Annotated in this window: 56 protein-coding genes and 3 tRNA genes (2 of these 59 running past the window's edge); 35 read left to right on the plus strand and 24 right to left on the minus strand. The window is 42.6% G+C overall.

Features of this window, described 5'->3' with window-relative positions:
• On the minus strand, positions 1-734 hold the 5' end (the start) of the coding sequence (locus B4Q04_RS11250; protein ID WP_088696881.1) for an aldehyde dehydrogenase family protein. It extends 787 nt beyond the left edge of the window; the window shows 734 of its 1521 coding nt (coding positions 1-734); it begins with the start codon at positions 732-734; the stop codon falls past the left edge of the window.
• Between the two features lie 222 nt (positions 735-956).
• Here B4Q04_RS11250 and B4Q04_RS11255 point away from each other — a divergent pair, with 222 nt between their 5' ends.
• Positions 957-1874, plus strand: a complete 918-nt coding sequence (locus tag B4Q04_RS11255) for an AraC family transcriptional regulator (protein WP_088696882.1) — start codon at positions 957-959, stop codon at positions 1872-1874.
• 14 nt (positions 1875-1888) lie between these two features.
• Here the strand turns inward: B4Q04_RS11255 and cysS are convergent, their stop codons facing one another.
• Together cysS and folE are read right to left on the minus strand one after the other, a co-directional pair.
• On the minus strand, positions 1889-3367 hold the full coding sequence (gene cysS, locus B4Q04_RS11260) for a cysteine--tRNA ligase (protein ID WP_088696883.1): 1479 nt from the start codon (positions 3365-3367) through the stop codon (positions 1889-1891).
• A 15-nt stretch (positions 3368-3382) separates the two neighbouring features.
• On the minus strand, positions 3383-4063 hold the full coding sequence (folE, locus tag B4Q04_RS11265) for a GTP cyclohydrolase I FolE (RefSeq protein ID WP_013994106.1): 681 nt from the start codon (positions 4061-4063) through the stop codon (positions 3383-3385).
• 200 nt (positions 4064-4263) lie between these two features.
• Here folE and B4Q04_RS11270 point away from each other — a divergent pair, with 200 nt between their 5' ends.
• Both B4Q04_RS11270 and B4Q04_RS11275 read left to right on the plus strand, forming a co-directional pair.
• Positions 4264-6066 (plus strand): T9SS type B sorting domain-containing protein, encoded by a 1803-nt coding sequence (locus B4Q04_RS11270; protein ID WP_088696884.1) that lies wholly within the window; start codon positions 4264-4266, stop codon positions 6064-6066.
• 120 nt (positions 6067-6186) lie between these two features.
• A complete protein-coding gene (locus tag B4Q04_RS11275) occupies positions 6187-7611 on the plus strand; it encodes a T9SS type B sorting domain-containing protein (protein WP_013994108.1) in 1425 nt (474 codons plus the stop codon).
• A gap of 47 nt (positions 7612-7658) precedes the next feature.
• On the opposite strand, the gene B4Q04_RS11280 is transcribed toward B4Q04_RS11275, so the two are convergent.
• Both B4Q04_RS11280 and B4Q04_RS22455 read right to left on the minus strand, forming a co-directional pair.
• A complete protein-coding gene (locus tag B4Q04_RS11280) occupies positions 7659-9176 on the minus strand; it encodes an OmpP1/FadL family transporter (RefSeq protein WP_088696885.1) in 1518 nt (505 codons plus the stop codon).
• A gap of 39 nt (positions 9177-9215) precedes the next feature.
• Complete coding sequence (locus tag B4Q04_RS22455) at positions 9216-10439, minus strand: hypothetical protein (protein WP_013994110.1); 1224 nt, start codon at positions 10437-10439, stop codon at positions 9216-9218.
• A 96-nt stretch (positions 10440-10535) separates the two neighbouring features.
• Between B4Q04_RS22455 and proS the strand changes: the two genes are divergently transcribed.
• From proS to rpsT, 4 genes are all read left to right on the plus strand, one after another.
• Positions 10536-12011: a proline--tRNA ligase gene (gene proS / locus B4Q04_RS11295; RefSeq protein ID WP_088696888.1), complete on the plus strand. Its 1476-nt coding sequence runs from the start codon at positions 10536-10538 to the stop codon at positions 12009-12011.
• 70 nt (positions 12012-12081) lie between these two features.
• A tRNA-Glu gene (locus B4Q04_RS11300) sits at positions 12082-12153 on the plus strand.
• 84 nt (positions 12154-12237) lie between these two features.
• Positions 12238-12309, plus strand: a tRNA-Glu gene (locus tag B4Q04_RS11305).
• 62 nt (positions 12310-12371) lie between these two features.
• Positions 12372-12623 carry a 30S ribosomal protein S20 gene (gene rpsT / locus B4Q04_RS11310; protein ID WP_013994112.1) on the plus strand — a complete coding sequence of 84 codons (252 nt, stop codon included), beginning with the start codon at positions 12372-12374 and terminating at the stop codon, positions 12621-12623.
• A gap of 797 nt (positions 12624-13420) precedes the next feature.
• Here the strand turns inward: rpsT and B4Q04_RS11320 are convergent.
• Both B4Q04_RS11320 and rho read right to left on the minus strand, forming a co-directional pair.
• On the minus strand, positions 13421-14182 hold the full coding sequence (locus B4Q04_RS11320) for a hypothetical protein (RefSeq protein ID WP_013994114.1): 762 nt from the start codon (positions 14180-14182) through the stop codon (positions 13421-13423).
• 269 nt (positions 14183-14451) lie between these two features.
• Positions 14452-16125, minus strand: coding sequence for a transcription termination factor Rho (gene rho, locus B4Q04_RS11325; RefSeq protein ID WP_088696890.1), 1674 nt, complete (start codon positions 16123-16125; stop codon positions 14452-14454).
• A 193-nt stretch (positions 16126-16318) separates the two neighbouring features.
• Here rho and B4Q04_RS11330 point away from each other — a divergent pair, with 193 nt between their 5' ends.
• The gene (locus B4Q04_RS11330; protein WP_088696891.1) at positions 16319-16729 is read left to right on the plus strand and encodes a DUF4293 domain-containing protein; all 411 of its coding nucleotides are present in this window, start codon (positions 16319-16321) and stop codon (positions 16727-16729) included.
• 59 nt (positions 16730-16788) lie between these two features.
• On the opposite strand, the gene B4Q04_RS11335 is transcribed toward B4Q04_RS11330, so the two are convergent.
• Positions 16789-17283 (minus strand): metallophosphoesterase family protein, encoded by a 495-nt coding sequence (locus B4Q04_RS11335; protein ID WP_088696892.1) that lies wholly within the window; start codon positions 17281-17283, stop codon positions 16789-16791.
• A gap of 114 nt (positions 17284-17397) precedes the next feature.
• Between B4Q04_RS11335 and truA the strand changes: the two genes are divergently transcribed.
• Both truA and B4Q04_RS11345 read left to right on the plus strand, forming a co-directional pair.
• Positions 17398-18150, plus strand: a complete 753-nt coding sequence (truA, locus tag B4Q04_RS11340; protein WP_088696893.1) for a tRNA pseudouridine(38-40) synthase TruA — start codon at positions 17398-17400, stop codon at positions 18148-18150.
• Complete coding sequence (locus B4Q04_RS11345) at positions 18143-19909, plus strand: ABC transporter ATP-binding protein (RefSeq protein WP_088696894.1); 1767 nt, start codon at positions 18143-18145, stop codon at positions 19907-19909. The genes truA and B4Q04_RS11345 overlap by 8 nt, the downstream gene beginning before the upstream one ends.
• Here the strand turns inward: B4Q04_RS11345 and cdaA are convergent, their stop codons facing one another.
• Positions 19910-20698: a diadenylate cyclase CdaA gene (gene cdaA / locus B4Q04_RS11350; protein WP_088696895.1), complete on the minus strand. Its 789-nt coding sequence runs from the start codon at positions 20696-20698 to the stop codon at positions 19910-19912.
• Positions 20699-20741: 43 nt separating this feature from the next.
• Positions 20742-21569 carry a dihydropteroate synthase gene (gene folP, locus B4Q04_RS11355; protein ID WP_088696896.1) on the minus strand — a complete coding sequence of 276 codons (828 nt, stop codon included), beginning with the start codon at positions 21567-21569 and terminating at the stop codon, positions 20742-20744.
• 106 nt (positions 21570-21675) lie between these two features.
• On the opposite strand from folP, the gene B4Q04_RS11360 reads away from it, so the two are divergent.
• From B4Q04_RS11360 to B4Q04_RS11380, 5 genes are all read left to right on the plus strand, one after another.
• Positions 21676-22224, plus strand: a complete 549-nt coding sequence (locus B4Q04_RS11360) for a DUF1599 domain-containing protein (RefSeq protein ID WP_088696897.1) — start codon at positions 21676-21678, stop codon at positions 22222-22224.
• Position 22225: 1 nt separating this feature from the next.
• Positions 22226-23323, plus strand: coding sequence for a BT_3928 family protein (locus B4Q04_RS11365; protein WP_013994123.1), 1098 nt, complete (start codon positions 22226-22228; stop codon positions 23321-23323).
• Between the two features lie 52 nt (positions 23324-23375).
• Positions 23376-24125 carry a triose-phosphate isomerase gene (gene tpiA / locus B4Q04_RS11370; RefSeq protein WP_013994124.1) on the plus strand — a complete coding sequence of 250 codons (750 nt, stop codon included), beginning with the start codon at positions 23376-23378 and terminating at the stop codon, positions 24123-24125.
• Between the two features lie 161 nt (positions 24126-24286).
• The gene (gene prmA, locus B4Q04_RS11375) at positions 24287-25123 is read left to right on the plus strand and encodes a 50S ribosomal protein L11 methyltransferase (RefSeq protein WP_088696898.1); all 837 of its coding nucleotides are present in this window, start codon (positions 24287-24289) and stop codon (positions 25121-25123) included.
• A 29-nt stretch (positions 25124-25152) separates the two neighbouring features.
• Positions 25153-25428 carry an ATP-dependent Clp protease adaptor ClpS gene (locus B4Q04_RS11380; protein WP_013994126.1) on the plus strand — a complete coding sequence of 92 codons (276 nt, stop codon included), beginning with the start codon at positions 25153-25155 and terminating at the stop codon, positions 25426-25428.
• A 20-nt stretch (positions 25429-25448) separates the two neighbouring features.
• On the opposite strand, the gene B4Q04_RS11385 is transcribed toward B4Q04_RS11380, so the two are convergent.
• From B4Q04_RS11385 to B4Q04_RS11395, 3 genes are all read right to left on the minus strand, one after another.
• Positions 25449-25862, minus strand: coding sequence for a DUF6691 family protein (locus tag B4Q04_RS11385; protein ID WP_088696899.1), 414 nt, complete (start codon positions 25860-25862; stop codon positions 25449-25451).
• Complete coding sequence (locus B4Q04_RS11390; RefSeq protein ID WP_088696900.1) at positions 25862-26422, minus strand: YeeE/YedE family protein; 561 nt, start codon at positions 26420-26422, stop codon at positions 25862-25864. Before B4Q04_RS11390 ends, B4Q04_RS11385 begins: the two co-directional genes overlap by 1 nt.
• A 169-nt stretch (positions 26423-26591) precedes the next feature.
• Positions 26592-26665: transfer RNA gene (locus B4Q04_RS11395), tRNA-Arg, on the minus strand.
• Between the two features lie 130 nt (positions 26666-26795).
• Between B4Q04_RS11395 and B4Q04_RS11400 the strand changes: the two genes are divergently transcribed.
• Both B4Q04_RS11400 and B4Q04_RS11410 read left to right on the plus strand, forming a co-directional pair.
• Positions 26796-27308 (plus strand): adenine phosphoribosyltransferase, encoded by a 513-nt coding sequence (locus B4Q04_RS11400; protein WP_088696901.1) that lies wholly within the window; start codon positions 26796-26798, stop codon positions 27306-27308.
• 704 nt (positions 27309-28012) lie between these two features.
• On the plus strand, positions 28013-28951 hold the full coding sequence (locus B4Q04_RS11410) for a calcium/sodium antiporter (RefSeq protein ID WP_013994132.1): 939 nt from the start codon (positions 28013-28015) through the stop codon (positions 28949-28951).
• Positions 28952-29278: 327 nt separating this feature from the next.
• On the opposite strand, the gene B4Q04_RS11415 is transcribed toward B4Q04_RS11410, so the two are convergent.
• Positions 29279-30295: a glutamine synthetase beta-grasp domain-containing protein gene (locus tag B4Q04_RS11415; protein ID WP_088696902.1), complete on the minus strand. Its 1017-nt coding sequence runs from the start codon at positions 30293-30295 to the stop codon at positions 29279-29281.
• 211 nt (positions 30296-30506) lie between these two features.
• Here B4Q04_RS11415 and B4Q04_RS11420 point away from each other — a divergent pair, with 211 nt between their 5' ends.
• The 8 genes from B4Q04_RS11420 (at position 30507) to pyrF (ending at position 38904) form a co-directional block, all read left to right on the plus strand.
• Complete coding sequence (locus tag B4Q04_RS11420; RefSeq protein ID WP_013994134.1) at positions 30507-32693, plus strand: glutamine synthetase III; 2187 nt, start codon at positions 30507-30509, stop codon at positions 32691-32693.
• Between the two features lie 119 nt (positions 32694-32812).
• Complete coding sequence (locus tag B4Q04_RS11425) at positions 32813-33661, plus strand: hypothetical protein (RefSeq protein WP_088696903.1); 849 nt, start codon at positions 32813-32815, stop codon at positions 33659-33661.
• 84 nt (positions 33662-33745) lie between these two features.
• The gene (locus B4Q04_RS11430; protein ID WP_088696904.1) at positions 33746-34927 is read left to right on the plus strand and encodes an AIR synthase related protein; all 1182 of its coding nucleotides are present in this window, start codon (positions 33746-33748) and stop codon (positions 34925-34927) included.
• A 50-nt stretch (positions 34928-34977) separates the two neighbouring features.
• Entirely contained in the window at positions 34978-35427 is a 450-nt protein-coding gene (locus tag B4Q04_RS11435; RefSeq protein ID WP_088696905.1) for a ubiquinol-cytochrome c reductase iron-sulfur subunit, read from the plus strand.
• A 28-nt stretch (positions 35428-35455) separates the two neighbouring features.
• On the plus strand, positions 35456-35887 hold the full coding sequence (locus B4Q04_RS11440) for a thioredoxin family protein (RefSeq protein ID WP_013994138.1): 432 nt from the start codon (positions 35456-35458) through the stop codon (positions 35885-35887).
• Complete coding sequence (locus tag B4Q04_RS11445; protein ID WP_013994139.1) at positions 35888-36877, plus strand: FAD:protein FMN transferase; 990 nt, start codon at positions 35888-35890, stop codon at positions 36875-36877.
• Between the two features lie 95 nt (positions 36878-36972).
• Positions 36973-38049, plus strand: coding sequence for a peptide chain release factor 1 (prfA, locus tag B4Q04_RS11450; protein WP_013994140.1), 1077 nt, complete (start codon positions 36973-36975; stop codon positions 38047-38049).
• 45 nt (positions 38050-38094) lie between these two features.
• Positions 38095-38904 (plus strand): orotidine-5'-phosphate decarboxylase, encoded by an 810-nt coding sequence (gene pyrF, locus B4Q04_RS11455; protein WP_013994141.1) that lies wholly within the window; start codon positions 38095-38097, stop codon positions 38902-38904.
• Positions 38905-38916: 12 nt separating this feature from the next.
• Here the strand turns inward: pyrF and B4Q04_RS11460 are convergent, their stop codons facing one another.
• A complete protein-coding gene (locus B4Q04_RS11460; protein WP_046287489.1) occupies positions 38917-39114 on the minus strand; it encodes a hypothetical protein in 198 nt (65 codons plus the stop codon).
• Between the two features lie 386 nt (positions 39115-39500).
• On the opposite strand from B4Q04_RS11460, the gene B4Q04_RS11465 reads away from it, so the two are divergent.
• On the plus strand, positions 39501-40292 hold the full coding sequence (locus B4Q04_RS11465; protein WP_088696906.1) for an alpha/beta fold hydrolase: 792 nt from the start codon (positions 39501-39503) through the stop codon (positions 40290-40292).
• Between the two features lie 261 nt (positions 40293-40553).
• Here the strand turns inward: B4Q04_RS11465 and B4Q04_RS11470 are convergent, their stop codons facing one another.
• The 3 genes from B4Q04_RS11470 to B4Q04_RS11480 all read right to left on the minus strand — a co-directional run bounded on the left by B4Q04_RS11470 (position 40554) and on the right by B4Q04_RS11480 (position 42698).
• A complete protein-coding gene (locus B4Q04_RS11470; protein ID WP_013994145.1) occupies positions 40554-41258 on the minus strand; it encodes a DUF4197 domain-containing protein in 705 nt (234 codons plus the stop codon).
• Between the two features lie 86 nt (positions 41259-41344).
• Positions 41345-42196 carry a formyltetrahydrofolate deformylase gene (gene purU, locus B4Q04_RS11475; protein WP_013994146.1) on the minus strand — a complete coding sequence of 284 codons (852 nt, stop codon included), beginning with the start codon at positions 42194-42196 and terminating at the stop codon, positions 41345-41347.
• Positions 42197-42284: 88 nt separating this feature from the next.
• The gene (locus B4Q04_RS11480) at positions 42285-42698 is read right to left on the minus strand and encodes a hypothetical protein (protein WP_013994147.1); all 414 of its coding nucleotides are present in this window, start codon (positions 42696-42698) and stop codon (positions 42285-42287) included.
• 126 nt (positions 42699-42824) lie between these two features.
• Here B4Q04_RS11480 and B4Q04_RS11485 point away from each other — a divergent pair, with 126 nt between their 5' ends.
• From B4Q04_RS11485 to B4Q04_RS11500, 4 genes are all read left to right on the plus strand, one after another.
• A complete protein-coding gene (locus tag B4Q04_RS11485) occupies positions 42825-43271 on the plus strand; it encodes an Lrp/AsnC family transcriptional regulator (RefSeq protein WP_013994148.1) in 447 nt (148 codons plus the stop codon).
• A gap of 106 nt (positions 43272-43377) precedes the next feature.
• Positions 43378-45447 carry a T9SS type B sorting domain-containing protein gene (locus B4Q04_RS11490; protein ID WP_088696907.1) on the plus strand — a complete coding sequence of 690 codons (2070 nt, stop codon included), beginning with the start codon at positions 43378-43380 and terminating at the stop codon, positions 45445-45447.
• 105 nt (positions 45448-45552) lie between these two features.
• Positions 45553-46377, plus strand: coding sequence for a mechanosensitive ion channel family protein (locus B4Q04_RS11495; protein WP_013994150.1), 825 nt, complete (start codon positions 45553-45555; stop codon positions 46375-46377).
• A 79-nt stretch (positions 46378-46456) separates the two neighbouring features.
• Positions 46457-47869, plus strand: a complete 1413-nt coding sequence (locus B4Q04_RS11500) for an alpha/beta hydrolase (RefSeq protein WP_088696908.1) — start codon at positions 46457-46459, stop codon at positions 47867-47869.
• Positions 47870-47874: 5 nt separating this feature from the next.
• Here the strand turns inward: B4Q04_RS11500 and B4Q04_RS11505 are convergent, their stop codons facing one another.
• A complete protein-coding gene (locus B4Q04_RS11505) occupies positions 47875-48612 on the minus strand; it encodes a DJ-1/PfpI family protein (protein WP_088696909.1) in 738 nt (245 codons plus the stop codon).
• A gap of 84 nt (positions 48613-48696) precedes the next feature.
• On the opposite strand from B4Q04_RS11505, the gene B4Q04_RS11510 reads away from it, so the two are divergent.
• A complete protein-coding gene (locus B4Q04_RS11510; protein ID WP_088696910.1) occupies positions 48697-49347 on the plus strand; it encodes a DUF1684 domain-containing protein in 651 nt (216 codons plus the stop codon).
• A gap of 77 nt (positions 49348-49424) precedes the next feature.
• Here the strand turns inward: B4Q04_RS11510 and B4Q04_RS11515 are convergent, their stop codons facing one another.
• The 4 genes from B4Q04_RS11515 to crcB form a co-directional block, all read right to left on the minus strand.
• Complete coding sequence (locus B4Q04_RS11515; RefSeq protein WP_088696911.1) at positions 49425-50492, minus strand: porin; 1068 nt, start codon at positions 50490-50492, stop codon at positions 49425-49427.
• Positions 50493-50606: 114 nt separating this feature from the next.
• The gene (locus tag B4Q04_RS11520) at positions 50607-51839 is read right to left on the minus strand and encodes an ammonium transporter (RefSeq protein ID WP_013994155.1); all 1233 of its coding nucleotides are present in this window, start codon (positions 51837-51839) and stop codon (positions 50607-50609) included.
• Between the two features lie 27 nt (positions 51840-51866).
• The gene (locus B4Q04_RS11525; RefSeq protein WP_013994156.1) at positions 51867-52205 is read right to left on the minus strand and encodes a P-II family nitrogen regulator; all 339 of its coding nucleotides are present in this window, start codon (positions 52203-52205) and stop codon (positions 51867-51869) included.
• A 292-nt stretch (positions 52206-52497) separates the two neighbouring features.
• Positions 52498-52869 (minus strand): fluoride efflux transporter CrcB, encoded by a 372-nt coding sequence (crcB, locus tag B4Q04_RS11530; protein ID WP_013994158.1) that lies wholly within the window; start codon positions 52867-52869, stop codon positions 52498-52500.
• 608 nt (positions 52870-53477) lie between these two features.
• Here crcB and B4Q04_RS11540 point away from each other — a divergent pair.
• Entirely contained in the window at positions 53478-53864 is a 387-nt protein-coding gene (locus B4Q04_RS11540) for a nucleoside triphosphate pyrophosphohydrolase family protein (protein ID WP_013994160.1), read from the plus strand.
• Between the two features lie 103 nt (positions 53865-53967).
• Here B4Q04_RS11540 and B4Q04_RS11545 read toward each other — a convergent pair whose 3' ends face one another.
• Positions 53968-55032, minus strand: a complete 1065-nt coding sequence (locus B4Q04_RS11545) for a branched-chain amino acid aminotransferase (RefSeq protein ID WP_088696912.1) — start codon at positions 55030-55032, stop codon at positions 53968-53970.
• A 105-nt stretch (positions 55033-55137) separates the two neighbouring features.
• Here B4Q04_RS11545 and B4Q04_RS11550 point away from each other — a divergent pair, with 105 nt between their 5' ends.
• From B4Q04_RS11550 to B4Q04_RS11560, 3 genes are all read left to right on the plus strand, one after another.
• Positions 55138-55632 (plus strand): DUF4920 domain-containing protein, encoded by a 495-nt coding sequence (locus tag B4Q04_RS11550; RefSeq protein ID WP_013994162.1) that lies wholly within the window; start codon positions 55138-55140, stop codon positions 55630-55632.
• Between the two features lies 1 nt (position 55633).
• Positions 55634-56293 (plus strand): tRNA (5-methylaminomethyl-2-thiouridine)(34)-methyltransferase MnmD, encoded by a 660-nt coding sequence (gene mnmD, locus B4Q04_RS11555; RefSeq protein WP_088696913.1) that lies wholly within the window; start codon positions 55634-55636, stop codon positions 56291-56293.
• Positions 56294-56420: 127 nt separating this feature from the next.
• Positions 56421-56718, plus strand: partial view of a TIGR01777 family oxidoreductase gene (locus B4Q04_RS11560; RefSeq protein ID WP_013994164.1) — the 5' portion only. The gene runs 668 nt beyond the window's last position; the window shows 298 of its 966 coding nt (coding positions 1-298); it begins with the start codon at positions 56421-56423; its stop codon lies off the right edge, out of view.

Here is a 56718-nt window from a genome sequence, read left to right on the forward strand (position 1 = left end):
GTAGTGGTCTCTCCGGTGAATGCAATTTTGCTTATTCTTGGGCTTGAGGCCAAGGGTTTCCCTGCTTCGGCCCCAAAACCGTTCACTACGTTCAATACACCCGCGGGAAGGATGCCGTCAATAAGTTCCATTAAGATCATGATTCCTGCAGGGGTCTGTTCCGCAGGTTTCAAAACAACACAGTTACCTGCCGCCAAGGCCGGGGCCAACTTCCAGGTAGCCATAAGTAGGGGGAAGTTCCATGGGATAATCTGTCCTACCACACCTAGGGGTTCCGTAACGTTCAGGGCTACGGTGTTCGAATCTAATTCGCTTACCGAACCTTCTTCGGCACGGATGACACCTGCAAAATAACGGAAGTGATCTATGGCCAAAGGAATATCGGCCGCAGTGGTTTCACGAATAGCTTTACCGTTGTCCCAGGTTTCCGCTCTTGCAAGGGCTTCAAGGTTGCGCTCCATGACGTCGGCAATCTTTAATAGCATATTACTTCTTGTAGTGGCCGAAGAAGTGTTCCATTCGGGGGCGGCTTTCCATGCGGCATCGATGGCCAATTCAATATCTTCCGAAGTAGAGCGTGCTACTTTGGTGTATACCTTGCCGTCAACAGGCGAAAGGTTGTCAAAATACTCGCCTTTTACTGGTGCTGTCCATTTTCCGCCAATATAATTTTCATATTGGTCTTTGAACTTTGGCTTTTGAAGAAGATTGTGTTCAACTGTTTGTGTGCTCATGGTTAAAGGAGTTAAGTTAATAAGTATATTCTTTATTATATACCTGTTTGTCAGATGTATATAAATAGTTTTCTAAATGTAGTGGAGTTGACGGCCAATTGTCTGACCAATTCTACCTTTGATGTGACGGATTCTATCATTCTTTGTTAAATTGGTATTTTGTAGCCTCTTATTTTGTATATTTCTTAGTGTTTAGTAAATAAATTTGATACTTGTTCTGTTATGTTGGGATTGTCGGATAAATTTCTTTCGAACCGAAAGCTGGAATCATTGGTCGAAAACCAAACCTCGTATACGCTCAATAATGCCGCCTTACATGTGTTTGAGACACATCGGCAGGCCGAAAGGGTGTTGTTGAAGTTTGACCAGCCGGTTTTGGCGAGTATGGTCGAAGGGAAAAAAATAATGCATCTAAGGGATTATGAATCTTTCGATTTTTTGCCGGGGGAATCTTTGGTGCTTCCTTCAAATGAGACCATGTGTATCGATTTTCCGGAAGCAATGCGTAAAAAACCTACCCGTTGCTTGGCCTTGGCCATTTCCGAAGATAAAATAAACAAGGTGTTGCAACTGATGAACGAGAGCATGCCAAAGCATGATCGAAGCGAATGGGGCCTGATGGATTACAATTTCCATTTTGTAAATGACATGGGTATTTTTCAGATTTTACAGCGGCTTTTGTTTTTGTTTACCGAAAATCACCCTTCCAAAGATTTTTTCGTTGACAATATGTTGCGTGAGCTGATCATACGCATATTACAGACCAATGAGCGTAAGATTTATTCAAATTCGACCTTGCAACTCAGTAGTAATAGTAGGTTGGCTACAGTCATACGTTATATAAGGGAGCATCTTCACGAGCCATTAAACGTAGAGGATTTAAGTAGTAAGGCCTGCTTGAGTCCCTCTCACTTCTATAGGGTATTCAAGATCGAACTGGGCATTTCGCCTATAGAGTTTATCAATAACGAAAGGATTAAACTGGCAGTAGGCCTTCTACAAGACAAAAAGCGAAGCATTAAAAACGTTTATTTGGAATGTGGTTTTGAAAGCCGCTCGTATTTTAACCGCGTATTCAAGGCGCGACAGCATCTTTCGCCTAGTGATTACCAGGCAAAAGCACAGAGCGAACCATTGTAGTGCCGTAAAAAAAATTAGAGGCTAAAAGTGGTACCTTCCTTACCGTCTTTTAGTTGGATGCCAAGTTCTGCCAATTGGTCACGGATTTTATCCGAGGTAGCAAAATCTTTATTTTCACGAGCTTCTTTTCGAAGTTCGATCAATAGTTCTACCACGCCGGAAAGCTTTCCGGCATCTTCGGTACTTCCTCCTTTTTGTTCCAATCCCAAGATATCGAAAACGAATGTGTTGAAGGTGTGGGCAAGGGTTTCCTTGTCGTTTGCCGTAATGCTTTCTTTTCCTTCCTTGATCAGGTTTACATGCTTGACCGCTTCAAAAAGGTTGGCGATAAGAATAGGTGTATTGAAATCGTCGTTCATGGCGTCGTAGCATTGCTGCTTCCACGCTTCTACGTCAAAATCACTACTTGATCCGGTTTCCAATCCTTCCATGGCGGAAAGGGTGTCCATTAGGCGGTTGAATCCTTTTTCCGATGCTAAAAGGGCATCGTTGCTCAAGTCTAATATGCTGGTGTAATGCGCCTGCATCATAAAAAAGCGAACTACGGAAGGAGAAAAGGCCTTGCTAAGAATGTTGTTCTCACCGGTAAATATTTCACCGGGCAAAATATTGTTCCCTGTTGATTTGGCCATTTTCTTGCCGTTCATGGTCAACATGTTGGCGTGCATCCAATATCGAACGGGCGAGTGGCCATAGCAGGCTTCCGCCTGTGCTATTTCACATTCGTGATGCGGAAATTTCAGGTCCATACCACCACCGTGAATATCAAAGGTCTCTCCTAAATACTTGGTGCTCATTGCCGTGCACTCGAGGTGCCAACCGGGGAAACCATCTCCCCATGGCGAAGGCCAGCGCATGATGTGCTGTGGCTCGGCCTTTTTCCAGAGTGCGAAGTCTTGTGGACTCTTTTTCTCATCTTGACCGGCCAATTCACGGGTATTGGCAATCATATCTTCCAATTTCCGGCCGCTTAATTTGCCGTAATCGTGGTTTTCGTTGAACTTATTCACATCAAAGTAGACCGAGCCGTTTACCTCATAGGCAAGTCCTTTTTCAAGAATCTCCTTAATGATCTCTATCTGTTCGATGATATGCCCGGTGGCCGTTGGCTCTATACTGGGCGGTAAAAAATTGAACTGTTCTAAAATATTGTGAAAATCTATGGTGTACCGTTGTACGACTTCCATAGGTTCCAACTGCTCTAACCTTGCTTTTTTTGCAATTTTATCTTCACCGTCTTCGGCATCGTCGACTAAGTGGCCGGCATCGGTTATATTACGTACATAGCGCACCTTGTACCCCAAATGTCTCAAGTACCTAAAGATCATATCGAACGACATAAAGGTACGGCAGTTGCCCAGGTGAACATTGCTGTAGACCGTTGGGCCGCAGACATACATGCCAATATGGCCTTCGTTCAAAGGTTTGAAAATTTCTTTTTTACCGGAAAGGGAATTGTAAATCTTTAACGTTTGTTGCTGGTACAATTGCATGTTAGGCTTGCGCTATTAAAAAGTGGTATCCAGGTTAAGGTAGTCTAAAAATTCGCGGCGTACGGCTTCGTTTTTGAATTTGCCGCCGTATTCAGCGGTTACCGTACTACTTTCGATATCGCGTATGCCACGGGAATTCACACAAAGGTGCTTGGCGTCGATTACACAGGCAACATCTTCGGTTCCCAAAACATTTTGTAGCTCCCTAACGACCTGTATGGTCAATCGTTCCTGAACTTGCGGTCTTTTGGCAAAATAATCGACAACGCGGTTCATTTTAGAGAGGCCTACTACCGTTCCGTTGGAGATGTATGCGATATGTGCACGGCCTACTATGGGCAAAAGGTGATGCTCGCATGTAGAGTAGAGCGTTATGTTTTTCTCTACCAACATTTCACCGTATTTATACTTGTTGCTAAAAGTTGATGATTTAGGCTTTCGGTCGGGGTGAAGTCCGCCAAAAATTTCCTTTACGAACATCTTGGCAACTCGGTTCGGGGTGCCTTTGAGGCTGTCGTCATCAAGGTCTAGGCCCAAAGTCAGCATTACTTCTCGTATGCTTCCTTGTATTCTTTTGATCTTCTCATCATCGCTCAACACGAACGCGTCTTCACGTAGAGGTGTATCTTCCGATGCGGAAACGTGGTCGTTTCCCATATCTTCAAATTGCTTTTCCAAAGTACTGTCAATTTTCATCTGCTTATATCTATTGGCATTTCTAATGCCCAATTCGTCTTAAAAAGTTTCGATACATTACACTTCGTGCTAAGTAAAACGAGGTGCAAAGATATACATAATATGGCACTTTACGTTCTATATGTCCTGATACACAACATAAATTGGTGTTAAGAAAATCAACAAGGTACTTTTATACTATTAAGGTATAACCTGTTGAAATGAGTCGTTTTATCATCGTGTGGTCTTTGTTGTTCTTTTTGGGTACGAGCGTCGTAAGGGCACAAGTTTCCCCAGATTGTGGCAATGCCGTTCCTATTTGTAGCAATACTCCCGTCAATGGGGGGACCACTGGATTCGGGATAGATGACTTTGATAGCGCGGCGACCAGTGGGTGCCTAGAGCAAACCTTGAGCGGGGCCATTGAATCGAATTCGGCCTGGTACCGATTTAGAACCGGGGCCTCCGGACAATTAGGGTTTGATATAGGGATCGATACACTTGAAGATTGGGATTTTGCCCTGTACAAATCCAATGACTGTAATAACTTAGGGGAGCCCATACGATGTAATTTTTTCGACAATCAAGATGAAAATCGATTTGTAGGGGTAGGGGAGGATCCTACCGGCGATACCGAAAACGTACAGTATGAAGATTGGCTAGAGGTTACCGCAGGGGAGGACTACTACCTTATGATCAACAATTTCAGTAACAATAATTCGGGTTTTTCAATTCAGTTTTCAGGGCACATATTCGTTACAAACCCTTATGACGCATTGGATTGTTCCATTATAAATAACCTTTTAGGGCCGCCACAATCGGTTTGTGAGGGTGATATCGTCGATTTAAACGCTACGACCTCAGGAGCGACTACCTATAATTGGTACGTAGATACGGGCAGCGGTTTTACCCAAATTGCAGGGGAGCACGATGCCGTGTACCGTGTTGATGCCTCGGCAACCTATAGGGTGGAGGTCGTACGTCCGAGTGAAACGATTATTAGTGAAGTTCAGGTGCATTTTTCCAAACGACCCGTTACCGGAGCGGTTTCCGATGATGCTTCTTGTTCGTCCCTATCCGTCTACGATTTGTCTCAAAAGGATGTGGAGGCCCTTGGAGGGCAGTCACCGGACGATTTTGTGGTGAGTTATCACGCTTCTTTCCCCGATGCGACGAACGGGGCAAATGCCTTGCCCAAACAATACGAGGTGCCAACGGGTTCCCAAACGATATATGTGCGACTCACATCTGTGGGGAATTCAAAGTGTTTTGATGTGACGGAGCAATTTGAACTGGTCAATTTACAGACCCCCGACATCGATTTTCCATCGGAAGTATTTTTGTGTCAGTCCAATACCGGGGTCGTTATCGGTCCGTCCTCGCCGAATGTCAATTATAGCTATTTCTGGAGTACGGGGGAGACTACACCGAATCTTACGGTTTCCGAAGCGGGCGAATATAAACTTACTGTCACCCATACGCAATCGGGCTTGAGTTGCAGTCGGGCCCAAAATGTAACGGTTTATATCTCACGGCCGCCACAAATTACCGGAATTGAAATCAACGATCTTCAAAATGATAATACGGTTACGGTCTTGGTCGATACATCGGACGATTATGAATATCGATTGGACGAAGGGGCGTATCAGACGGGCAACACTTTTTATCAAGTGAGCCCGGGCATGCATACGGTAAGTGTGAATGACCCCAAAGGATGTGGGGCCGTAAGTGAGCAAATTGTGGTTGTGGGCTTTCCTAAATTTTTTACCCCGAACGGAGACGGAGTCAACGACATCTGGGGTATTGTCGGGGTTGAAACATTGAATTCGCCATCAATCTCTATTTTTGACCGCATGGGCAAACTCTTGGCCCAGTTGGAACCGTCAAATCCTGAATGGGACGGTTATTGGCAAGGTAGGCCCTTGCCCGAATCCGATTATTGGTTTAAACTTACCTATGTTGATGCTAGGGGGCAGACAGTAACGGCCAAGTATATCAACAACCATTTTTCATTGAAACGCTAGCCATATTTTTTTTGGGGGGCAAGTGGCATTTTATCGATAAACTACCTGTTTTTTCTGTTTAAACATACTAAAATCAATGTTCCTGAGTTATCTAATTATATTGTTTTAGCCCCTTTACCTATGCGCTTTTTACTATCAGTACTCTGTGTTGCGTTCTTTTATGCCACAGAAATTCAAGCACAAAATTCAGCTGACTGCAGAACCGCTATTCCTGTATGTGCCGACGCCCCAATTATGGGGTATGCCGATGGCACCGGAGCTATAGATGATTTTGATCCGGAGGTCATTACCGAAACCGGATGTCTTGAAAAAGGAAGTATTAGCGAAGCCAATATCGAACATAATACCTCGTGGTTTGTCTTTAGGGCAGGTACCGATGGCCAAGTGGGTTTTGATATTGAGGCGCTGCCGGTCAATGGTTCGGGATCGCCTACGGCCGAATGGGATTTTGCCGTTTATGGGCCCGATGTCGATTGTGCCGATATTACTACCGGAGCGGTCGACCCTATTCGTTGTAATTACGAAGTGAACAATACCCGATTTACAGGATTGGGCGTCAACCCTGAAAACGGACAGCAAGGGGTGCCTTCTACCACCCAAAACCTGAATACCTACGATGAGTACTTAGATGTGAGGGCAGGTGAGATGTACTATATCTTGATCAATAATTTCAATACCAATTTTGATGGCGACCCAGAGCCTTTTATGCTCACCTTTACGGGGAGCTCGGTACAGGCCGATAAGGATACGGCTTTGGATTGTACCTTGCGTGATGAGTTTTTGGGCTTGGATATCATCGCTTGTGAAGGTGATCCGGATATTACCTTGAGTATGTTGAATTCCCCAGCAGGTCCCGACTTTACCAATGTAGCCTGGTCTGTTGACTATGATGACGATGGTACGGTAGACGCACCTTTGGGCTCGGGTCCGTCGGCGACCGAGATAAACGTGCCAAGTCCGAATTCAGGAAGGTACTTTGTCGATATTACAACCACTGCGGGAGGTCATATTTATGATGATATTCTGATTACTTTCTACGGAATACCCGTGCTTGATCGTGTTGAAACATTGAACTCGAACCTATCGTTAGATCCCGACATGAACAATATCGAGATTTTTGTTGATGGTGATGGTGATTATGAATATTCCATTAATGAGGGTGAATTTCAAGATGATCCGGTTTTTAACGATGTTCCGCCTGGAGTAAATACCGTGGTAATCAACGATAAGAACGGATGTGGTACTAGTGAACCTACCGAGTTTTTGGTGATAGGTTATCCCAAATTTTTTACTCCGAACAATGACGGGGCCAACGATACCTGGAATATTAAGGGAATAGAAGAGTTGGCTGATCCAATGGTGTTCATTTTTGATCGTTTTGGTAAGCTCTTGGCTCAGTTGGATACCAATTCGGAATGGGACGGGACACTGAACGGAAGACCTTTGCCATCGTCTACATATTGGTTCAGGCTCGAATATTCAGAATCGGAAAACGGTATGGAAGTAGCTAAATTGACCAAGTCTTATTTTGCCCTAAAACGATAAAAGTCCGACATAGGCCGGACTTTCAAATCGATACAGAAATACTTTCCTTAGAAATTCAGGGTGTAGCCCAAGGTAACGTTTGTATTTACGTTGTTTAACAATGCAGCAGTATTGATTCCGGTATCGAAAAAGTACTGCAATCTATCTTGTTCGGTTCGACTAATGGCCAAATCTAATCGGCTTCTTCTAAAGCTGTATCCTAGTCCTCCTGAGATTCCTGTAAGATCACCTATGATGTCACCACTTTCGTAAGGGCTTTGTTCATAGCGGTATCCGGCCCTAAGGCTTACGCGCTGAATTCGGTATTCGCCACCGACCCTAATGGTTGAAACGGCGCCTAAGGTTTCGGAAATATAAGTGTTCTCATTGGCGAAACCTGCGTCGCTGGTAGGTCTTAGTTGGGCATTCGACATATCTTGGTATCCATAATCAAAGCTTATAAGTCCGCTTTTACCAAATACGGCGGAAATACTTCCGGTAAGTTTTCCGGGGGTCTTGATCTGGTAATCGAATATATTGATGTAATTCAGGTTGAAAAATTGAAAACTGCTCTCCTTATTGGGGAAATTTGAATCTATTCCCTGAGAGAAATTGTCCGTCAGACGATACCAGGTAGGGGATTGATAGCTGGCTCCTACCCGTAGGAAATCGTTGACCTTGGCAATAGCTCCCAAACTTAGGGAAAAGCCGGAACCTTCGGTTACGAGTAGGTTGTCAAAATCGATGTACCTAGCTGTGCCACTTCCTCTTTCATTGAAAGTTTCGCTGTACCTGTTCAATCTTTCGTAACGGAGGGTGTGAAAATTCAATGAGGCTCCAAAGTAAAGGTTGTCGCCGTATTGCGTTGCTCCGTTTACGGTGAACTTGCTATTGTATCCTGTGATATCTTGACGGAAATCGTGGTTGACATCGTCATAATCGGCATTTGAAAAATAGCTGGTGTTGTCTTCGGTATCGGAAACCGGTTCGATAATACCTGCTTGAAAACCTAAAAATGCCTGTTGGCCTGCAAAGTTGAGTCCGTTCGTGGCGCCTATGGCTAAATAAGCGTCACCGAGGGTTTCGTTTGCTTTTAACTTTAGGGGGTCCAATTCAATGCCTTCGGCGAAATCTAGGAAGTAATTGTCAACACCTTGGTTGCTTCTTCCTTGGGTAACCGAACGGGAATCAAAATTTTGAACCAAGTCATAGTTAAGGGCCAAGGTCAGTTTTTTCCAAGGGCTGTCGGCATCCGTAGACTTAAATACAAAAGCCCCGCCGATTTGGTTGATGTCGAAATTATTGGAAGATGTTGAATTTAAGCTACCGTTGAGGTCAGAATCGATTTTATTGGAATAATTCGTTCCCGATACGGAGAATAGGCCATTGTTGAAGACGGCACTACCTGCGGGGTTGATGTTGAGGGCCGATAAATCGCCTCCCAGTGATCCGAAAGCGCCTCCCATGGCTTGAAATCGGGCCGAACCCTGAATGTTTTCGGAACTGTAACGTAAGACGTCGTCAATATTTTGGGCGCTTGCGACAACACATGCCAACAGCCCTATGAATGTTATGTATTTTCTCATTCCTAGCAAATTTAGAGTAAGTTTATTCTGATTTTGGACTTAGTTTCTACGACTTGAAGATGATCTAGAGCTTGATCCGGAAGAAGATCTTGTACTTCCTGAACTTCTCGAAGAGCTGCTAGAGCTTCTGTAGGTTCCGCTGCTCGAGCTGCTTCTACTTGAGCCTGACGACCTATATGTACTGGTTCTGGGCGTTGAGCTGCTTTTGTAGGTACTGCCACTGCTCGATCTTGTACCCGAACTCCTGCTGTAGGTAGAGGTACGGGGAGTGGTAGAGCTGCTACGTTTGTAAGTGCTGCTTCTAGATGAAGAATTGTACGTAGGGGTAGCCCTGGTGCTTCGGCTCGTTCTGTACGAACGGTTTTGGTCGACACCTACGCTTCTTCTTGAAGCTGCTGACGATCGGCTGCTGCTATAGCTTCTAGAAGTGCCTGTTGCCGAGCTTCGGCTTGTCCTGCTAGACGAACCATTGGCAGAGTATCTAGGTGTAGCCCTGCTGCTTCGGCTTGTCGCCGCGGTTCTTGTATATCTTGCACTGTTTCCTGAAATGGCATTGGTATTGCTGTAGTAACCTCTTCTGCCGCGGTTGTACGCGTAGTGTCGGTTTCTGTACGAATAATTGTTGTATCCACTATAGTATCCGTAAGGAGGACACCAAGTGCCATAGCCGCCCCATCGGTAACCGTAATAGCCGCCGTAGAATCCGCCATATCCATATCCGTAACCTCCGTAACCTCCCCATCCCCAAGGGCTGTATCGGTTTCTCCAAGGGTTGTAATAACCGCCATAACCATAGTAGCCGCCCCATCCGATCCATGGCGAAGCCCATCCGTATCCGGCGTAACCCCATCCACTGTCGTAAATGTTGATGTTTACACTGGTCGCATTGTCACCCCATCCTGCATAACCTGCATAATCATTGTCGTTTTTGTAATAATCGGTCAACTGGCCTTGTGAAATACTGTCTTGGGCCGATTCACTGGAATAAGAGTCGATGTCGGTGAAAATTTCACCTTCGAGCATTTGATCGAATTGGTCGGCCTGCTGTCCGAAATATTCGGAATACACATTGTCCTCATTCTGTTCTTCTTGCTGTTGTGGCCTAGATTGGCGCTCTACACTGACTTGGGTGTCACTGGAATAAATTCCGTCATTGTCATAGTACGAGGCCGATTGGTACGACCCGCAAGATGCTGCAACAATGCCGATTACGGTACAAAGTGCAATGTGATGGATTTTACTGCGGGATGGTAAATGTATCATGGGTGCAATTTTTTATTGTTGAACATAGTAAAAATAAGTAGTTTTACCCAATTATTTTGCTAACATAAGCACAAGTTTTGTGCCAAACTAAATATAATGGGTAAGAATTTGACAAAGCGCAGCGAGGATTATTCCAAATGGTATAACGAGCTCGTAGTGAAGGCCGACTTGGCCGAAAATTCAGGTGTTCGTGGTTGTATGGTAATCAAACCTTACGGTTTTGCCATTTGGGAGAAGATGCAGGCCGCTCTAGATAAGATGTTTAAGGAGACGGGGCATGAAAATGCTTATTTTCCGCTGTTCATACCCAAGTCGTACTTGAGTAAGGAAGCGAGCCACGTTGAAGGTTTTGCCAAAGAATGCGCCGTAGTGACCCACTACCGCTTGAAGAATGCCGAGGACGGTAGCGGTATTATAGTAGACCCCGATGCCAAATTGGAAGAGGAGCTTATTGTAAGGCCTACCTCTGAAACCATTATTTGGGATACGTATAGACGATGGATACAATCGTATCGAGACCTTCCCTTGTTGATCAACCAGTGGGCCAATGTGGTACGTTGGGAAATGCGTACGCGTTTGTTTCTTAGAACTGCCGAATTTTTATGGCAAGAAGGGCATACTGCGCACGCTACCGAGGCCGAAGCAATAGAGGAGGCCGAAAAAATGATGCGGGTCTATGCCGAATTTGCCGAAGAACATATGGCCATGCCGGTCATTCAAGGGGTGAAAACGGAAAGCGAGCGTTTTGCGGGAGCTATAGAGACCTACTGTATCGAGGCTTTGATGCAAGATGGAAAGGCATTGCAGGCCGGTACCTCTCACTTTTTAGGACAGAATTTTGCCAAAGCCTTCGATGTTAAGTTCGCTAATAAGGAAGGGAAGCAAGAACATGTTTGGGCTACGTCATGGGGAGTTTCTACCAGATTGGTAGGGGCCTTGATCATGAGCCATAGTGATGATAACGGTTTGGTCTTGCCTCCAAAATTGGCTCCTATACAAGTGGTTATCGTTCCTATTTACAAGGGAATGGAGCAATTGGACGCTATTTCTGAAAAGGTCGCTCCCTTGGTAAAAGAATTAAGGGTCAAAGGCATTTCGGTAAAATTCGATAATAGGGATACCCATAAGCCTGGCTTTAAATTCAATGAATATGAATTGAAAGGGGTTCCGGTTCGTTTGGCCATAGGGAAGCGTGATCTAGAGAACGGTACCTACGAGGTGGCCCGAAGGGATACGTTGACGAAAGAAATCGTTCCTATGGACGATGTTGTGGCTAAAATTGAATTTCTCTTAGAGGATATTCAAAAGAACATATATCAAAAAGCACATTCCTTTAGGGAGGATAATATTACCGAAGTCGATACCTACGAGGAGTTTAAGAAGGTCTTGGAGGAAAAAGGAGGATTCATTTCCGCGCATTGGGACGGAACCAACGAAACCGAGGAGAAAATAAAAGAAGAGACCAAGGCAACTATTAGATGTATCCCCTTAGGTACTGAAAACAAAGAGGGAAAGTGCATGGTGACGGGAAAATTATCGTCAAAAAGAGTACTTTTTGCTAAAGCATATTAAAAAAATTATGTTAGCTATTGCGTTAGTTAAAAATAATTGTATTTTTGCATCCGCAATTGCGTAAGGCAATGGCCCGTTCGTCTAGGGGTTAGGACGCCAGGTTTTCATCCTGGTAACAGGGGTTCGATTCCCCTACGGGCTACAAAATACAAATGAACGATAGATAAACCCCTAATAAGGGTTTGTAAAGTCTAAAGTTCAGGGTCGTATTTAGAGAGTATGTATTGGCCCGTTCGTCTAGGGGTTAGGACGCCAGGTTTTCATCCTGGTAACAGGGGTTCGATTCCCCTACGGGCTACAAAAGGTTCGATGAGGATTGGGGAAGAGGAATTTTAAAAAATTATAACAAGTTAGAAAAAGATGGCAAATCACAAGTCAGCATTAAAAAGAATCAGAAGAAACGAAGCAGTACGTCTTCGTAATCGCTATCAGCACAAAACTACACGTAACGCAATCAAAAAATTGCGTGGTGAAGAAAGTAAAAAGGAAGCTGAAGCTTTGTTGCCTAGCGTTGTTAGTATGATCGATAGATTGGCGAAACGCAATATCATTCATGATAACAAGGCGGCTAACTTAAAAAGTAAATTGGCCAAGCACGTAGCTGCTTTGTAAGATTTAAAACTTATTAAAAAAGCCCTGTCGTAAAACTTACGACAGGGTTTTTTTTGTTTCTATGTATCGCGCTTTGCCCTATTTGGGCATTCTCCGTTTCATTCTTAGAAAACCGATAACAAAGAATAGGTAGCTTATAATGATCAACGACCAATGGATCCTTCTGATAATTGGTGGGGTCGGTGTTTCATGAATTGTATGAATATACCTTATGACTTTGATAGGAAGGTAGCCAGCGTAAAAAATGAATAGCCCACTGCTTAACCAAAATAAAAGATTCTCTTTTGTTTTAAAAAGTAAATCGATGGTGAAAAACTTTTTTAAATACATTAAAGTACTGTAAACGAGTATAATTCCCCCGAAAACATAGGCGTATACTTGCGGCAATTTAATGAAGTTGTCGACGAATGCATTTATCAGGCAGACAACTAAAAAGAAAATACCTCCATAATATATATTCCTTTTGTGTTTGGGGTCATCAATATAGAACCTGAATACATAGTAGAAATATAGAAAAAACACCAACATGTAGGTGTTGTATATAAGCCATTTATAATTGCGATAGGTCTCGATTGAAATTAGACTGAACTCCTCCTGATAATTGTTTAAAAGATAACTTAGCAGTTCATTTAGAAAAGTGTAAATAAAAATAATAGGCAGATACGTAAGCTTTGATTCGTAATATTTAGGATACTTAAACAATGCCAAGCCTACAGTAGCCGCGTAAATGGGAATGAGCGAGTTCAGTAAAATAAAATCTATCAAAGGGCAGTTTTTTTAAAGAATACATCGAAATATTAGTACGAGTGGCCTTCGTTTTTTGTGGTGCTTCGCTCTGCATAGAAAGGTGCGCTTGAAGCGGTGAAAAAACCGGGTAAAAACGAAGCTTCGTTTTTTGTGTTAGGTGTTTGTTCTGTGCTTTTTCGCGGCCCTATAGGGTTGAATTCATTGTCTAAAAGCACTACTTCCCGTTTGCCATCGGTGCCGTCTACGGTAAAGAACATATGGTCGCCTCCATTTTTGTTGATGGTGGGAGACATCATGATCGTATTTTGCCTGGGGTGTACTACGGGTTTGCCATCATTGTATTTTTTTTCATCCGCGTAATTGGCAAAATAGAACCTTAGTGTGGTCAATTCTTCACCTGAGAGTTTGGCTTCGTTCTCGATGTAGGCCAAGTATGCTTTTAGGTCCTTGTAATCGTAAGATACGTAACGGGCCGCTTTGAACTTTCCGGGTTTGGAATCGTCGCTGCTGCTTTCCGTTGCGGCATTTTGTGCCTGTGCTTTCCCTTTGGAAGGCTTTTTGGGGTCTTTGTCTTTTTCTTCCATTGCCCATTCGTAGTTTTCTATGAGGCCTACGCGTCTGCTTTTGTAGTTTTCGTAGAGTTTGTGGGCTTTGGTGGGAAGTATGATTCCGTTGTTGTAATTGTCGTTTAAAACGGTCTCACAAGGGCAATCGGGGCAGGGTTGCGCTTTTTCGTCTAGCCGGCATCCCGTAAAAATCAAGAAAAGAAGGAATGTGGCGCAGGTAAGCGCGGCTTGTTTTGAATTTTTCATAATGTAAGTTTTTTAAGTTCTACTTTTTTACATAAAATTCGGGGGAAGAAAATTTTTGCGCTATAAAGATATCCGAAAAAACGGATAATTGGACCGTCCTTTATGGAAATCCGTAATCTTTGAACTGTTAATAGGTGGGAAAAGTAGTAATTTTTGCTTTTTTTTAGGGAAATGCAGGGGGGCGTAATCAAAAAAAATCCCGAATCCCAGATTGTAGACTGGAATTCGGGATGCTGTAAATTTGATATCTTACTTAAATCAATAAAAACTTATTGATTCATAGTCAGTAAAAACTCTTCGTTGTTTTTGGTCTGTTTGATGCGTTGCTCAATAAATTCCATGGCTTCAACAGGATTCATGTCCGCCAAGTATTTTCTTAGGATCCACATACGCTGAATAGTGCTTTCGTCCAATAACAGGTCGTCGCGTCTTGTACTTGAAGAGGTAAGGTCGATGGCAGGGAAAATCCTTCTGTTTGATATCTTACGATCCAATTGAAGTTCCATGTTACCTGTTCCTTTAAATTCTTCAAAAATCACCTCGTCCATTTTTGAACCGGTCTCCGTAAGGGCGGTCGCGATGATAGAGAGTGAGCCACCGTTTTCAATGTTTCGGGCAGCTCCAAAGAAGCGTTTAGGCTTGTGAAGGGCATTCGCGTCTACACCACCACTCAAAACTTTACCGGAAGCAGGTTGTACCGTATTGTAGGCCCTGGCCAAACGGGTAATGGAATCTAAAAGAATAACGACATCATGGCCGCATTCTACGAGACGCTTCGCTTTTTCCAGAACAATGTTCGCTACGCGTACATGTTCGGTAGCTTCTTTGTCAAAGGTGGAAGCAACGACTTCGCCACGTACGTTACGTTGCATGTCGGTTACCTCTTCGGGGCGTTCGTCTATCAATAAGATGATTTGGTATACCTCTGGGTGGTTGGCGGCAATTGCATTGGCAATCGCTTTCAATAGCATGGTCTTACCCGTTTTTGGTTGGGATACGATCATACCTCTTTGTCCCTTTCCGATAGGGGAGAACAAATCTATGATTCTGGTAGAGATATTACTTTGTCTGTCCGCCAAGTTGAATTTTTCCTGAGGGAAAAGTGGGGTCAAGTGCTCAAAAGAAACCCGGTCTCTCACCACTTGGGGGTCGATTCCGTTAATTTTGTTGACTTTGATCAAGGGGAAATATTTTTCACCTTCTTTAGGAGGTCTTACATTTCCTAAAACGGTATCCCCTGTTTTAAGTCCGAATAACCTGATCTGTGATTGCGATACATAGATATCATCGGGAGATGATAGGTAGTTGTAGTCTGAAGAGCGTAAAAACCCGTAACCGTCTTGCATGATATCTAGAACCCCTTCGCTTTCTATAATGCTGTCAAATTCAAATTCGGGTTCTTTGTACCTGTTTTTTAGATCCTTGTCAAAATTACTTTTGTCATAGGTCGTTTTTTGATGACGTTGGTTCTTGTTGCTATTGGGATTGTTGGAGTTACCGCTGGGGGTATTTTGATTCTTGTGCTGTGGGTTGCCCTTAGCTTCCCTTTTTGCAGGGCCGGAATTGGTCTTTACCGGTCTTGGGCGAGGTTTTTTGACTTCGGTAGGTGGTGCCGTTGACGCTGGTGCCGCTTCCGTAGCTTCCTGTTTTTCCGGTTTTTCCGAGGTTTCTGCCTTTTCCTTTTTATCGGGAGCGGAAGCTTTGGTTGTCGGTTTCTTGGTTTCGGTTGCCGTTCTTGGTTTACGTGCTCTAGGTTTGGGTTTTTCCTCTGTTTTTGGAGCAGTTACTTCTGCTACAACTTTAGGATTGGCTGCTTGTACATCTAAGATTTGATAAACAAGGTCCAGCTTTTTTAAGGTTTTGAACTTTGGCACGTTAAGGCCTTTGGCAATTTCCTGCAATTCAGGCAGTTTTTTTGCTTTTAAATCTGAAATTTCAAACATTAAGTAGGATATAAATTATACGTCTCTTGTATTGATAAGAAGTGAATTGTTATCTGAGTATTACGAGGGAAAGATTTCCCAATAGGTAAGTGTAATAACTAATAATCTCACAATATTACGAATTATTTTGCTTGTGACATCGATTTTTTTCAAAAAGACGTGTATTTTTGTAGAGTAAAATGGAGTTTAGGCAATGATTCAAAGAATACAAACAGTTTATTTGCTCATAGTTGTATTGGTGGCGGGAGTACTGCCGTTCTGGGTGAATCTCTGGTCTGATGAGGAAGGAAACGAGATTTTTGCGAGCAATGAAATCTTTATTTCGCTTACATTTTATATTTCGTCATTATTGGCGCTTATTGCCATAGTGATGTTCAAAAACAGGAAAAATCAATTTGTGATGAACAGATTGAACATGATATTGAATCTTTTTTTACTAGGATTTTTCGTTTACCGGTCGCTAAATTTATCCGGAGAGATCTCGGTCTCGGAGAAGGGTATTGGGATGCTGATTCCTATTATTTCTATCGTTTTTCTGGTCCTTGCCAATAGGGCTATCAAGAAGGATGAGGATCTTGTAAAATCTGTTGATCGTCTACGATAAACCTAACATCTTAGTAGTATTAGTGCGTAAAACCCGGAGTAGTTACCGGGTTTTTTTATTTATCGTTTTCCGAGTTCTACAACTTCTAGGTCCTTTATATCCGTTCCGTCGATAACAAACCGTAACATGGTACGCACCTGGTGAAAGCCGTGTTTGCCACAGGCCCCCGGGTTCATATGGAGTACGCCAAGCTTTTGGTCCATCATGACCTTAAGGATGTGCGAATGTCCACAAATGAACAGTTTGGGAGGGTTGGCCTTGATGATGTCACGGGTCCTGCCATTGTATTTTGGAGGGTAGCCGCCGATGTGGGTCATAAGTACTTCTACGCCTTCGCAGAAAAAACGGTCGTTCAGTGGAAATTCCTTTTGAATGATATGGTCGTCAATATTTCCGTAAACGGCTCTTAGGGGTTTAATACTTCGCAAGGTGTCGGTTACCTTTAAACTGCCAATATCGCCTGCGTGCCATATTTCATCCGCCTGACGGGCATATTTTAATATGGTGTCGTCTATATGTGAATGGGTGTCGGAAAGCAATAGAATTTTGGTCATATGGTCTTGTGAAAATTAGGGAAAATGGCTTCGGCCTTATCAATATTTTTAGGGGCATTGTTCTGTTTGGTCAAAGAGAAGTATCTTTGAGGCTCACAAAATTAAAGGTTTCGGTTGAGATATTTCGTTGAATTTTCATACTTGGGCAGGGACTATCACGGTTGGCAGAACCAGCCGAATGCCATAACGGTGCAAGAGGTTCTTGAAAAAGCATTTTCTACCCTGTTGCGAGAGCCTGTGGCCTTGGTCGGTGCCGGACGGACCGATGCAGGGGTGCACGCCAAGCAAATGTACGCCCATTTTGATGTTGAGGGGATTGAAGACCTGCAACGCCTGGTGTATCGGTTGAACGCTTTTCTTCCCGAAGAAATTGCCGTACACGATGTTTTTGAGGTGCCCGCCAATTCACACGCCCGTTTTGATGCCGAGGAACGAAGCTATGAGTATTGGGTGGTGCAGGAGAAGAACCCCTTTTATACCGACTTTGCACACTACGTAAAACATCGGTTGGATATAGATCGTATGAACCGAGCGGCCGAACTTCTCTTGCAGTTTGAAGATTTTGAATGCTTTTCAAAATCGAATACCGATGTAAAAACCTATTTGTGCGATGTTAAAAAAGCGGTCTGGGAAATGAAGGATGACCGGCTCGTCTTTACCATAACCGCCGACCGTTTTTTGAGAAATATGGTGCGCGCGGTCGTGGGGACGCTCCTGGAAGTAGGGATGGAGAAAATAGGCCCAAGCGATGTTAAATCAATCATAAATAGCAAGAACAGAAGTAATGCCGGCCCATCGGTACCGGCAAAAGGGCTATATTTGACCTCTGTTTTATACCCCAAAAAGATTACGAAAAAGCATGGATAAAAATTCGGGAAAAGCATTTGATATTCGATTGTTCAGACGCTTATTGGCGCATACCCGACCTTATCGGTTGACCTTTTACGGGGTGGCCCTTGCGGCTATTTTGCTTTCTGCATTTGCGGTAATGACACCGATCATCGTGCAAAAGATTGTCGATGATGCCATTAAGGTGGGCGATCAAGAAAAATTACTGTGGCTGACCATCGCTATGGGCGTTGTCTTGCTCGGCCAGGTAAGCTGCCAACTTGCCTTTAACTATTATGCCAACTGGCTGGGCGAATCGGTCATCAAAGATATTCGGATCAACCTTTTCAAACATATGTTGGGGTTTCGGATGAAGTATTTCGATAGCTCTTCCCTAGGGGTCTTGGTTACCCGTGCCGTTGCCGATATGCAGCGGATCGGGGAGATTTTTAGCCAAGGATTTTTTGTGATCGTTGCCGATTTGTTGAAAATGTTGGTGGCCGCGGTGGTAATGCTGATAATGAACTGGAGGCTGGCCCTCATAGTTTTTGCCATCTTGCCCTTGATCCTTTATGCGACACGTCTGTTTCAGAAGGCCATGAAGGTGGCTTTCGCCGAAGTAAGATTACAGGTTTCCAACCTCAATTCTTTTGTGCAGGAGCGGATTACGGGTATGAAAATCGTTCAGCTCTTTACCCGTGAAAAAATCGAAAGCGAGAAATTTAGGGTCATCAATGAAAAACATAAAAATGCGTGGTTGAAGACCGTTTGGTACAACTCTATCTTTTTCCCGATTGCGGAAATCGTTTCGTCTATTGCAGTGGGACTCATTGTTTGGTACGGGGGGCTTCAAAATGTATCTAACCTTTCCAAGGAAGAACTCGGTACTTTGTTCGCCTTTATTCTGCTGATCGATATGCTTTTCCGTCCGTTGCGGCAAATCGCCGATAAGTTCAATACCCTGCAAATGGGTATGGTGGCGGCCAATAGGGTGTTCAAGATATTGGATACCCAAAGCAATATTCAAGATGTCGGTACCATTGTAAAAGACGATGTACGTGGCAATATTAAGTTTGAAAATGTCCATTTCGGATATTTGGAGGATGAGGAGGTTTTACACGGTATTTCCTTTGAGGTCGAAGTAGGGGAAACAGTGGCCATTGTGGGGGCCACTGGGGCCGGAAAATCTACAATCATCAACCTGTTGAATCGCTTTTATGAAATCAACTCCGGAACGATCCGGATAGACGGAATCGATATAAAGGACTTTAGTCTTGCTTCCTTGAGAGGGAAAATTGCGGTCGTGCTTCAAGATGTGTTCCTGTTTGCGGATACAATAGAAAACAATATATCGCTTAAGAACGAATCGATCGGCCTTGACCGTATAGTAGCGGCGGCCAAACAAATCGGGGTAGACGAATTTATAAGCAGTCTTCCGGGCGGTTATAACTATAACGTAAAGGAAAGGGGTACTATGTTATCGAGCGGGCAACGCCAATTGATAGCCTTTTTGCGTGCCTATGTAAGCAATCCTAGTATTTTGGTTTTGGACGAGGCCACTTCTTCGGTAGACACCTATTCGGAGCAATTGATACAAAGGGCTACGGAAAAAATAACCGAGGGAAGGACTTCGATCATTATTGCACACCGTTTGGCCACAATCAAAAAGGCCGATAAGATAATTGTGATGGATGAGGGGAGGATTGTAGAAACGGGCACGCACAAACAATTGCTGAAGAAGGGCGGATACTATAAAAACCTTTACGAAGCCCAGTTTCTTGCCGAAGAAGTGGCCTAGTTATTCTATCAGGTCGTCTTTAATGATTCCGATAAGTTCGTCTATACTGCCGTAATCGGTGAATTTCCCATTCTTTATATAAGATATGTTCCCGGTCTCTTCACTTACGACCAGGGCCAAGGCATCGGTTTTTTCGGTAATCCCGACAGCGGCCCTATGGCGAAGACCGAAACGAAGCGGAATGTTTCTTTCGTTCGAGACCGGAAGGATAACGCGGGTGGCTACGATATAGTTGTTCTCAATGACCGCGGCACCATCGTGGAGCGGACTGTTCTTGTAAAAGATGCTCTCTAGAATGGGCTTGTTCACTTCTATGTACATTTTGTCTCCTGACGATCGTACAAAATCGAGGGAGTTGTTCCGTTCTATAATGATCAAGGCCCCTGTTTTCGTTGAGCTCATCTTTTTACATGCGGCAAGAATGGCATCGACATCTACGCTAACGCTGGCACCGTCTTGGCGTAAAAATTTAAAATGTTTGATGAAGTTTCGCTTGTTGGCAAAATTGGTCGAACCGATCATCAAAAGAAATTTCCGTATCTCTTGCTGGAACACGATGATCAAGGCGATCAATCCTACTTGCATGAAGGCACCGACCATGCTGCTGATCATTTCCATGCCGAGAAGTTCGGTGAGTTTCCAAAAACCCCAAACGATAACGATGCCAATAAAAATATTGATGGCTACGGAGCCCCGTACCAACTTGTAGATGTAGTACAACAGCACCGCTACCAGAAAAATATCGAGAACGTCGGTAACCTTAAATTCTAAAAAATCTAGAAAATCCAATATCGGAGGTGTTTTTGTAAAATTAGCAAAATCCCTTAAATTTTTATTCAGGTTTTAATCGTTCTGCAAGTTTAACACATTCATAGGCTTCTTTAACGTCATGAACCCTTAAAATATTGGCTCCGCCCATTAATGAGGCCATGTGAAGGGCGGTTGTACCATTGAGTGCGTTTTTTGCGTCGGTTTCAAGTACTTTGTAAATCATCGACTTTCTACTGATCCCTATTAATAAAGGGTGTTCTAGAGTCTGGAAAAGATCAAGCTTTTGAAGTATTTCGTAATTCTGTGATAGGGTTTTGGCAAAACCGAAACCGGGATCGATAATAAGGTCGATCATGCCCAAGGCCTTTGCGGCGGCAATTCGTTCCGAAAAATAGGCAATGATATCGACCAAAATATTGTCGTATGCCGTTTGTTGTTGCATGGTCTGCGGATTGCCCCTCATGTGCATCATGATGTAGGGGGCGTGGTACTCCGCTACCGTTTGTAGCATATTGGGGTCGAGCTTGCCTGCCGAAATGTCGTTTATGATGGCCGCACCGGCATTGAGACATGCTGATGCCACCTTGCTCCTGAACGTGTCTATCGACAAGATAATATCAGGAAAGTGGTCTAGCAAGAGTCGGGTCAGCGGAAGCATGCGTTTGAGTTCCTCCTCTTCGGTTACGTAATCTGCCCCGGGGCGCGAACTGTAACCGCCGACATCGATGAAGGTGGCGCCATCGTTCAGCATCTTTTCGGTCTGCTTTAGAATGGCGTTCTTATCGCGATATTTTCCGCCGTCATAAAATGAATCGGGCGTATGGTTTAGAATGCCCATTACTTTTGGGGTAGAGAGGTCGATTAAGCGGCCTTTGCAATTTAGGGTCATATATGATAAAGTTGAAGCGGTATCCCTTGATTAACCAAGTTTAAAACACGAACTTTGAACAATTCAAAATTTTGAGTGAAATTTACGCAAATTAGAAAGGATAGCCATGCAAAAGACTTCCGAACAATATGACGGGGTAATTCAAATCTGTAGAGACCTCTTTGAAAAGAAAATGAAAGATTACGGTAGTGCTTGGCGTATCTTAAGATTACCTTCCTTGACCGACCAGATTTTTATTAAGGCACAGCGCATCCGAAGCCTTCAAGAAAATGAAGTGCGCAAAGTTGATGAAGGCGAACGCTCAGAGTTCATCGGTATTATCAACTATTCGATTATGGCCCTGATTCAATTGGAAAAGGGAGTGGTAGACCAGCCCGATCTCACTACCGAAGAGGCGGTGGCCCTTTTTGATAAGCATGCCGGTGTCACCAAGACCTTGATGGAAAACAAAAACCACGATTATGGAGAGGCTTGGCGTGATATGAGGGTGAGTTCATTGACCGATCTTATTTTACAAAAATTATTGCGCGTAAAGCAGATAGAGGACAATAAGGGGGAAACCTTGGTGAGCGAAGGCATTGATGCCAATTACCAAGATATGGTCAATTATGCTGTTTTTGCCATGATTCATCTCGACGAAAATACAAAAGGATAGTATGAAATATATAGTGGGCCTTAGCCGAATACTTGTTGGTGTCTTATTTATCATCAGTGGTTTTATCAAGTTGAACGATCCCGTAGGTTTCTCTTTTAAGCTAGAGGAATACTTTAGTCAGGGGGTTTTGGATCTTCCGTTCTTTGAGCCGCATGCTTTGGCCATTTCTATTTTTGTAGTAATCTTTGAAGTACTGTTGGGGGTTATGCTCTTGGTCGGCTTTAGGGTAAAATTTACGGTGTGGAGTTTACTGCTTATGATTATCGGCTTTACCTTTCTTACCTTTTATTCGGCTTATTTCAACAAGGTTACCGATTGCGGTTGTTTCGGCGACGCCATTAAACTGACACCATGGGAGTCGTTTTCCAAAGATATTGTTCTTTTGGTGCTTATCGTGGTTCTTTTTGTAGGTAGAAAATATATAAAACCGATTTTTGGCGCCAATACCTTGCGCGTGGTTACCTTGACGTCGGTAGTCATCTGTGGCTTGTACTGTAATTATGTACTCAACCACTTGCCTGTCGTTGATTTTAGGCCCTATAAGATCGGGGCCAACATTGTTGAGGGGATGACGGTGCCCGAAGATGCCCCAAAGGCTATTTATGACTATGCCTGGCGTTTTAAGGTCAATGGCGAAGACAAGGTAATCGTTACGCAAGGCGAATATCCGCAGGTCGATGGTGATTTTGTTGATGTGGAGACTACAGAGGTACAGGCCGGTTACGAGCCGCCGATCCACGATTTTACCATAGAACAAGCAGGTGTTAATTACGCCGATTCCTTATTGCAAGAACCTAAATTGGTCATGGTTATAGCCTACGATCTAAAAAAGACCAATGAGGATATGTATTCGGAAGTAAAGAAAGTGACCGATAAGGCGATCAAGAAGGGCTACCACGTTATTGGTATGTCGGCCTCTAACGATCAGCAGACGGGTAAATTGATCAAAGACCATAAGTTGAATTTCGAATTTTATTTTACCGACGAGACCGCCCTAAAGACGATCGTACGCTCCAATCCGGCGGTGTTGGTCGTTAATAAGGGGACGATTGAACAAAAAGTACATTATAATGATTTGGATGAACTGGTTTTTGAATAATTTGCGAAGCCTATAAATTCAAATTGAACGCATATAACATAAACACATAGAAATGAGAAGCAAAATAGTTGCAGGAAACTGGAAAATGAATAAAAACTTGGCAGAGACAGAGGCGTTGTTGACCGAACTGGCCGCCAAATTGCCCGATACGCAAGCCGAGGTTATGGTTGCCCCTACCTTTGTTAACTTGGCAGCTGCCGTACGTACTTTAGATTCGTCCGTTATAGAGGTGATCGCGCAGAATATGCATTTTGCCGAAAGTGGTGCCTATACGGGAGAGATTTCTGCTGACATGTTGTTGAATATCGGCATTGATACCGTTATTATAGGACATTCTGAAAGAAGGGCCTATTTTGGTGAAACAGATGAAATATTGGCCAAAAAAGTAAAGGCAGCTTTGGCAAAGAATATGCGAGTGATGTTTTGTTTTGGTGAAGAGCTTGATGATAGAAAGTCCGATAACCACTTCAAGGTGGTCGAAAGTCAATTGAAAAATGCACTTTTCTCTTTGGAAGCTTCCGATTGGGGGAAAATTGTATTGGCTTACGAACCGGTTTGGGCCATCGGTACCGGAGAAACCGCTTCTCCTGAACAAGCGCAGGAAATGCATGCCTTTATTCGCAAGACCATTACCGAAGCCTATGATGCTTCAATTGCCAACAATGTTTCTATTTTATACGGAGGTAGTGTAAAACCTGCCAATGCGGTAGAGATTTTCGGAAAACCGGATGTTGATGGTGGACTTATCGGAGGCGCTTCTTTGGTAGCTGATGATTTTGTAGCTATAATCAAGGCGATTTAGGTCTTTAAGAAACCAATGATTTTATAAACCCTTTCCCTAAAAACGGAAAGGGTTGTTCATTTCATACTGAATATTGATCCTTTGTAAAAAGAGGGTATACGGTGGTTTTTTGTAAATGAACGCCAGTAAATACGACCAACAACGAATAAAAAGACAACAAGATGTCGAACACTATATATATTGAATATAATTTTTCGGTAAGCCCTTTGCAGCCCGGCTCCGATATTTTGATTGCCGAACTGGGCGAAGCAGGCTTTGAAAGTTTTGTTGAGAACGAAGAAGGGGTGTTGGCCTATATCCAAAAGGAAGATTGGAACGAGAACATTTTGGAAACGGTTGAAATCTTGGACAATCCGATTTTTGAAGTCGGTTTTTCTATAAAGGAAATAGAACAGGAGAACTGGAACGCGACTTGGGAGAAGAATTTTGAAGCGATTCAAGTGGCCGACCAATGTGTGGTGCGAGCGCCTTTTCACGAGAAGCCCGATGTAGCGTTCGATATTGTGATAGAGCCCAAAATGAGCTTTGGCACAGGGCATCATGAGACCACTTATATGATGCTTCAATTTGTCTTGGAAAATGATTTCGAGGGTAAGGACGTTCTTGATATGGGTAGTGGAACCGGCGTATTGGCTATCTTGGCGGCTCTGAAAAAGGCGGCCCATATCGATGCTATCGATATCGATAATTGGTGCTATTTGAACGCCAAGGAAAATGTGGAACGGAACAACTGTAGCCATATCTCGGTTTTCGAAGGGGATTCGTCCTTGTTGGGAGAGCGGAAATACGATGTTATCTTGGCCAATATCAATAGAAATATACTGCTGGCCGATATATCGGTGTATGCACAAAACTTAAGGGAAAATGGAGCCCTTTTCTTAAGTGGTTTCTATGAAGAGGATATTCCCTTGATTTCGGAAACCTGTCTAAAAGCAGGGTTAAAGTTTGAAAAAAATCTGCAAAAAAATAATTGGGTTGCCGTAAAATATGTATTTTAGAAGAGGTATACTATTTTAAATTGATCACTATGAGTTTCAAAGAAAAAGTATCGGAAGAACTACTACTAGAGGAAGAGGTAGTAAAACAAAACGAAATTGTTCTTTTCAATGATGAGGTCAATACTTTTGACCATGTCATTGAGACCTTGGTAGATGTATGCGATCATACGCCCGTTCAGGCGGAGCAATGCTCGCTTATCGTACACTACAAGGGCAAATGTACCGTTAAAACAGGCGAGTATAAAGACCTAGAGCCCCGTTGCAGCAAATTGTTGGAAGCGGGCCTTAGTGCAGAAATCGTATAGTTTAAGTAAAGGTGTAAGGGTCAGTGCGGTAGCTTGTTCTTGAGCAATCCATACATAAAAGTGCCCAATACGGCCGCTGCTATGACTATAAGCATGCTGTAGACTCCGGTTCCTAAAAGAATGTACATTGGTCCGGGACAAGCTCCTGCCAGCGCCCATCCTAACCCAAAAATACTACCTCCCAAAATATAACGGATAAAACTCTTGTCTTTGGGCATGAGTTTTATTTCGTTTCCCTCTATACTTTTTACCTTGAATTTTTTGAGGGCCCAAATGGAAATTATGCCCAGTACTACGGCAGACCCTATGATTCCGTACATGTGAAACGATTGAAATTTGAACATTTCATATATGCGATACCATGATACGGCTTCGGACTTGACAAGTACGATACCAAAGAATATGCCTACGAATAAGAATTTTATAAATTTCATTATGCAAAGATTAAGGGTAGTAATAGATGTGTCATTAAAAGTCCGCCTATAAAGAATCCGATAACGGCTATCAATGAAGGTAGTTGTAGGTTGCTCAGGCCTGTAATGGCGTGGCCGGAAGTACAGCCACCGGCATAGCGTGTGCCGAAACCGACTAGAAAACCTGCAATGATCAATATGGCCAGGCCTTTGATCGATAGGGCATTGTCCCAATCATAGATTTCTCCCGGCAGCAATGTGCTTCCTGCATCGTTAAAGCCCAATTTCTGTAGGTCTTTGATGGTTTCCGGATTGAGGTCGATGGCCGAGCCGTCGGAAAGGAAGTTTACGGCTATGAATCCCCCGATAATCGCACCTAGTACAACGGTCAGGTTCCATCTTTGGGCCTTCCAATCGAATCTAAAGAAGTCCGAATACTTTCCGGCACCCCCTATGCTGCATAGGGTCCTTAGATTTGATGACATGCCAAAAGTCTTCCCGAAATAAATCAGAAAGATCATTACGAAAGTAATCAAAGGCCCTGAAACGTACCAAGGCCATGGTTGAAGTATGCTGTCCATGTAGAAAAAATTTATGCAAAGGTAGGGCGAAAGAGATTAGGGAAATGTAATCGGAGTTACAAAACATGTTGGAAATAAAAATGAAGGGCGTTTTGTTTTTAGGAAAAGGATAAAGAGGAAATCGGAAATAAAAAACCCCTTGAAACATCCATTTCAAGGGGTTTTGATGTGATCCTGACAAGATTCGAACTTGTAACCTTCTGATTCGTAGTCAGATGCGCTATCCAGTTGCGCCACAGGACCAATTAAAGTGCTTTTGTTAGGGTGTTCCGAACGGAAACAAAAAAGAAACTCGTTTAAACCAGTTTTTTACCTAACGGGGTGCAAATATATTTCTTTTTACATTTACGGCAAAATATAAGTTACTTATTAAATGGATTTAAAAACCTTTATTAGGGATATTGAGGATTTTCCGCGGCAGGGTGTAGTCTTTAAAGATATAACACCACTGTTGGCAAATGCCAAGGCCATACGGTATACGCTTGATCGTCTGGTGGAAATGGTGGGAGTGCATGGTGTAGATAAGGTGGTAGGTATGGAAAGCCGGGGCTTTTTCTTCGGACCTCTTTTGGCCCAACGACTAAACGCGGGTTTTGTTCCTGTTCGTAAACCGAATAAACTGCCATCGGAAAAAATTAGCCAAACCTATGATTTGGAATATGGCACCGATACCTTGGATATGCACAGCGATGCGATCTTGGCGGGGGAAAAGGTCTTGGTTCACGACGATGTTCTCGCTACAGGCGGTACGGCAAAGGCTACCTGTAACCTGGTCGAACGTTTGGGAGGTGAAATCGTTCAATGTAATTTTTTGATCGAACTCGATTTTTTAAAGGGAAGGGATAAATTAGGGGGAACCCCTGTAAAAGCCCTTTTGAATTATTGACCCAAGGCACGGATGGTCACAAAATAACGCCACCCGATTACAGCCATCTGAAATTTTGAAGCTTTTGAAAGGTCAAGTTGCTTTTTAGAAAAGGAAGGCAGAAGTAATCGGTTTACTCGGGCAAGTAACTTGAAAAACGATTGTTTCATGGTTGGGTTCTTTGGAAATACTAACTTATTGATTTAAAAGTAAAAGACCGCTATTTAGCGGTCTTTTTTGTTGTATAGGCCTATATGATTCAACTTACGATACTATCGTGATCAGCGATACTAAGAGTAATAACAGAAGTTTTGCAAGTGTAATCATAATTAGGGGGTTTTAGGTTAATAGATAGTTGATAATAATCGATTATCTAATCAAGATAATTAAAAGAAATATTCGTTTCCAAGCGAAATGATGAGAATTATTCAATTTAAATACGATTTTATAAGTGAAAAGACGGATTAAGTTTATAATTTAAAAATATTGTCTTCATTTGTGTTATTTATTGAAGTTAAAAAAGGTTTATATTATATCAATAAGTAACATTTTAAGAGGCTTTTTCAAGACGATTTTCTTTTTTAAGCATAATTTTGCGCGAAAATGATGTTTTTTGGCGCAATTCATTTTCAAGGGGTACTTTTTTCTCGTGGCTAAGGCCTAATAAAGACACCATTTAATTAAAATCTTGGCATATCTTTGCTTTAATTCCCTGAAACCGATACATGCAGAATTTTATTTTTATTGTTCTTGGCCTGATACTTTTGATAGCAGGTGGTAACTGGCTTTTAAAATCGGCTGTAGCCCTTTCCTTAAGATTGAGTATTCCGAAAATTGTTATCGGTATGACGGTAGTATCCTTTGCTACCTCGGCGCCTGAACTGATTGTAAGTGTAAAGGCCGCTCTTGATGGGTTTCCCGATTTGGCTTTGGGGAATGTGGTGGGATCCAATATAGCGAACCTGGGCTTGGTACTGGCCGTTACCGTTCTTATGGGCTCGATAGATGTTCGAAGAACCTTTTATACTACCGATTGGCCGGTTATGATGGCCGCTTCATTGCTTTTCTTTGCTTTTATTTTCTTTGACGGGGAACTGCAACAGTATGAAGGGGGGATTATGGTCGTAGCCTTATTCCTGTTTTTGGTGTATTTACTCCGTTTTCAAAAGCAGGCGGTGGAAGATGAGGCCCCTGAAGATGATTTGCCTTTGCCTTTGTATAAGTTGGTGCTCTTTTTGGGGCTAGGGGGTACGGCCCTCTGGGGTGGTTCTGAGCTCCTTATTAACGGTGCGGTGGGTACCGCCAAGATATTTGGTGTAAGCGAGCGGATCATTGCCGTTACCGTGGTTTCTATAGGGACCAGTATTCCTGAATTGGCTGCTTCCGTAATAGCGGTAATTAAGAAGGAAAAAGCCATTTCCTTGGGGAATCTTATCGGGTCGAATATTTTCAACTTATTGGCGGTTTTAGGGATTACCTCTATAATAACCCCGATTAAAGTGGTCGATGAGCGTTTGTTGAGCAACGATATTTTTTGGATGTTGGGCATTTCCTTTCTGATTCTTCCCTTGGTATTCTTTCCTAAGGGGCTACGCTTGGGTTGGCGCGATGGCTTGATCCTTCTGACCTGTTACGTGGTCTTTGTGTATCTGACCGTTGCCTAGGGTGCATCGGTTCGGAGCTTTTATGTCTTCTATTTTTTTTATTCCTTCATTTAGATGGTGCCGACTTTCTAGGTTTGGTAGGAAACGGGCTTTGGTGCTTCCTGTGTTGTTTAAGCCGATTTGATGGCTTTGGTCCGCGAATATGGATGCAAGGTGTTATCCTGTGTAAGTTAAAGGAAGAAGGATGACTAGCTGGGCTTGTAGGGGTTTTTCGTGTAGTGTGTCCTTGGTAGGAAGCTAAAATGTAATCTAGATGTAAAGAAAAACGCTCGAACCTATGGGTTCGAGCGTTTTACATTATATTAACAACAAAAAAATTAGATCGAATTAAATATCGGCAGATTTAACCGTTTTAACGATTCTTCCGGCGATTTTGTATGGGTCACCGTTAGAAGCTGGTCTTCTGTCTTCCAACCATCCTTTCCATCCACTCTCAACAGTAGCGATAGGAATACGGATAGAAGCACCACGGTCAGAAATTCCGTAGCTGAAATCATGGATCGATGCGGTTTCGTGAAGACCGGTCAAACGTTGGTCGTTGAACTCACCGTAAACGGCAATGTGTTCTTTTACTACAGGTCTGAAAGCCTCGCATATTTTTTCGTAAACCTCTTTTGAACCTGCAGTCCTTAAAGTAGTGTTAGAGAAGTTGGCGTGCATACCCGAACCATTCCAGTCCATGTCTTTTCCTAATGGTTTTGGGTGGTATTCGATATAGTAACCATATTGTTCCGATAGTCTATCTAAAAGGTATCTGGCAACCCAAAGTTCGTCACCGGCCAATTTGGCTCCTTTGGCGAACAATTGAAATTCCCACTGGCCACAGGCAACCTCTTGGTTGATTCCTTCAAAGTTAAGTCCGGCAGCGATACATAGATCGGCGTGCTCTTCGACCATTAGACGGCCATGTGTATTTTTACCTCCAACCGAACAGTAGTAAAGGCCTTGTGGGGCAGGGTAGCCTCCAACAGGGAAACCTAAAGGTAGTTGGGTATGGGTGTCCATTATAAAGTATTCTTGCTCAAAACCGAACCAGAAATCATTATCATCGTCATCGATAGTAGCTCTTCCGTTAGATTCATGAGGTGTTCCATCGGCATTAAGTACTTCGGTCATTACCAAAAAACCATCTTTTCTTGCGGGGTCAGGGAAGATGGCAACAGGCTTTAACAAACAATCCGAATCGCCGCCGACTGCCTGTCTTGTTGAACTTCCGTCAAAAGACCACATAGGGCAATCTTCCAATTTACCACTAAAGTCGTTTACGACCTTAGTCTTGCTACGCATGTTTTGCGTTGGGAAATATCCATCCAACCAGATGTATTCTAATTTAGTTTTGCTCATAATTACGGTAGTTAATTTTACGTTTAAAGACGAACAAAAATATGTTTTTTACTCAATTATACTAATTTTTAGGGGGGTAAATATCAAAAAATTGAGTATAATTTAGGATAGCCCTATTTTTTGAGGGGTATTTTGTGGTAAGTTGATTATTTTATCTTTTTATTATTAATTCGTTAATTGCTATTTTAGCCGAAAATTTTAAGTATATACTATGTCGAGACAGCGATTTGATGCAATGACCGAAAGCCGGAAAAGAGAGCGTGTAGGTGTTGAAGAAAAAGGGCGACGTTCCGAGCTTTTTGGAAACAATGTTTTTAATAAGGAGCGCATGCTACAGTACCTTACCAAAGATGCTTTGGAAAGCGTGCAGGGGGCAATTTTCTCGGGATCTAAAATAGATAGAAAGATAGCTGACCAAGTGGCCGAGGCCATGAAGACCTGGGCTATAGAAATGGGGGCTACGCATTATACCCATTGGTTTCAACCGCTTACGGGGGCGACTGCCGAAAAGCACGATGCCTTTTTTGATCTAATGTCGGATGGAAGGGCCTTGGAGAAATTTGGGGGTGGCCAATTGGTGCAACAGGAACCTGATGCCTCAAGCTTTCCAAGTGGTGGAATTCGCAACACTTTTGAAGCTCGTGGCTATACCGCATGGGACCCTACCAGTCCGGCTTTTGTTTACGATACGACACTTTGTATACCCACGATATTTGTTTCGTATACCGGTGAAGCCTTAGATAATAAGGCGCCACTTTTGCGCGCCCTTAATGCCATAGATGAGGCGGCAACTGCCGTAGCAAAATATTTTGATAAAACCGTGGTCAAGGTAAACGCTACCTTGGGCTGGGAGCAAGAATATTTCTTGGTCGATAAGGCATTGGCCCATTCACGTAGCGATATAAGTCTGACGGGGAGAACCTTGGTAGGGCATTCGGCCGCAAAGGGACAACAACTTGATGACCATTATTTTGGGGTAATACCCTTGAGGGCCATTAATTTTATGAAGGAACTCGAGCTGGAATGTATGCGCCTGGGTATTCCTGTTAAAACAAGGCATAACGAAGTGGCGCCGAACCAATTTGAATTGGCCCCTGTTTTTGAAGAGGCTAATTTGGCGGTAGATCATAACTTGCTCTTGATGGATGTCATGGACCGCATTGCGGATAGGCACAACCTTAAAGTGCTCTTTCATGAAAAACCCTTTGCCGGCATCAATGGTTCGGGTAAGCATAATAACTGGTCGTTGGCGACCGATACGGGCGTGAATTTGTTGAGTCCGGGGTCTACGCCCATGAAGAACCTTCAGTTTTTGACCTTCTTTATCAATACCATTAAGGCGGTAGATACCTATGAGGAGCTGTTGCGTTCGTCTATAGCTTCGGCGAGCAATGACCATAGGTTGGGCGCCAATGAAGCGCCTCCGGCAATCTTGTCGATATTCGTTGGTAAGCAGTTGGGTAATGTTTTGGATGAATTGGAGGGTGTTTCCAAAGGAAAGTTGTCCCCTGAGGAAAAAACTGAGCTCAAATTGAACGTAGTGGGTAAAATACCCGAAATTCTACTTGATAATACGGATCGCAACCGGACTTCCCCCTTTGCCTTTACCGGAAACAAATTTGAAATGCGGGGCGTAGGTTCAAAAACGAACTGTGCCAAACCGATGACCATTTTGAACACTATAGTGGCCAAGCAGCTGCGGGAGTTTAAAAAAGAGGTAGATGCACTTGTCGATAAAAAGAGCCTTAAAAAGGATGAGGCCGTATTCAATGTTTTGCGGGAGTATATCAAGACTTCAAAACGTATTCGTTTTGATGGTGATGGTTATAGCGAAGATTGGCAAAAAGAAGCGGAACGCAGAAAACTCAGCAACAATAAAACCACTCCGGCCGCCCTTCAGGTGCTGACCTCAAAGCAAAGCTTGGAACTCTTTGCCTCTATGGGGGTGATGAGCGAAAAAGAGGTCACCGCAAGGCAAGAGGTAGAGCTTGAAGCCTATATCTTGCATATACAGATAGAGGGTAGGGTGTTGAACGAATTGGTCTATAGCCATATTATCCCATCGGTAATAGAATATCAGAACATCTTGATCAAGAATGTATTGGGACTCAAGGAGATCTATGGGGCTGCCCATCGAAAACTGACCGATGGTCAATCGGGTATTATAGAGCAGATCGCCGAGCATATTACCGAACTTAAAAAACAGGTAGATGCGATGACGGATGCCCGTAGAAAAGCCAATAAATTGACCGATACCCAAAAAAAGGCCTTTGCGTACAGTGACGATGTCAAGCCGTATTTTGAAAAAATAAGAATGCATTGTGATAAGCTGGAAATGCTTGTGGATAACCGTTATTGGCCCTTGGTCAAGTATCGGGAGTTGTTGTCTATCAAGTAGTGATGGTTTGTATGTTGGCTTGCCCGTAAATTAGGTAAAAGACCTTATTACTGGTCAAAGTGATGTAAGGCAGTGGTGAAAAGGTATACTAAGTAAAGAATATCTAAAATATTCTATAGATGCATAGTACCTTAAAAAAATATCTTTTCACCCTGCTTTTTTTGTTTTCTGTTTCTCTTTTCTCCCAAGGAGCGTGGACAAAGGAGAAAAACAAAGCCTACGTTCAGTTATCGTATTATAACATAGCTGCTTATTCGGGTGTTTACGGAAACCCCGATTATAGGACCGAGCGAAAAATCACCGATAACACCCTTCAACTTTTTGGGGAATACGGTATTTTCGATAAGACGACGGTGCTCTTGAGTCTGCCGATTAAAATGATCAAAGCTGGCGATGCGGTGTCATCTACAGCTGGTGTGCCCATTACTTCTGATGGTTCTGAAGCGGCCTTGGGTAATTTGGTCCTTGGTGTAAAACATCAACTTTATAATAAGAAGTGGGTGATTTCCGGACAGCTTAATTTTGAGGCCAATACCGGAAGCTATTTTGAGGCATCCGGACTTAGAAGTGGTTATGATACATTTACATTATCTCCAAAACTGAATATTGGTAGAGGTTATGATAATTTCTTTGTTCAGGCATCTACAGGTGTTGATATTCGTTTTAATGACTATAGTTCAAATTTTAGAGCTAGCGCTGAAGCTGGTGTAAAATCCATAAAACGACTTTGGATCATTGGTTTTCTTGACTTTTCAACTTCTTTTGAAAACGGAGAGGTTATACTTCCGGAAGCTAATTTGGCCACAGGGTTGTATCTTAATGATCAAGCATATGTTGCCTATGGCATAAAGGGTATAGTTGAAATTACCGAAAAGTTTGGAGTGCTAGCTAACTACACTTCGGCAATTTCAGGAACTAATGTGCCTAAAAGAGCGGTTTTGGGCGGAGGGATTTATCACAAATTTTAATCTACTTGAGAACTTTTAGAAAGTTTTTTTTGTCAAGCGATGATTATTCGGTGAATACCTTATTTTTGCCAAAAAGCCGTAATAATGAGTTCATCTACCAGTGAAAGATACAGTCAAAGAGGTGTTTCTGCCTCAAAAGAAGATGTGCACAATGCTATAAAGAATATTGATAAGGGACTCTTTCCAAAAGCGTTCTGTAAGATTGTGCCAGATTATTTAACGAATGATGAGGATTATTGCTTGGTGATGCATGCAGATGGTGCCGGAACAAAATCTTCGTTGGCCTATATGTACTGGAAGGAAACGGGAGATCTATCCGTTTGGAAAGGTATTGCCCAAGATGCACTTATTATGAACATAGATGATCTTATCTGTGTGGGTGCTACTGATAATATTATGCTTTCTTCTACTATTGGGAGAAATAAAAACTTGATTCCCGGTGAAGTAATATCGGAAATCATCAATGGTACCGAAGAGCTTATTGGCGATTTGGCCCAGCATGGTCTTACTATTCGGTCTACCGGAGGTGAAACTGCCGATGTGGGTGATTTGGTGCGTACCATTATTGTAGATTCAACGGTTACTGCGCGTTTAAAGAAGAAAGATGTTATAGATAATGCCAATATAAAGGCCGGTGACGTTATCGTAGGTTTGGCTTCTTTCGGCCAGGCTTCCTATGAAAAGGAATATAATGGCGGTATGGGCAGTAATGGCCTTACCTCGGCTAGGCACGACGTTTTTTCCAAATATCTCGCCGAGAAATATCCTGAGAGTTTTGACGCTTCCGTACCTGATGATTTGGTATATTCCGGCAATGTCAAGTTAACCGATAAGGTAGATGAAAATGTGCCCTTGGATGCGGGTAAACTGGTGTTATCGCCAACCCGGACCTACGCGCCCATCGTAAAGAAAATATTAAGTAAATATACTTCCCAAGATATTCATGGTATGGTGCATTGTAGTGGTGGTGCGCAAACCAAGATTTTACATTTTATCGATGAACTACATGTTATAAAAGATAATCTTTTTCTGGTTCCACCGCTGTTTAAATTGATTCAAGAACAATCCGGTACCGACTGGAAAGAGATGTATCAGGTCTTCAACTGTGGACATCGTCTTGAAATCTATACCGATGAATCGGTGGCCGATGATCTTATCGCTATTTCCAAGGGTTTTGGGGTAGATGCACAAATCGTTGGAAGGGTCGAGGCGCATTCCGCTAAAAAACTGACCATCGAGAGTCCTTATGGCAAGTTTGTATATTAGGGTATACGAATCGTTTCAATCTGCCGTTTTCTATAGTAAACAATTGTATTATGGAAAGAAAGCAGTTTTTGAAAAGTCTAGGGGCTAGTGCAGCCTTTGCTATCGCTTTTCCATGTCTTCATGCTTGTTCTACGGATAGCGAAGATGAAGACGGCGGTAATGTCCCGGTACCTACCGGAGTAGATTTTACCATTGACTTAAGTGCCCCTGAAAATGCGAAACTTGCCGAAAAAGGCGGATTCGTATTGAAAAATTTGGTGGTCGTTGTGCAGAATTTAGAAGGTGAATATGTGGCGGCGAGCCAGGTTTGTAGCCATGAAGGGTATGAGCAGGTACGTTTTGCCGATGTAGACGGAGGAATATTTTATTGTGACGTACACGGGTCGCGTTTTGAACAAGACGGAACACCGATATACGAAAAAGTGGAAGGGGTGACCTCGAAGCCATTGAAAATTTTTAAGACCGAGCTGAACGATAATATGCTACGCGTATTTGAATAAGTGGCACTGATTTTGTTTTAGACCTAATATGAAAAAGATAATAGTTTTGTTTTTTGTTGCTCTGGCTAGTTCCCTTTCTGCCCAAGATTGGCAGGAAGATTATACGCAGGCCTTGGCTTTGTCAAAAGAGGACAACAAGAAAATGGTATTGGTTTTTGCGGGCTCCGATTGGTGTGCACCTTGCATAAAACTGGATAAGACTATCTGGCAATCGGACGAGTTTAAAAAATTCGCCCAAACCGACCTGATACTTTATAAGGCCGATTTTCCAAGGAAAAAAGCAAATCAACTTAGTGCTGAACTCAGTGCGAAAAATAAAGAGTTGGCCGAAAAGTTCAATCCACGGGGGCACTTTCCCTTAGTGGTTCTTCTATCGGAAAAAGAAGAGGTCTTAGGGCAGACCGGCTATCTAAAACTCTCTCCAAAAGAATATGTTGCGCATTTAAAATCCATGTTATAAGTGAGGGCGGTATTATATGTACTTTCTTTTTTTTTCTTCTCTATTGGTTTTTCCCAAGATAAGAAATTGGTAACCGTGCACAGGGCGATGGAGCTTATGGGCTCTCGGTTTGATATTACGGTGGTATCCGCCAACGAAGACTTGGGGTATATCAATATAGACGAGGCTACCGCCGAAATCCAGCGTATTGAAAATATGATTTCTTCTTGGAAACCTGATTCGGAAACCTCTTTGATAAATGCCAATGCGGGAATTAAACCGGTCAAGGTAAGTGCCGAAATGTTTATGCTGATAGAACGGGCCAAGAAACTTTCGGAAATTACCGATGGGGCCTTCGATATTTCCTTTGCCTCTATGGATGAAATATGGAGTTTTGACGGCTCTATGGTTCGAATGCCCAGTAAGAAGGAAATTGAAAATTCGGTAAAAAGAGTCGGCTATGAAAAAATTATCCTAGATCCGGCCGAAAAAACGGTCTTTCTGGCCGAAAAAGGCATGAAAATTTCTTTTGGGGCCATAGGAAAAGGCTATGCGGCCGATAAGGCCAAAGAGCTTTTGGTTTCAAAGCAGGTGTTAGGGGGTATTATAAATGCGGCTGGCGACCTTACTACTTGGGGAACGAAGGCTACGGGGGAAAAATGGCTTATTGGTATAGCCAATCCGCTGAGCGAAGAGAAAATCTTCTCCTGGTTGCCTATCGTTGAGTCGTCTGTGGCCACTTCTGGGAACTATGAAAAATATGTTGTTTTTAACGGGGTGAAGTATTCGCATATCATCGATCCTAGAACCGGATATCCTTCAACGGGAATCAATAGTGTATCCATATTTGCCAAAAGCGCCGAAATTTGTGATGCCTTGGCTACCGCTGTCTATATACTGGGCAAAAAAGAGGGTCTTGCCCTTATCAACCAATTGGGGGATACCGAGGCTATTTTGGTAGACGACGCCAATAAAGTGCATAAAAGCAGCGGTATATTGTTGAACAACTAGGCCTAAGGGCTTATTCCTCTTTTTACCGAAAACCTTAGGGATATCAATAAATGTGCAAATTTGTCGTAAATTCGCGGCACAAGTGATGTAAGATAATGATAGATAAACTCAATATAGTTAAGCAGCGTTTTGATGAGGTTTCCGACCTTATTATCCAGCCCGATATTATTTCGGACCAGAAACGTTATGTGGAATTGACCAAAGAATACTCCGATTTAAAAGAGCTTGTGGCGAAACGTGAACAGTACGTTGAGCTTATGGATAATATTCAGGAGGCAGATGAAATTATAGCGGATGGCAGTGACGCCGAAATGGTGGAAATGGCCAAAATGCAGTTGGAGGAAGCTAAAGGAGCCCTTCCGCAATTGGAGGAGGAAATCAAGTTGATGCTTATTCCCAAGGATCCGGAAGATGCCAAAGATGTCGTAGTCGAGATTCGGGCCGGAACAGGTGGTGATGAAGCCAGTATTTTTGCAGGGGACCTGTTTCGCATGTATACTAAATATTGTGAGAGCAAAGGTTGGAAGACCAATGTTATCGATTTGAGCGAAGGTACCAGTGGGGGCTATAAGGAAATTCAATTTGAAGTAACGGGCAAGGATGTCTATGGAACTTTAAAATTTGAGGCGGGGGTACACCGAGTGCAACGTGTGCCGCAGACCGAGACCCAAGGTAGGGTGCATACCAGTGCGGCTACCGTTATGGTGCTTCCGGAAGCCGAGGATTTTGATGTGCAAATCGACCCCAAAGACGTTCGAATAGATTTTTTCTGTTCTTCAGGACCTGGTGGGCAGTCTGTAAACACTACGTATTCAGCGGTGCGTTTAACGCATATTCCCACCGGATTGGTGGCGCAATGTCAAGACCAGAAATCACAGCACAAGAACAAAGACAAGGCCTTTAGGGTGTTGCGATCACGTTTGTACGATATGGAACTTGCCAAAAAACAGGAAGAAGATGCTGCAAAGCGAAATTCCCAGGTAAGTAGTGGTGACCGTTCGGCAAAGATTAGAACCTATAACTATCCGCAAGGACGGGTTACCGATCACCGTATCGGGCTTACCTTGTACGATTTACAGAACATTATTGATGGCGATATCCAAAAGATAATCGATGAGTTGAGTTTTGTAGAAAATACCGAAAAACTAAAAGAAGCTTCCGAGATTTTCTAGCCGTCCTAAATTTTCAAGAATCTTAATTATAGCCGTAGCGATACTATGACTACAGAACAACTTGTTGCCCAGATTTATAAGAAAAAATCCTTCCTCTGCATTGGTCTAGATACCGATTTGGAAAAGGTGCCGTCGCATCTGCTGGAAGAGGAAGACCCTATATTCGCCTTTAATAAGGCGATAATTGACGCGACACACGATATTTGTGTCTCGTACAAGCCGAACATTGCATTTTATGAGGCTTATGGTATCAAGGGCTGGCAAGCCTTGGAGAAGACTATCCGCTACCTTAATGAAAATTTCCCCGAGCAATTTACAATTGCCGATGCCAAACGGGGGGATATAGGAAACACCTCTACGCGTTACGCTAAGGCTTTTTTAGAGGACTTACAGTTTGATTCGGTGACCATAGCCCCGTATATGGGAAAAGACTCTGTAGAGCCGTTTTTGGCCTTTAAGGACAAGCATACCATATTGTTGGCCCTGACTTCGAATGTGGGTGCCTTTGATTTTCAAACTAAATTGGTGGATGGTAAGGAATTGTACAAGACCGTTCTTGAGACCTCAAAGTCCTATGAGAATTCCGAAAACTTAATGTATGTGGTCGGTGCCACCAAGGCGGAATACCTGAAGGAGATACGACAAATCGTACCTGATAGTTTTTTGCTGGTTCCCGGAGTGGGAGCACAGGGGGGTAGTCTAAAGGATGTCTGTGAAAATGGAATGAACGATAAGGTAGGCCTTCTTATAAATTCTTCGCGAGGTATCATATACGCCTCGGCAGAATCGGATTTTGCTGACGCGGCAAGGCACAAAGCCTTAGAGTTACAACGTCAAATGGCCGAACTGCTATAGTTTCAGTTGAAACTACTTGATCATATTCTCTAAAACTTTTTGAATCTTAAGGGCTTTTTGCTCAAAAAATTCTACCAATTTGGCATCGGTATATTTCATGTCGCTTGCCTTGCTCAAAAAAGTTTGATACTGGTACTCTAAAAGAGAAATCGCGTTTCTATTTGAAGTGATTGGGGTAACTGTTCCTACTTTGCAATACTGATTTTCCATAATCTTATAATCCTTTACAACAAATATACGGACGGAAATCGTCTTTGGATGTCGATAATCGCTGTATATAGCAAAAATTAAGATGAATTGATGATTTATTTACAATTACTCAATGTGCTCGCTGAGAATCTTGTGGTGTACTTGTTAATAACTCTGATTTTCTTGTGGTTTTAACAAATTGTTTTTTGTTAAAATGATGTAGTATTACCGATCTTTTGATTGTTTTGTATTGCATTGATAATCAGATTCTTGTTTTTTGTTCCCTTTTGTTGCGTTTTTCGTTTTTTTAAGGGCGGTGTGGATTATATTTCGGGCCGTGCCTAATATTGGATCAAAAGATTTAATACATTGCAAAGTTTCCTAATTGGAAAAATCGAGAGAACACTTTGTTAAATTACGTTACATATCTGCATCAAGAGTCTGATTCTTGGGTGACCTTCGTACATGGTGCCGGAGGCAGCTCTTCCATTTGGTACAAACAGTTAAGGGAGTTTAAGAAACACTTTAATATTTTACTGTTGGACCTTAGGGGGCATGGTGATTCAAAACCGAGTCTAAAGGACGCCTTCGACGATAAATACACCTTTGATTATATTACAGAGGATATTTTAGAGGTGTTGGACTATCTGAAAATTCAAAAATCACATTTTATCGGTATTTCCCTGGGTACGGTGCTTATAAGAAATTTGGCCGAGAAACATCCCGATCGTGTGGAAAGCATGGTTTTGGGTGGGGCTATTATCCGGTTGGATATGCGATTTAGGATTTTAATGGGCTTTGGAGGGCTTTTTAAGTCCTTGGTACCTTATATATGGCTCTATAAATTATTTACGTTTGCCATCATGCCGGATGGAAACCATAAAGAGTCGCGCTTACTTTTTGTGAGGGAGGCCAAGCGAATGTATCAGAAGGAATTTGTAAGATGGTACAAGATGGGTTCGCAAATCAATAGGCTCTTGCGTTTCTTCAGGGCAGGCGATGTAAATATTCCTACACTTTATGTGATGGGGGGTGAAGATTATCTTTTTCTACCTTCTGTCAAGAAAATGGTCCAAAAACAATCTCAGTCGAGCTTGTTGACCATTGAGCATTGCGGGCACGTAGTGAACGTAGAACAGCCGCAACTCTTCAATCGCTTTGTTATTGACTTTGTTTCCGATGTCAATAGGGGGTATTAGATTCTAAATTGTCAAGAAATCCATTATTTTTTGAAATCGGGGGCGATGTTCTTTTCTGTGGAAAAGGCACAAAAAAAACCGGTGCTCCCACCGGTTTTAAACTAACTAACTCAAAAATTACTAACTCAAAATATTCAATATTTTAATCTTAAACCTATGGTGTTCGATCAAAGGTCGCGGATAAGTTGTCTTTGAAGACTTCTTATGAAGTTTAACGGGTTAATTTTCAAGTTATTGTAAGGTTTGTGCTAAATATTTTTTTTAATCCTGAAGGCTAAAAACACGCTTTAAAAGATCGGTTGTACGCGAAGCGGCATTGTTTCTTATTTCTTTTTCCTCGACCGCGATCATGGTGTAAACGCCCTTGAGTGCTTCTTGGGTAACATAGTCGGTCAAATCAGGGTTTACCTTCTTTGTAAGGGGTATGCTATTGTATTTTGAGATGAGGTTGCTCCATACCTTATCGGCACCTACTTTGTCGAAAGAATTTTTGATGACGGGGTTGAATTTGGCGTAGAGTTGGGTTTGTGTGGCCGAGGTGAGGTATTGGGTGGCGGCATCGTCACTACCTAATAAAATGTTCTTGGCGTCATTGAAGGTGATACCTTTTACCGCATCGACAAAAATAGGGGTAGCTTCACCTACGGCATCTTCAGCGGCCCTATTGATTACCTTTAAGCCTTCGTCGGCCAAATTTCCAAGTCCGATATCGCGAAGGGTCTTATCTACTTTTTGAAGTTCCTCGGGTAAAAGAATCTTTACGGCTTCGTTTTTTAGGAAGCCGTCTTCTTGAGTGAGCTTGCTCACTTGGCTTTTGATCCCTTTGTCAAGGGCTTGTCGTAGGCCGGCGGCAATTTGGTCATTGCCGAGGGCGGTTTGTCCTTGGGGCAATTGGTCTATAACTTGTTGAAGCTCGCCACAGGCCGTTAGGTTCAATGCGAGAAATAAGAGAAATATTTTTTTCATAGCTGCTTTTTTATCTATTAGGAAAAATAAAAGTGTGGCCTACCCAAATGGGTACGCCTTTACTTTCTTTTATGGTTCGAATTATATTACGAAAAAATGACGGTCTTATTGTTGTAGACCATGGTCTTTCTTAGAATATGTAGTTTAACGGCCCTTGAAAGCACGATTTTTTCAAGATCACGGCCCTTGGCGATAAAGTCTTTGATGCTATGGGCGTGGGTTACCGTAGTAACGTCTTGTTCTATGATCGGGCCCGCATCGAGTTCTTCGGTAACGTAATGGCTGGTGGCCCCAATGATCTTGACACCGCGTTTAAAGGCTGCGTGATAGGGTTTGGCTCCCGCAAATGCCGGAAGAAACGAGTGGTGGATATTGATAATACGATTGGGGAAGTTACTAATGATTTTCGGACTTACAATTTGCATATACCTCGCCAAAACAATAAAGTCTACGCCGTGTTTCTTTAGTAGTTCCAATTGTTTCGTCTCCGCTTCGGCTTTGGTGTCCTTGGTTACGGGTATGTGGTAGAACGGAATGTCAAATTGTTCGGCAATAGGCTTAAGGTCGGGGTGGTTGCTGATAATGAAAGGAATCTCCACCTCGAGCTCACTAGAGTTGAACCGGCTTAAAAGGTCGTATAAACAGTGATTGTATTTTGATACGAAAATGGCCATCTTGGGCTTTATGCCGGCTTCATGCAAGCTCCATTGCATGTTGTATCGGTCGGCTAGTTCTTTTTGGAATTCCTTCTTGAACGTTTCTTTGGAAAACGTCGAAAGGTCAAAGTCACTGTCAAGACGCATAAAGAAAACATTTGCTTCTTTGTCGACATGTTGGTCTAAATATATGATGTTGCCATGGTGCTGATGTATGAAATTCGTGACAGCACTTATGATTCCCGCTTGATCGGGACAATGGATAAGAATGGTCGTTTTCAAAATCGATAGTTTAAAAATTCAAAATTAGAACTTTAAACTAACAATTTTAGTATAATTCGGGTTTTAAAACAAAATGGGGTACAGGGACTTAATTCCAGTAATTGGAGCCTCCATCGGGAAATGAACTTCGCCACTTTTTAAACGAACGTCTAAAGCTTTTGATTTCTTTTCGCAGTAGATTAAGGTATTCTTTTTCCTTTACACCATCTTTTTCAAGACCGGTACAATACGAATTAATGTTTCGTATCATGATATTGATAAAGCTGGCGCTCCTCATCCGTTCGATATGGCAACCGCTTATTTCGGCCAAGGCAATCTTCTTAGGTATCAGAATGGCATCGGTCAATAGTGAATCGGCAATGCTATCCCTATGGCTATTAGATTGGTAGAGTTTTAGAAGGTCTTTGTTCAAAGAAACATACGAAGCAATTTCCCTACTCATATGGCAGAGCTCTAGCGCTTTTTTATAGACGGGTATGTCGCGAAGATTCTTGTAAGACATTTTTCTTTTACTAGCAATTTTGTTTCATAAAGTTACGGCCAGTTTCGAACTTTTATCTTTAGAATCGAAAGTGATTTCATATATTAGCTTTAGATTATAAGGTTTTTATAACTTTTAGACACGAAAATGAATATAGATGATTTAAACTGGAAAATACTCAAATGTCTTCAGGCAAATGCGCGTGAAACCTTTGCCGATATCGGAAGGAAAGTCGGCTTAACGGCACCGGCAGTGGCGGAGCGAATCAAGAAGATGGAAGACCTGGGAATTATAGAGGGATATATTACTAAAGTGTCACATGCAAAGACGGGACATCATTTAAAGGCCATTATTACCCTTAGGGCCTTTATGGGGAAATTAAAACCCTTTTTAGAGATGGTGAAGACCTATAAAGAGGTAGTGAACTGCTACAGGATTACGGGTAACGAGAACATTGTAATGGAGGTAGTGCTGAAAGATCAGTTTCATTTGGAACGCTTTATCGATAAGCTGATTCAGTATGGGGAAACACGTACCCATATTATCCTTTCCAATGTGGTGTCAAGTGCGCCTATCGGGAAGAACACTTTTTAAAAATGTAACCTATTTTTTGGCAATTGGTCTTTAATTCGTGGTGTGGGCTATTTAAGAGTTCCTTATATTTAGCTTTCCGTTTTTTCGGAAGGACACACTGTACGAAATGAAACAATTGGGATTCTTGGCAATGCTGCTGTCTTCTTTTGGGCTATGGGCCCAAATACGCGTCGATGATACCACATATTCGGTGGAAGAATTGGTTCGTGATATCTTGGTGGATAGTAATTGTGCGGAAACATCCAATTATAGTTCAAAAACCGGGTCTGCGGAAGGTTTGAACGGTATTGGCTATTTTCAGGCCAATGGCACCGATTTTCCGTACGAGGAAGGTATTGTTCTTAGTACGGGGCGTGCCAAATTGGCCGAAGGCCCAAATGTCGATATCCATGATTCTGGTAGCGAAACGTGGGCCGGTGACGACGATTTACGGGCCATTACTAATTCTGACGCACTTTATAACGCCTCTTACATTCAATTTGATTTTGTTCCGTATGCGGACCGTATCACTTTCAATTTCCTGTTTGCTTCCGAAGAATACCAAGAGAACTTTCAATGTGTTTTTGGCGATGTCTTCGCTTTTATCTTGACCGACTCAAAAGGGGTCTCCAAAAATTTGGCGGTTATTCCGAATAGTGAACTTCCCGTTAGGGTAACCACGATAAGGCCAGGGGTAAATGAGGAATGCTTGCCGCGTAATCTTGAATACTTTGATAAGATAAACGATGAAAATTCGGCTATATCGTTTCATGGGCAGACCAAAAGCTTTACGGCTGAATCAAAAGTGGTGCCCGGCGATGCTTATAATATAAAACTGGTGATTGCCGATAACCGCGATTCGCAGGTAGATTCGGCGGTATTTCTGGAGGCGGGAAGTTTTACTTTAGGGGCTGATCTAGGTGAAAATAGAACGGTGGAAGATGGTAATCCAATGTGTATTGGAGAGACGATAGTTTTGGATGCGACCGCTCAAGGTGTAAGTGATTATAGGTGGTATAAAGATGAAGTTGAGCGGGTCGAATGGGCCGGGTTGTCCAAGGTTGATGTTGCCGAAAGTGGGAAGTTTAGTGTAGATGTGGGGTTTTCCACATCTTGCGTCGCCAACGGAGGCTTGACACTTGAGTTTATTCTACCGCCTCAAATCATGTCGCCCCCTGTTTCTTTGAATTTTTGTGATGTCGATGCCACGGGTAAGCAGGTCGTTGACCTTACTGTTAATTCTGAACTCATATTGGGAGGGCAAGACCCTAAAATTTATCAGGTTACCTACTACTTGTCGGAAGAAGATGCACGGGCTTTTAAAAATGCTATAGGGAATCCGACCGCGTATGAATTGAGCAATGCTTCCGAAACGGTCTTTGTTCGAATATCGTCAGGAAATAGTTGTTACGAAATTGCGACGTTTGAATTGAAATTATTGGGAATTGATTTCCGGTCTGAGCTTCAAGAGGAATATGTCTTGTGTTTGGGGGCTGACGGGGAAACCCTTGAACCCTTGCCGGTTTTGGATACGGGGTTATCCACATCGGTATACAGCTTTGCTTGGTATAGAGGGGAGTTGTCCCCTGAAAACAAGATTGCCGATGCTAGCGATGCTTCTTTTACGGCAAGCGAAGCGGGTACTTATATTGTGCAACTTCAAAATATGGAGTTGGGGTGTGAATTTTCTTTGGCTGCCCGGGTGTTTGTTTCTCCTCGTGCGAAAGTGTTTGAAATTGATTTTGTTTCGGATCCCTTCGCCGAGAATACCACGATCGATATTATAGCCGAAGGGGACGGGGATTATCTCTACAGTGTAGATGGCCTTGATTTTACTTCCGATACTAGGTTTGAGGGCTTGTCGGCGGGGGAGCATACGGCGTACATAACCGATGCGTACAAGTGTAGCGTGCTTTCAAAGGAGTTTATGGTCGTCGATTTTCCGAGGTTCTTTAGCCCCAATGGTGATGGGGTCAATGATACGTGGTCTATTGTAGATGTTCCCCAAATGGAAAACCCCGAGGTGACGATTTATAATCAATACGGTATGCTGATGCGTCAATTGAGCGGGAATCTTGCATGGGACGGTACGTTCAACGGTGGTGCTGCCCCTTCGAATGATTATTGGTTCAGGATAGAATATACCAAAGATGGGGAGCGAAAGGAGTTTAAGAGCCATTTCTCCCTAAAAAGATAATCGCTGCCTTGTATATGTCCGTGTTATACCTGTAATTTTTTGTGATTTTTAATAAAAACACAAACTTTCTGTAGGAGAACGCTCGCTAATTATTAATTTTAATTTATGGATTTGGATAAAATTAATGAGTACGCTCAAATCGCAATAGATAAGGCGGTTTTCTATATACCTCGAATTTTCTTGGCCGGAATTATTTTATGGATCGGCTTTAAAGTGGCCGCGAAAGTGGTCGACCTCGTAAGAAAAGCGTTGGAACGAACGGGTTTCTCGGAAACCTTGCGTCCCTTTTTGTCATCGATAGTGGGGGTGCTTTTAAAGGGAACGGTTCTATTTGTTATAGCGACGGTGCTCGGTGCAGACCTTACGGGACTTTTTGCGATACTGGCCGCGGCAGCATTTGCCGTGGGTATGGCCTTACAGGGTAGCTTGGGAAATTTTGCCTCGGGCATCTTGATTTTGACGTTAAAGCCGTTTAAGGTAAACGATTGGATCCAGGTAGAGGATAAGTTCGGTAGGGTAGTGGAAATCGGTATTTTTAGTACCGATGTGCTGACGCCGGGCAATAAAATATTGATCATTCCCAATTCAATGATTACCGAATCGGTGGTGACCAATTATTCGGAAAAGGGTATGATCAGGTTGGAACTTGAGGTTACCATGCCTTATGAAGAAAGCTTTCCCAAGGTAAGGGAGGTGTTGGCAAGCTCGCTAAAGGAAGTTTCAAAAATTCTTCCCCAGCCCGAACCTGAAATCGGTATTTTAGATTTTGATTCGCACAACGTGCGATTAATTGTAAGGCCATACGTGTTGCCCGATGACTTTTGGGAGGTAACGTTTAATGCCAATAAAGCTATCAAGAAGGCCTTTAGCAGCAATGGTGTTAAAGTGGCTTACTCCGAAGGAGTGGAGATAGGTAAGATAGGCGAGTAGGTGTATTGTGGTACATGGAGCTTGGCATATCGGATGAATGCCGTTATTTTTTGGCTAGATTTTTGATGATTCTATTTTTATGAAGAGAATACTACTGTTATTGGCTTTTGGGGTCGTTTTTACCTGTGTGGGCCAGAATATCAAATTGAAAAAAGGGGTGGTAATTGATTCTATCGCGGTCAACGATACGATAGCGGAAACCTTTGCCCTCTATTTGCCCAAGTCATTTGAACTTTCGAAACCTTGGCCGGTGATCTTCGTTTTCGATATGAACGGTAGGGGCAGACAGGCCTTGGCAATGTTCAGCGAGGCGGCCGAGGAACAGGGTTACGTTCTTGCTGCTTCCAACAATATTAGCGATACCTTGTCCATTTCTAAAAATATAGTGACCGCGAGCAGAATGTTCAGCACGGTGAACGCTATGTTGCCCATTCATAAAGATCGTGTCTATACGGGCGGTTTTGATGTGGGAGGCCGTTTTTCCACCTTGGTGCCCACTTTTGTCAAGGGGGTAGACGGGGTCGTTGCCTGTGGGGCTTCAATCGCCAATGTAGAGGTGCTTACGAGTAGAAATCCCTTTCATTTTATTGGAATTGTAGGTGATGAGGATTTTAGGTACCCGCAAATGTTGAAGGTTGAAAAGATTTTGAACCGGTTGAAGTTTCCCGATCAGTTGTTGGTTTTTGACGGGGGGCATGAGTGGCCCGACAGTAAGGAGCTTAGCGCTGCCCTTAAAATGTTGACCCTAGTGGCTATGGCAAAAGGCAATGTGGAAAAAGATCAGGCCTTTATTGATGAAAACTATGTCTCTGATTTTGTAAAGGTCAATAGGTTGTACACGGCCAATAGGCCCTTGTTGGCGGATAATCTTTTAGAGGAAATGACCGAGTTGTACCAGCCTTACCTCGCTTTGGATTCTATAAAGGCAAGTAGGAAAATTTTGCGTAAAAGTCGATTGTTCAAGAACCAAAATAGAACCCAGAATGCACTGCTTTTAAAAGAGGGTTTGATAAAGGAAGATTATAATTATTACTTGGAGGAAGATATTCTGACCTATAATTATAACAATTTGGGGTGGTGGAAGTATCAAATGGAGGAATTGCAGAAGTTTCAGGGAAGTTCAGAGGTGCTGCAGCAAAAAATGGGGAAACGTTTGGAGGGCTATGTCAAAGCCTTGGTTTCTGATAATATAGATGTAGTAAGTGTCGAAGATCCCGTAGATGGCGAGGCTCTCAATTTTTTATGGATGTTAAAGACCATCGTAGAGCCTGAAAATTATGAGAGCTACCTCAAGGTTATATCCTATGCGGCTAAAACCGATGACTATGGCACGGCGCTCTTTTATCTGGAGGAGTTGTTGAAGAAAGGTTATGCCGATCGTAGCAAGCTCTATTCCCTTGAAAATACGGCTTTACTCCGTATAACACCGGAGTTTAATGAACTGGTGGAAAAATACCTTAAAAGCGCACGCTATAACATTATTGAAGAGTAGAGGGGTCAGTCTATTATGAGGTGTGGGGTTTTCTCAAGATTCCAATCTATTACTAAACCTTTTGCCAGGGCGTCGGCAACTTCTTTTCCGTATAGGTACTGGCACAAATAGAGAGCGGCTTCAAAACTTTTGGCGCCTCCTGCAGAAGTAATGTATTTTCCATCGTGAACGAAGAGAACGCTATCGGCGACCTTTAAATCAGGAAACATTTTTTTGTAGGCTTTGATATCACTGGGGAATGTCGTTGAGGTTTTTCCTTTGAGCACACCAGCTTTGGCCAAAACAAAAGCGCCATCGCAATGACTGGTCATAAATAGGGCCGAGCGATCTGTTTTTTGCACAAAATCGAGCATTACGGTATCTTTTAGGTCCATATCCAAATGGTGTTCTGCGCTTGGTATTACTAGAATGTCTATTGGGGGCAATTCGTCTTTGGTGTAGTCAAAATCGGGTAATAGGCGTATGCCTTCAAAAGTGGTAATGGGGTTTAAGGTGTTGGCTATGGTAAAGGTATTCATGGCCTTGATGTTTTTTCTGAATTTGGTATGCTGAAAAATATCGAAGGGAGCTGTTAGTTCGGTATTGAAGGTGCCGTCCATCATAAGGAAGGCTACGTTATAACGATGGGGTAAAATTTCGGGTGAAATTCTTTTCGAATCTGCTTTTGGTCCGGCTTTTTCTTTTGGTGAGGTGCACGAACAGAATACGATTAGTGCCAGTAAGATAGGATAAAGTGGCTTCATTTTAATTTTTTTAAGCTGCAATGTACAATCGGTTCAATTAGGTTAATCACTTATTGTTGTATTTTTGTTGCAAAAATTGACTATATGCGAATTCTAGTTTTGATTCTTCTCTTTGGGGTTTTTGGGTGTAAGACCGATAAAAAGTATCACGATACATTGGAAGAAAGCGAAGTATTGGTAGAGGTAGATGCGCTTCAGGCTATTTTGGATTATCAGAAAGAAATGAACGAAGAATTTAAAAACCCTGAAACGTCGCCCTTACCCGACCGTTATCGAAAGGATTTTGAGGCTTTGGATTTCTTTGCTCCCGATACCAATTATATTGTAACGGCCAAGTTTGTCCGTACTCCCGAAGCATTGCCCTTTATGATGCCCAGTACTACAGGTGATGCCTCGGAGGAGACCGTTTATGGTATCGCCCATTTTACCTTAAATGGAAAGAACAGGCAGCTGGAGGTGTATCAAAACAAGGAATTGATGCAGCAAGAGAAGTATGGGGATTATTTGTTTTTGCCGTTTACCGATAATACCAATGGAAGGGAAACTTATACAGGCGGGCGGTATATCGATTTGACCATACCTGATGGTGATACTATAGTTATTGATTTCAATAAGGCCTATAATCCGTATTGTGCCTATAATAAAAAGTTCTCTTGCCCTATTGTACCCAGTGTGAATAATTTGGATACCGAGATTCGTGCCGGGGTAAAAGCTTTTGAACCTCATAAAAAATAAAGACCCCAACGTTAAACGTCGGGGCCTTTACTTGAATTAGCTTTAAATTATAAACACTTAACCATTATAATTCTTTTTTAGAAAGAGTAGACCGCAGCCAACACAAAAGAAGAAAGACCTCCAATTGGGTTTCCATCATTGTCAATGAATACTTCTTCTGAAGCACTGTCTAATCTTAATTCCGGCTTGATGATCAGGTCACCAATAGTTGCGCTACCGGTAAGGGTTACAGCAAATACACTTGCGTCACCATCAGCATCTGATCCACCAACTGCTCCAAAGGAATCGGTTTCAGCAAAATACTCACCTCTTAGACCTATTGAGAAAGTATCGGAAGTGGCCAACTGTGGGTAAACAGCCAAACCTGCAAAGCTACCAACACCGTCATCTTCGTCACCATCAAAATAAGCGGCGTTCAGTCCTAGGAAGAAAGTATCGGAAAGGTCAAAACCACCTGTGAAATCTACTTCGTAAGAACCGTTATCAATAAGAAGGTTCAAGTATTGACCACTGTAGCCTAACTGAGCACCCCAAGCATATTGTCCTGTTGGGTTGAACTCTGTAAGGTCAGTTGGGTTCATTACCGCTAACATTAAGCTGAAATCATCAGATAAAGCAAAATCAGCTTTTAGTCCCGTGTGTGAAAACGGACCGTATGAGAACAAGTAAGATGTGCTGTAGTTAAAGTTGGCAACCGGAGAGATAACCTCGTAACCTAAGAAGGTATTAAAGTTACCAAAGGTTAATGTTACGGCATCACTTACGTTCCAGTAAGCATACAACTGGTTAACGATGTTTCCGGTAGAAGAATACATTGGAGAAGCAAAAATGGCATCCGTTCCTCTTGGGCCAAAAACCAAATCGGCAACAAAACCTACTTTTTCACCTTCGTAAGCACCAATAACATTGGCCATACCTAAGGCAAATCCCGGTAGGTTAGCGAATGAGCTTCCTGGAGCTTGGGCATCTTCTCCGTTAGGTGCATTTAAATTTGCTCTATAATAGGCATCAACAGAACCACTGAAAGAAAATTTTGGCTTTGATTCTTCTTCCTCTTCCTGTGCAACAACAGCAGTTGCAGAGAAAAGCATCAATGCTAGGAAAAATAGATTTTTTACGTATTTTGTATTTGTAATCGTTTTCATTTGAATTTAATTTAGTTATCCCTGTTGTAGGATGATTAGTTGGAATCTGTAAAGATTTTGAAAGGGTTATATAACGGAGCGTTTGGCAGAACGCTCCGTTTCTAATTAATATGCTTATTCGTTTATGAAATCTGGGTAGGCATCCATTCCATGTTCGTGAATGTCAAGGCCTTCAATCTCTTCTTCCTTGCTCACTCTCAGTCCCATTATCGACTTCAAGGCTCCTAAGATGATAAATGTGCATACGACACAGAAGACACCTATGATCAACACGCCATATAGCTGCGTCATGAATTGTTCGCCTCCGGCTTTGGCTCCGAAGATACCTACTGCCAATGTTCCCCAGATACCACATACCAAGTGAACGGCAACGGCACCTACAGGGTCGTCTAGTTTTAATTTGTCAACCAAGGAAACGGCAAGAACAATTAGTAGGCCGGCTAAGAACCCGATGGCTACGGCTTCGTTGGGGGACATTAGGTCGGCCCCTGCCGTGATACCTACAAGACCACCAAGAATACCGTTAAGGAACATGGTCAAATCGAGGTTCTTGTATAATATGGTAGATAAGATCATGGCTCCGAAGCCACCTGCTGCTGCTGCTAAACTTGTGGTAACCAATACTAAGGAAGTCAATTCTGGGTCGGCGGATAGTACAGAGCCACCGTTAAAACCAAACCATCCTAACCAAAGGATAAGTACACCTGCCGTTGCCATAGGTATGCTATGGCCCGGTATGGCCTTGGGCTTACCGTTTTCATCGAATTTACCGATACGTGATCCTAGTAAGAAGATAGCGACCAATGCGGCCCAGCCTCCTACAGAGTGAACTAATGTAGAACCTGCGAAATCATAGAAACCCCATGAATCCAAGAAACCACCGCCCCATTTCCAGGCGCCTACTATAGGATATACAAATCCTACGTAAATCACGGTAAAAATCATAAAGGCACCGATTTTAATACGTTCCGCAACGGCACCGGATACTATGGTTGCTGCCGTAGCTGCGAACATACCCTGAAATAAGAAGTCTGTCCACCAAGTGTAACCGCCATCGGCGTATTCTGGGGTCATTCCGTTTTCTGGGGCGGCAATACCGAAGCCGGCGAATCCGAATATACCTGAGGATCCTTCTTCGAAACCGGGGTACATCATATTAAAGCCCCATGCGTAGTAAAGTAAAAGTCCACCTGTAATAATAAAGATGTTCTTAAATAATATGTTTATTGTATTTTTTTGTCTGGTAAGACCGATTTCTAAAAAGGAAAACCCGGTGTGCATGAAGAATACCAAGGCGGTAGCCAACATCATCCAAACGTTATTTGCTGTAAATAATCCTGCGTCCATTTTTTTAAAGTTTAGTTATTGGTGTTTTTAGTTGATTCCGGCTTGCCCGCTTTCTTTGGTCCTTATTCTATAAGCATCAATGATTTCTGAAACAAAGATTTTTCCATCACCGACATTGCCGGTGTAGGCTGCTTCAAGAATGGTGTCGACAGTACGCTGCACAAACTCATCCGATACTACTATAGAAAGATACCTTCGTTGAATGTCGCTCGTGCTATAAGAGATTCCCCTATACACGTGACCTTGCTTTTCGTTTCCGACTCCGGTTACATCCCAGTAACTGAAGAAGTTGACCTCTATTTGATGCAACGCCTTCTTGACGTCGTCAAACTTCGATTTTCTAATGATTGCCTCGATTTGTTTCATAATAGTTGTATTAATTAGAGAAACAAATGTATGTTAAAAGAATTAACACCCATAAAATTTGGGGGTATATGTATTAATTTTTATGTTTATAGGAATTATACCCCCTTAAAATTTGGGGGTATTGAATTAAAAACAATCAAAAATGCATATTTAGCCATCTGATTTACGATTTTTTGAAGGAATATTTAGAAAAATCGATAAAATCTACCAGATAGGTTAATAATAACAGTTTGCTTGCTTAAAACTTTAGGTTTTTAGTAAAGAGGGGTGTGTTTGGTTGAAAAAACCTTAATTATATAAGTTTTGATAACCAAAGGCCGAGTGCGACCGCTAGAATTCCAATTACTATGCTGGAAATCAGGTAAATGAAGAAAAAGGTCAGCTCGCCTGAGTTTAAAAGCGAGTGTTTTTCAAATGCAAATGTGGAAAAAGTGGTAAAGCCTCCGCAGAAACCCGTAGCGAATAAGAGGGTTTGGTTCGGGGTCAAATAGTTGGTCTTAAGGGAGAGTCCTAGAATGAAGCCGATCAATAGGCAGCCGAGAACATTGACCAAAAAAGTACCTAAAAAGAAATGTTGAAAGTAATTGTTGAGTGATTTGGAAACTAGATAGCGAAGTATGCTACCTATGCCACCACCAAAGAATACGAGTAACAATTGTTTCATCGGTGCAAATTACGTAAATAATTTATCAGATGAACAGTACCCGTTCGAGTTATTGGTTAAACCGCTTTCTTGAATTTGGAAGACAGACTGTTTAAAGGGTATACTTTAGAAGACACATCTTTTGATGTGTTTTCCTCAGTTTTTTTACCTCCGCTGGATACGCTGTTTAAACTGAATACCATAAACAATGCGTTAGCTCCTACTAATATTAAAAGTATTGTAAAAAAAGTCATCATAATTTACCCCCTTTGAATACATAACGCAAAATTACGCCATTTGTTATATTATACGCAAACAAACGGTTTTTGGTCGTTAAAAATCGCACTTTTAACGGAGTGGTAGTATTTGTCTTAATTTTTAAGGAAATGCTTAAGAAAGAGTAGGATAATTATGAAGGTTATAAATAAAACACCTACCCATATTACGCCTTTGTAGTTCTTTGCGTGTAATTTTTTGTCTTTTTTGTAAGCTAAAAAGATGATTATGATAAAACTAATCGCAAATAGCGCGGCAAAAACGATTTGTCCGGTAGAGAACATATTCTTTATTTTTGGGCAAAATTACGCTATTATTGGCAGAAACTATTTTTTAAATCAACACAACTATAGATGAAAAACAAAATAAGTGCCGTCGAACTTTTTCACACTTCTTTCGGACTGGGGGTATCGAAAACCATGCGGGCCGATTTAGGAGAGAAAAAAAACCTGCTCAGGTTCAATTTAATGGACGAGGAGAACAAAGAATATTTGGAGGCTGCCAATGATAACGATCTGGTAGAAGTTGCCGATGCATTGGGCGATATGCTCTACATCCTCTGTGGTACCATTATAGAACATGGTATGCAGCATAAGATCGAAGAAGTGTTCAATGAAATACAGCGCAGCAATATGAGTAAGCTGGGGGCCGATGGAAAGCCTATTTACCGTGAAGATGGTAAAGTGCTCAAAGGGCCGAACTATTTTAAGCCCAATATCTCCAAAATACTTGAAAACTAAACTTAAAGGACTTTAAAGTATAAAAAAACGATCGTCATTTTTATGGTCGACCGTTTTTTATGTATCCTCATAGTGATAGGTGTCCGTAAAAAAGTCCTGCTTTTTACAGGCCTACCCTCCATCCGAAGGGGTCTTCGGCACGGTTATACTGAATATCGGTAATGTCTTTCTTTATTTGCGAAGCGAAGCTTGATTCAAGCTCGGGCAAGTCATAATCGACTCCTTTGTATCCGAATCCTGAAATTGGGGAAACGACCGCTGCGGTACCTGCACCGAACATTTCCTTGAGTCTTCCGTTTTTGGCGGCTTCGATAACCTCGGTAACGGTAATTTTCCGAACTTCTGTCTTTATGCCTTTCTTCTCGGCAAGTTGAAGGATGCTTTTTCGTGTAATACCATCTAATATACGGTCACTGGTAGGGCCGGTGATTAGGGTATCGTCAATGCGGATAAAAATATTCATCGCACCGGCTTCTTCAATGTATTCGTGGTTGTGGTCGTCTGTCCAAACAACTTGACTGTACCCTTTGGCTACGGCCAATTGGGTAGGATAGAACTGACCCGCATAGTTGCCGCCAGTCTTGGCATAACCGACTCCGCCATTGGCTGAACGGGAGTACTTTTCCTCAATAAGTACCTTGACCTTTCCTGAGAAATATGAACCGGATGGCGCAAGGCAGATGATAAATTTATAGGCATCGGCAGGAGAGGCGTGAAAGCCATTTCCCGAAGCGAAAATAAAAGGTCTGATGTACATAGAACTTCCTTCGGTCTGTGGAATCCATTGGTTGTCCACTGCCAATAAAGTCTTTAGTCCTTCCATAAAAAATTCTTCTGGCAACTCGGGTATGGCCATACGTTTTGCCGAGATGTTCAATCTTTTAAAGTTTTCCAAGGGTCTAAAGAGCCATGTTTTGTTGTTGTCGTCCTTGTAGGCTTTCATGCCTTCAAAGATAGACTGCCCGTAATGAAATATCTTTGCCGACGGGTCAAGGCTGATGGGCTGATATGGGATTACCTTAGGGGTTTCCCAGGCGCCATCTTTATAATCGCAGACCAGCATATGATCGGTAAATACGCTACCAAAAGCAAGATTGTTAAAATCTACTTCTTCGATCTTTGATTTTTTTACCTTTTCAACGCTGATGTTTTGCATGGTCGAGTTCATAACTTTTGAATTAAAGGATTAAAATTAACGATTTATCCGTATTCGTTCTTCTTTTTTCGTTTAAAAATGTCCAGTTTTGCACTACTCATCTAATTTTTGTCAGAAATGCGTGTATTTAACATTTTACTTGCGGTTTTTGCGCTTGTTTTTGCTTGCAAAGGCCAAGAACATGAAAAGGCTGTGTCAGGGAATGGCGGCTATGAGGTGATAGGTAAGCGGTTGGAACCCAATGACCTATTGTCAAGCGATGAAATGGCGCAAAAATTTCAGGAATTGAAGGTCAACGATACGCTGCGAACAAAGTTCAAGGCTACGGTTACCGATGTTTGTAAGGTGAAAGGCTGCTGGATGAAATTGGCCTTGGAAGATGGAAAAGAGACCATGGTACGTTTTAAGGACTATGCTTTTTTTATGCCCAAGGATATTCAAGGAAAGGAAGTAGCCGTCAATGGTTATGCTTTTGTCGAGGCCATGAGCGTAGAGGACCAAAGACACTATGCCAAAGATGCCGGTATGCCAAAGGAGGAAATAGAAAAGATTACCGAGCCCAAGAAAATCTATAGTTTTGAGGCGGACGGGGTCTTGATAGAAAAACACTGATTTGGAAAGAAAGATCATAACTACCGGTGATGGCTCCAAAACCATTCAGATTACCGATTGGGACGAGCAATACCACTCAAAGCACGGTGCTGTACAAGAAGCTTATCACGTTTTTATAAAACACGGACTGGCCCTCTTTGCCGGAAAGGATATTTCCATTTTGGAAATTGGCTTTGGTACGGGACTTAACGCCCTAATAACGTATATCGAATCTGAAAAGAACGGTGGTCGGCTAAGGTATACAGGGGTAGAGGCCTATCCGGTTTCCGAAGTGGAAATGGCACAACTCAATTATATAGGGGAACTCGATGCCGAGGCCTATGAAAATGACTTCAAACGGATGCATAACTCGGATTGGGGATGCGACATTCATATTTCTAATGACTTCATGCTTCGGAAGGAGCAGAAGTTTTTTGCCGATATCACAGATGAAAACGCTTTTGATCTGGTCTATTTTGACGCCTTCGGGGCCCGTGTTCAACCTGAACTGTGGACCGAGGATATATTCGCCATTATGTACAGGGCCATGCGAAAAGACGGGGTGCTTGTCACCTATGCCGCCAAGGGCAGTGTAAGGCGAGCCATGCAAGCTGTTGGTTTTGAGGTGGAACGACTACCTGGTCCACCCGGAAAAAGGGAGATGTTAAGGGCGCGAAAGTAGCTAGGGAACTTAATTAAAAGTTAAGGAAATGTGCTATATCGGATTTTCTTAACATATAGGCGTGGTTTAGTGTTAAATCGGAATTAAATGGGGTGTAGGTGGTGCTGGGATCGTATATCTTTGACTTATGAGAATACTGATTACAGGAGCGACAGGTCTGGTGGGCAGTGCAATTGTGGAGCAATGTCATAAAAATGATATTGCCGTAAATTATTTGACGACAAGTAAGAAGAAAATTGCCTCTGAGCCAGATTATAAAGGTTTTTATTGGAACCCTAACAAGGGCGAGATAGACCTTGAGTGCTTTGAGGGGGTTACGGCCATTATTAATTTGGCCGGCGCCAGTATATCGAAGAGGTGGACTTTAGCCTATAGAAAAAAAATTATCTCGAGCAGGGTCAATTCTTTGAGAACCTTGCATTCTG

Source organism: Zobellia sp. OII3 (genome assembly GCF_002211465.1).
Lineage (GTDB): Bacteria > Bacteroidota > Bacteroidia > Flavobacteriales > Flavobacteriaceae > Zobellia > Zobellia galactanivorans.

What these genes read in the sequence shown, in the direction of transcription:
- pyrF (WP_013994141.1), top strand. Translation starts at nt 38,095, where the DNA reads ATGACTACAGAACAACTTGTTGCCCAGATTTATAAGAAAAAATCCTTC.
- prmA (WP_088696898.1), top strand. Translation starts at nt 24,287, where the DNA reads ATGTCGAACACTATATATATTGAATATAATTTTTCGGTAAGCCCTTTG.
- B4Q04_RS11400 (WP_088696901.1), top strand. Translation starts at nt 26,796, where the DNA reads ATGGATTTAAAAACCTTTATTAGGGATATTGAGGATTTTCCGCGGCAG.
- B4Q04_RS11385 (WP_088696899.1), bottom strand. Translation starts at nt 25,862, where the DNA reads ATGAAATTTATAAAATTCTTATTCGTAGGCATATTCTTTGGTATCGTA.
- prfA (WP_013994140.1), top strand. Translation starts at nt 36,973, where the DNA reads ATGATAGATAAACTCAATATAGTTAAGCAGCGTTTTGATGAGGTTTCC.
- B4Q04_RS11490 (WP_088696907.1), top strand. Translation starts at nt 43,378, where the DNA reads ATGAAACAATTGGGATTCTTGGCAATGCTGCTGTCTTCTTTTGGGCTA.
- B4Q04_RS11255 (WP_088696882.1), top strand. Translation starts at nt 957, where the DNA reads ATGTTGGGATTGTCGGATAAATTTCTTTCGAACCGAAAGCTGGAATCA.
- crcB (WP_013994158.1), bottom strand. Translation starts at nt 52,869, where the DNA reads ATGAAACAATTGTTACTCGTATTCTTTGGTGGTGGCATAGGTAGCATA.
- B4Q04_RS11515 (WP_088696911.1), bottom strand. Translation starts at nt 50,492, where the DNA reads ATGAAAACGATTACAAATACAAAATACGTAAAAAATCTATTTTTCCTA.
- B4Q04_RS11365 (WP_013994123.1), top strand. Translation starts at nt 22,226, where the DNA reads ATGAAATATATAGTGGGCCTTAGCCGAATACTTGTTGGTGTCTTATTT.
- B4Q04_RS11415 (WP_088696902.1), bottom strand. Translation starts at nt 30,295, where the DNA reads ATGAGCAAAACTAAATTAGAATACATCTGGTTGGATGGATATTTCCCA.
- B4Q04_RS11420 (WP_013994134.1), top strand. Translation starts at nt 30,507, where the DNA reads ATGTCGAGACAGCGATTTGATGCAATGACCGAAAGCCGGAAAAGAGAG.
- B4Q04_RS11430 (WP_088696904.1), top strand. Translation starts at nt 33,746, where the DNA reads ATGAGTTCATCTACCAGTGAAAGATACAGTCAAAGAGGTGTTTCTGCC.
- folE (WP_013994106.1), bottom strand. Translation starts at nt 4,063, where the DNA reads ATGAAAATTGACAGTACTTTGGAAAAGCAATTTGAAGATATGGGAAAC.
- B4Q04_RS11390 (WP_088696900.1), bottom strand. Translation starts at nt 26,422, where the DNA reads ATGGACAGCATACTTCAACCATGGCCTTGGTACGTTTCAGGGCCTTTG.
- folP (WP_088696896.1), bottom strand. Translation starts at nt 21,569, where the DNA reads ATGACCCTAAATTGCAAAGGCCGCTTAATCGACCTCTCTACCCCAAAA.
- B4Q04_RS11510 (WP_088696910.1), top strand. Translation starts at nt 48,697, where the DNA reads ATGCGAATTCTAGTTTTGATTCTTCTCTTTGGGGTTTTTGGGTGTAAG.
- B4Q04_RS11425 (WP_088696903.1), top strand. Translation starts at nt 32,813, where the DNA reads ATGCATAGTACCTTAAAAAAATATCTTTTCACCCTGCTTTTTTTGTTT.
- B4Q04_RS11270 (WP_088696884.1), top strand. Translation starts at nt 4,264, where the DNA reads ATGAGTCGTTTTATCATCGTGTGGTCTTTGTTGTTCTTTTTGGGTACG.
- B4Q04_RS11550 (WP_013994162.1), top strand. Translation starts at nt 55,138, where the DNA reads ATGCGTGTATTTAACATTTTACTTGCGGTTTTTGCGCTTGTTTTTGCT.
- cysS (WP_088696883.1), bottom strand. Translation starts at nt 3,367, where the DNA reads ATGCAATTGTACCAGCAACAAACGTTAAAGATTTACAATTCCCTTTCC.
- B4Q04_RS11275 (WP_013994108.1), top strand. Translation starts at nt 6,187, where the DNA reads ATGCGCTTTTTACTATCAGTACTCTGTGTTGCGTTCTTTTATGCCACA.
- B4Q04_RS11280 (WP_088696885.1), bottom strand. Translation starts at nt 9,176, where the DNA reads ATGAGAAAATACATAACATTCATAGGGCTGTTGGCATGTGTTGTCGCA.
- B4Q04_RS11540 (WP_013994160.1), top strand. Translation starts at nt 53,478, where the DNA reads ATGAAAAACAAAATAAGTGCCGTCGAACTTTTTCACACTTCTTTCGGA.
- B4Q04_RS11335 (WP_088696892.1), bottom strand. Translation starts at nt 17,283, where the DNA reads ATGACCAAAATTCTATTGCTTTCCGACACCCATTCACATATAGACGAC.
- B4Q04_RS11410 (WP_013994132.1), top strand. Translation starts at nt 28,013, where the DNA reads ATGCAGAATTTTATTTTTATTGTTCTTGGCCTGATACTTTTGATAGCA.
- B4Q04_RS11330 (WP_088696891.1), top strand. Translation starts at nt 16,319, where the DNA reads ATGATTCAAAGAATACAAACAGTTTATTTGCTCATAGTTGTATTGGTG.
- proS (WP_088696888.1), top strand. Translation starts at nt 10,536, where the DNA reads ATGGGTAAGAATTTGACAAAGCGCAGCGAGGATTATTCCAAATGGTAT.
- B4Q04_RS11320 (WP_013994114.1), bottom strand. Translation starts at nt 14,182, where the DNA reads ATGAAAAATTCAAAACAAGCCGCGCTTACCTGCGCCACATTCCTTCTT.
- B4Q04_RS11440 (WP_013994138.1), top strand. Translation starts at nt 35,456, where the DNA reads ATGAAAAAGATAATAGTTTTGTTTTTTGTTGCTCTGGCTAGTTCCCTT.
- tpiA (WP_013994124.1), top strand. Translation starts at nt 23,376, where the DNA reads ATGAGAAGCAAAATAGTTGCAGGAAACTGGAAAATGAATAAAAACTTG.
- B4Q04_RS11525 (WP_013994156.1), bottom strand. Translation starts at nt 52,205, where the DNA reads ATGAAACAAATCGAGGCAATCATTAGAAAATCGAAGTTTGACGACGTC.
- B4Q04_RS11500 (WP_088696908.1), top strand. Translation starts at nt 46,457, where the DNA reads ATGAAGAGAATACTACTGTTATTGGCTTTTGGGGTCGTTTTTACCTGT.
- B4Q04_RS11485 (WP_013994148.1), top strand. Translation starts at nt 42,825, where the DNA reads ATGAATATAGATGATTTAAACTGGAAAATACTCAAATGTCTTCAGGCA.
- B4Q04_RS11545 (WP_088696912.1), bottom strand. Translation starts at nt 55,032, where the DNA reads ATGAACTCGACCATGCAAAACATCAGCGTTGAAAAGGTAAAAAAATCA.
- B4Q04_RS11345 (WP_088696894.1), top strand. Translation starts at nt 18,143, where the DNA reads ATGGATAAAAATTCGGGAAAAGCATTTGATATTCGATTGTTCAGACGC.
- B4Q04_RS11480 (WP_013994147.1), bottom strand. Translation starts at nt 42,698, where the DNA reads ATGTCTTACAAGAATCTTCGCGACATACCCGTCTATAAAAAAGCGCTA.
- B4Q04_RS22455 (WP_013994110.1), bottom strand. Translation starts at nt 10,439, where the DNA reads ATGATACATTTACCATCCCGCAGTAAAATCCATCACATTGCACTTTGT.
- B4Q04_RS11460 (WP_046287489.1), bottom strand. Translation starts at nt 39,114, where the DNA reads ATGGAAAATCAGTATTGCAAAGTAGGAACAGTTACCCCAATCACTTCA.
- B4Q04_RS11470 (WP_013994145.1), bottom strand. Translation starts at nt 41,258, where the DNA reads ATGAAAAAAATATTTCTCTTATTTCTCGCATTGAACCTAACGGCCTGT.
- B4Q04_RS11380 (WP_013994126.1), top strand. Translation starts at nt 25,153, where the DNA reads ATGAGTTTCAAAGAAAAAGTATCGGAAGAACTACTACTAGAGGAAGAG.
- B4Q04_RS11505 (WP_088696909.1), bottom strand. Translation starts at nt 48,612, where the DNA reads ATGAAGCCACTTTATCCTATCTTACTGGCACTAATCGTATTCTGTTCG.
- B4Q04_RS11520 (WP_013994155.1), bottom strand. Translation starts at nt 51,839, where the DNA reads ATGGACGCAGGATTATTTACAGCAAATAACGTTTGGATGATGTTGGCT.
- B4Q04_RS11495 (WP_013994150.1), top strand. Translation starts at nt 45,553, where the DNA reads ATGGATTTGGATAAAATTAATGAGTACGCTCAAATCGCAATAGATAAG.
- rpsT (WP_013994112.1), top strand. Translation starts at nt 12,372, where the DNA reads ATGGCAAATCACAAGTCAGCATTAAAAAGAATCAGAAGAAACGAAGCA.
- rho (WP_088696890.1), bottom strand. Translation starts at nt 16,125, where the DNA reads ATGTTTGAAATTTCAGATTTAAAAGCAAAAAAACTGCCTGAATTGCAG.
- B4Q04_RS11360 (WP_088696897.1), top strand. Translation starts at nt 21,676, where the DNA reads ATGCAAAAGACTTCCGAACAATATGACGGGGTAATTCAAATCTGTAGA.
- B4Q04_RS11435 (WP_088696905.1), top strand. Translation starts at nt 34,978, where the DNA reads ATGGAAAGAAAGCAGTTTTTGAAAAGTCTAGGGGCTAGTGCAGCCTTT.